General features: G+C 29.4%; 49 protein-coding genes and 1 riboswitch (2 of these 50 only partly in view). Of the genes, 13 read left to right on the top strand and 36 right to left on the bottom strand.

The window, feature by feature from the left end:
• Window positions 1-197: the 5' end (the start) of a putative ABC transporter permease gene (locus B8978_RS07290; RefSeq protein ID WP_084114979.1), read on the bottom strand. It extends 532 nt beyond the left edge of the window; only the first 197 of its 729 coding nucleotides appear in the window; its start codon is at window positions 195-197; its stop codon lies beyond the left edge, outside the window.
• Window positions 198-415: 218 nt separating this feature from the next.
• On the opposite strand from B8978_RS07290, the gene B8978_RS07285 reads away from it, so the two are divergent.
• Complete coding sequence (locus B8978_RS07285) at window positions 416-2,338, top strand: ArnT family glycosyltransferase (protein ID WP_084114978.1); 1,923 nt, start codon at window positions 416-418, stop codon at window positions 2,336-2,338.
• Window positions 2,339-2,365: 27 nt separating this feature from the next.
• On the opposite strand, the gene B8978_RS07280 is transcribed toward B8978_RS07285, so the two are convergent.
• The 4 genes from B8978_RS07280 to B8978_RS07265 all read right to left on the bottom strand — a co-directional run bounded on the left by B8978_RS07280 (window position 2,366) and on the right by B8978_RS07265 (window position 6,180).
• Entirely contained in the window at window positions 2,366-3,340 is a 975-nt protein-coding gene (locus B8978_RS07280) for a pectinesterase family protein (RefSeq protein WP_341435447.1), read from the bottom strand.
• Between the two features lie 106 nt (window positions 3,341-3,446).
• Window positions 3,447-4,229, bottom strand: coding sequence for a 2-dehydro-3-deoxy-D-gluconate 5-dehydrogenase KduD (gene kduD / locus B8978_RS07275; RefSeq protein WP_084114977.1), 783 nt, complete (start codon window positions 4,227-4,229; stop codon window positions 3,447-3,449).
• 19 nt (window positions 4,230-4,248) lie between these two features.
• On the bottom strand, window positions 4,249-5,079 hold the full coding sequence (gene kduI, locus B8978_RS07270; RefSeq protein WP_084114976.1) for a 5-dehydro-4-deoxy-D-glucuronate isomerase: 831 nt from the start codon (window positions 5,077-5,079) through the stop codon (window positions 4,249-4,251).
• A gap of 111 nt (window positions 5,080-5,190) precedes the next feature.
• Window positions 5,191-6,180, bottom strand: coding sequence for a LacI family DNA-binding transcriptional regulator (locus B8978_RS07265; protein ID WP_084114975.1), 990 nt, complete (start codon window positions 6,178-6,180; stop codon window positions 5,191-5,193).
• Between the two features lie 268 nt (window positions 6,181-6,448).
• Between B8978_RS07265 and B8978_RS07260 the strand changes: the two genes are divergently transcribed.
• The 5 genes from B8978_RS07260 (at window position 6,449) to B8978_RS07240 (ending at window position 12,325) form a co-directional block, all read left to right on the top strand.
• On the top strand, window positions 6,449-7,534 hold the full coding sequence (locus B8978_RS07260) for a glycoside hydrolase family 88/105 protein (protein ID WP_084114974.1): 1,086 nt from the start codon (window positions 6,449-6,451) through the stop codon (window positions 7,532-7,534).
• 67 nt (window positions 7,535-7,601) lie between these two features.
• Window positions 7,602-8,402 carry a polysaccharide deacetylase family protein gene (locus tag B8978_RS07255; RefSeq protein WP_139795994.1) on the top strand — a complete coding sequence of 267 codons (801 nt, stop codon included), beginning with the start codon at window positions 7,602-7,604 and terminating at the stop codon, window positions 8,400-8,402.
• 45 nt (window positions 8,403-8,447) lie between these two features.
• Window positions 8,448-9,986 (top strand): MFS transporter, encoded by a 1,539-nt coding sequence (locus B8978_RS07250; protein WP_084114973.1) that lies wholly within the window; start codon window positions 8,448-8,450, stop codon window positions 9,984-9,986.
• Between the two features lie 106 nt (window positions 9,987-10,092).
• Window positions 10,093-10,734 carry a lactate utilization protein gene (locus B8978_RS07245; protein ID WP_084114972.1) on the top strand — a complete coding sequence of 214 codons (642 nt, stop codon included), beginning with the start codon at window positions 10,093-10,095 and terminating at the stop codon, window positions 10,732-10,734.
• Window positions 10,735-10,759: 25 nt separating this feature from the next.
• The gene (locus B8978_RS07240; RefSeq protein ID WP_084114971.1) at window positions 10,760-12,325 is read left to right on the top strand and encodes a glycoside hydrolase family 28 protein; all 1,566 of its coding nucleotides are present in this window, start codon (window positions 10,760-10,762) and stop codon (window positions 12,323-12,325) included.
• Window positions 12,326-12,349: 24 nt separating this feature from the next.
• Here B8978_RS07240 and B8978_RS07235 read toward each other — a convergent pair whose 3' ends face one another.
• A complete protein-coding gene (locus B8978_RS07235) occupies window positions 12,350-13,147 on the bottom strand; it encodes a DUF1189 domain-containing protein (RefSeq protein ID WP_084114970.1) in 798 nt (265 codons plus the stop codon).
• A 298-nt stretch (window positions 13,148-13,445) separates the two neighbouring features.
• On the opposite strand from B8978_RS07235, the gene B8978_RS07230 reads away from it, so the two are divergent.
• Window positions 13,446-13,628, top strand: a complete 183-nt coding sequence (locus B8978_RS07230; RefSeq protein WP_341435446.1) for a DUF1540 domain-containing protein — start codon at window positions 13,446-13,448, stop codon at window positions 13,626-13,628.
• A gap of 59 nt (window positions 13,629-13,687) precedes the next feature.
• On the opposite strand, the gene B8978_RS07225 is transcribed toward B8978_RS07230, so the two are convergent.
• From B8978_RS07225 to B8978_RS07215, 3 genes are all read right to left on the bottom strand, one after another.
• A complete protein-coding gene (locus tag B8978_RS07225; RefSeq protein WP_084114968.1) occupies window positions 13,688-13,855 on the bottom strand; it encodes an aspartyl-phosphate phosphatase Spo0E family protein in 168 nt (55 codons plus the stop codon).
• Between the two features lie 103 nt (window positions 13,856-13,958).
• A complete protein-coding gene (locus tag B8978_RS07220; RefSeq protein WP_176212634.1) occupies window positions 13,959-15,863 on the bottom strand; it encodes an endonuclease MutS2 in 1,905 nt (634 codons plus the stop codon).
• A gap of 473 nt (window positions 15,864-16,336) precedes the next feature.
• Window positions 16,337-17,185 carry a LysR family transcriptional regulator gene (locus B8978_RS07215; RefSeq protein ID WP_084114966.1) on the bottom strand — a complete coding sequence of 283 codons (849 nt, stop codon included), beginning with the start codon at window positions 17,183-17,185 and terminating at the stop codon, window positions 16,337-16,339.
• Window positions 17,186-17,372: 187 nt separating this feature from the next.
• Here B8978_RS07215 and B8978_RS07210 point away from each other — a divergent pair, with 187 nt between their 5' ends.
• The gene (locus B8978_RS07210) at window positions 17,373-17,948 is read left to right on the top strand and encodes a flavodoxin family protein (protein WP_084114965.1); all 576 of its coding nucleotides are present in this window, start codon (window positions 17,373-17,375) and stop codon (window positions 17,946-17,948) included.
• 80 nt (window positions 17,949-18,028) lie between these two features.
• Here the strand turns inward: B8978_RS07210 and B8978_RS07205 are convergent, their stop codons facing one another.
• The 3 genes from B8978_RS07205 to B8978_RS07195 are packed head-to-tail and all read right to left on the bottom strand — an operon-like array spanning window position 18,029 to window position 21,501.
• Complete coding sequence (locus B8978_RS07205; RefSeq protein ID WP_084114964.1) at window positions 18,029-19,807, bottom strand: aminopeptidase P family protein; 1,779 nt, start codon at window positions 19,805-19,807, stop codon at window positions 18,029-18,031.
• A complete protein-coding gene (gene eutH, locus B8978_RS07200) occupies window positions 19,797-20,912 on the bottom strand; it encodes an ethanolamine utilization protein EutH (RefSeq protein WP_084114963.1) in 1,116 nt (371 codons plus the stop codon). The genes B8978_RS07205 and eutH overlap by 11 nt, the downstream gene beginning before the upstream one ends.
• A 34-nt stretch (window positions 20,913-20,946) precedes the next feature.
• Window positions 20,947-21,501 carry a helix-turn-helix domain-containing protein gene (locus tag B8978_RS07195; protein WP_084114962.1) on the bottom strand — a complete coding sequence of 185 codons (555 nt, stop codon included), beginning with the start codon at window positions 21,499-21,501 and terminating at the stop codon, window positions 20,947-20,949.
• A gap of 231 nt (window positions 21,502-21,732) precedes the next feature.
• Here B8978_RS07195 and B8978_RS07190 point away from each other — a divergent pair, with 231 nt between their 5' ends.
• Entirely contained in the window at window positions 21,733-21,912 is a 180-nt protein-coding gene (locus B8978_RS07190; RefSeq protein ID WP_084114961.1) for a hypothetical protein, read from the top strand.
• A 60-nt stretch (window positions 21,913-21,972) separates the two neighbouring features.
• On the opposite strand, the gene B8978_RS07185 is transcribed toward B8978_RS07190, so the two are convergent.
• Entirely contained in the window at window positions 21,973-22,947 is a 975-nt protein-coding gene (locus tag B8978_RS07185; RefSeq protein ID WP_084114960.1) for a S66 family peptidase, read from the bottom strand.
• A 143-nt stretch (window positions 22,948-23,090) separates the two neighbouring features.
• Here B8978_RS07185 and B8978_RS19780 point away from each other — a divergent pair, with 143 nt between their 5' ends.
• The gene (locus tag B8978_RS19780; protein ID WP_176212633.1) at window positions 23,091-23,258 is read left to right on the top strand and encodes a hypothetical protein; all 168 of its coding nucleotides are present in this window, start codon (window positions 23,091-23,093) and stop codon (window positions 23,256-23,258) included.
• A gap of 118 nt (window positions 23,259-23,376) precedes the next feature.
• Here B8978_RS19780 and B8978_RS20385 read toward each other — a convergent pair whose 3' ends face one another.
• Window positions 23,377-23,499 carry a hypothetical protein gene (locus tag B8978_RS20385; RefSeq protein WP_278326796.1) on the bottom strand — a complete coding sequence of 41 codons (123 nt, stop codon included), beginning with the start codon at window positions 23,497-23,499 and terminating at the stop codon, window positions 23,377-23,379.
• Window positions 23,500-23,697: 198 nt separating this feature from the next.
• On the opposite strand from B8978_RS20385, the gene B8978_RS07180 reads away from it, so the two are divergent.
• Window positions 23,698-24,315, top strand: coding sequence for a DNA-3-methyladenine glycosylase (locus tag B8978_RS07180; RefSeq protein ID WP_084114959.1), 618 nt, complete (start codon window positions 23,698-23,700; stop codon window positions 24,313-24,315).
• Window positions 24,316-24,327: 12 nt separating this feature from the next.
• Here B8978_RS07180 and B8978_RS07175 read toward each other — a convergent pair whose 3' ends face one another.
• From B8978_RS07175 to B8978_RS07145, 7 genes are all read right to left on the bottom strand, one after another.
• On the bottom strand, window positions 24,328-25,077 hold the full coding sequence (locus tag B8978_RS07175) for an AAA family ATPase (protein WP_084114958.1): 750 nt from the start codon (window positions 25,075-25,077) through the stop codon (window positions 24,328-24,330).
• 18 nt (window positions 25,078-25,095) lie between these two features.
• Window positions 25,096-25,701 carry an NUDIX hydrolase gene (locus tag B8978_RS07170; protein ID WP_084114957.1) on the bottom strand — a complete coding sequence of 202 codons (606 nt, stop codon included), beginning with the start codon at window positions 25,699-25,701 and terminating at the stop codon, window positions 25,096-25,098.
• Between the two features lie 75 nt (window positions 25,702-25,776).
• On the bottom strand, window positions 25,777-26,637 hold the full coding sequence (gene dapA / locus B8978_RS07165; RefSeq protein WP_084114956.1) for a 4-hydroxy-tetrahydrodipicolinate synthase: 861 nt from the start codon (window positions 26,635-26,637) through the stop codon (window positions 25,777-25,779).
• A gap of 108 nt (window positions 26,638-26,745) precedes the next feature.
• A riboswitch (Lysine riboswitch) is annotated at window positions 26,746-26,919 on the bottom strand.
• A gap of 42 nt (window positions 26,920-26,961) precedes the next feature.
• Window positions 26,962-28,341 carry a sensor histidine kinase gene (locus tag B8978_RS07160; protein WP_084114955.1) on the bottom strand — a complete coding sequence of 460 codons (1,380 nt, stop codon included), beginning with the start codon at window positions 28,339-28,341 and terminating at the stop codon, window positions 26,962-26,964.
• Complete coding sequence (locus B8978_RS07155; RefSeq protein WP_084114954.1) at window positions 28,342-29,019, bottom strand: response regulator transcription factor; 678 nt, start codon at window positions 29,017-29,019, stop codon at window positions 28,342-28,344.
• Window positions 29,020-29,039: 20 nt separating this feature from the next.
• A complete protein-coding gene (locus B8978_RS07150; RefSeq protein ID WP_084114953.1) occupies window positions 29,040-29,633 on the bottom strand; it encodes a phosphatase PAP2 family protein in 594 nt (197 codons plus the stop codon).
• Window positions 29,634-29,646: 13 nt separating this feature from the next.
• A complete protein-coding gene (locus B8978_RS07145) occupies window positions 29,647-30,222 on the bottom strand; it encodes a phosphatase PAP2 family protein (RefSeq protein ID WP_084114952.1) in 576 nt (191 codons plus the stop codon).
• A 158-nt stretch (window positions 30,223-30,380) separates the two neighbouring features.
• Between B8978_RS07145 and B8978_RS07140 the strand changes: the two genes are divergently transcribed.
• Both B8978_RS07140 and B8978_RS07135 read left to right on the top strand, forming a co-directional pair.
• Window positions 30,381-30,881, top strand: coding sequence for an amidase domain-containing protein (locus B8978_RS07140; RefSeq protein ID WP_084114951.1), 501 nt, complete (start codon window positions 30,381-30,383; stop codon window positions 30,879-30,881).
• Between the two features lie 120 nt (window positions 30,882-31,001).
• Complete coding sequence (locus tag B8978_RS07135) at window positions 31,002-31,142, top strand: Spo0E family sporulation regulatory protein-aspartic acid phosphatase (RefSeq protein ID WP_176212632.1); 141 nt, start codon at window positions 31,002-31,004, stop codon at window positions 31,140-31,142.
• Between the two features lie 36 nt (window positions 31,143-31,178).
• Here B8978_RS07135 and B8978_RS19775 read toward each other — a convergent pair whose 3' ends face one another.
• The 15 genes from B8978_RS19775 to B8978_RS07065 all read right to left on the bottom strand — a co-directional run.
• Entirely contained in the window at window positions 31,179-31,346 is a 168-nt protein-coding gene (locus B8978_RS19775) for a hypothetical protein (protein WP_176212631.1), read from the bottom strand.
• Window positions 31,347-31,548: 202 nt separating this feature from the next.
• Window positions 31,549-32,184, bottom strand: a complete 636-nt coding sequence (locus B8978_RS07130) for a flavodoxin family protein (RefSeq protein ID WP_084114949.1) — start codon at window positions 32,182-32,184, stop codon at window positions 31,549-31,551.
• A gap of 166 nt (window positions 32,185-32,350) precedes the next feature.
• Window positions 32,351-33,199: a nitroreductase family protein gene (locus B8978_RS07125; protein ID WP_084114948.1), complete on the bottom strand. Its 849-nt coding sequence runs from the start codon at window positions 33,197-33,199 to the stop codon at window positions 32,351-32,353.
• Window positions 33,200-33,240: 41 nt separating this feature from the next.
• Window positions 33,241-34,194 carry a 4Fe-4S double cluster binding domain-containing protein gene (locus B8978_RS07120; protein WP_084114947.1) on the bottom strand — a complete coding sequence of 318 codons (954 nt, stop codon included), beginning with the start codon at window positions 34,192-34,194 and terminating at the stop codon, window positions 33,241-33,243.
• Window positions 34,195-34,216: 22 nt separating this feature from the next.
• Entirely contained in the window at window positions 34,217-34,672 is a 456-nt protein-coding gene (locus B8978_RS07115; RefSeq protein ID WP_084114946.1) for a hypothetical protein, read from the bottom strand.
• Window positions 34,673-34,736: 64 nt separating this feature from the next.
• Window positions 34,737-35,198, bottom strand: coding sequence for a GNAT family N-acetyltransferase (locus B8978_RS07110; protein ID WP_084114945.1), 462 nt, complete (start codon window positions 35,196-35,198; stop codon window positions 34,737-34,739).
• Window positions 35,195-37,363, bottom strand: a complete 2,169-nt coding sequence (gene recQ / locus B8978_RS07105; protein WP_423236707.1) for a DNA helicase RecQ — start codon at window positions 37,361-37,363, stop codon at window positions 35,195-35,197. The genes B8978_RS07110 and recQ overlap by 4 nt, the downstream gene beginning before the upstream one ends.
• A 64-nt stretch (window positions 37,364-37,427) precedes the next feature.
• Window positions 37,428-37,925 (bottom strand): GNAT family N-acetyltransferase, encoded by a 498-nt coding sequence (locus tag B8978_RS07100; RefSeq protein ID WP_084114944.1) that lies wholly within the window; start codon window positions 37,923-37,925, stop codon window positions 37,428-37,430.
• 282 nt (window positions 37,926-38,207) lie between these two features.
• The gene (locus tag B8978_RS07095) at window positions 38,208-38,894 is read right to left on the bottom strand and encodes a 4'-phosphopantetheinyl transferase family protein (RefSeq protein ID WP_084114943.1); all 687 of its coding nucleotides are present in this window, start codon (window positions 38,892-38,894) and stop codon (window positions 38,208-38,210) included.
• Window positions 38,895-38,902: 8 nt separating this feature from the next.
• The gene (locus B8978_RS07090; protein WP_242950517.1) at window positions 38,903-40,612 is read right to left on the bottom strand and encodes an AMP-binding protein; all 1,710 of its coding nucleotides are present in this window, start codon (window positions 40,610-40,612) and stop codon (window positions 38,903-38,905) included.
• A 23-nt stretch (window positions 40,613-40,635) separates the two neighbouring features.
• The gene (locus tag B8978_RS07085) at window positions 40,636-49,830 is read right to left on the bottom strand and encodes a type I polyketide synthase (RefSeq protein ID WP_084114941.1); all 9,195 of its coding nucleotides are present in this window, start codon (window positions 49,828-49,830) and stop codon (window positions 40,636-40,638) included.
• Window positions 49,830-50,984 (bottom strand): MFS transporter, encoded by a 1,155-nt coding sequence (locus B8978_RS07080; RefSeq protein WP_084114940.1) that lies wholly within the window; start codon window positions 50,982-50,984, stop codon window positions 49,830-49,832. Before B8978_RS07080 ends, B8978_RS07085 begins: the two co-directional genes overlap by 1 nt.
• A gap of 32 nt (window positions 50,985-51,016) precedes the next feature.
• Window positions 51,017-56,692, bottom strand: a complete 5,676-nt coding sequence (locus tag B8978_RS07075; protein WP_423236710.1) for an amino acid adenylation domain-containing protein — start codon at window positions 56,690-56,692, stop codon at window positions 51,017-51,019.
• Window positions 56,693-56,711: 19 nt separating this feature from the next.
• On the bottom strand, window positions 56,712-57,419 hold the full coding sequence (locus B8978_RS07070; protein WP_242950502.1) for a thioesterase II family protein: 708 nt from the start codon (window positions 57,417-57,419) through the stop codon (window positions 56,712-56,714).
• Window positions 57,420-57,539: 120 nt separating this feature from the next.
• Window positions 57,540-57,671, bottom strand: the 3' portion of a protein-coding gene (locus B8978_RS07065; protein WP_084114937.1) for a hypothetical protein. Its footprint extends 258 nt past the window's final position; the window shows 132 of its 390 coding nt (coding positions 259-390); its start codon lies off the right edge, out of view; its stop codon occupies window positions 57,540-57,542.

Here is a 57,671-nt window from a genome sequence, read left to right as displayed (position 1 = left end):
GTACAAATTGTATTAGTCCATTCTGAACATCTAATAACTAAAACAGCACCAAATCCATAAATGGGGCAAAAAGGTCCTGTAAGAAAACCTCTATTGATTATTTTCTTTTCATTTATGCTTGCAAAAATTGTTTCTATTATCCATCCTAGAAAAGAATATATTGTAAAAAACAATATTAAATCATAATTATTCATCATAATTATTCCTGCCCTCCGTTTTATTATATTTACAAACTAATTATCCATCCAATATAATTCGGACGTTTGTATTAATTGAAATATTAACATATGTCTCTTCCATAGTCAACATATTACTATGTTTACATAATATTTATAAAATGAACACATCCTTGACACTACTAATACATATCATTTAATTAAATATTATTTTGAAATTTAGGAAGGAGCAATATTTAATGGGCAAATTTTTTAAAATAAAAATAGAAACTCTAATATTGAGCATTATATTAATATTGTCTGGAATATTAAATTTTGCAAATTTAGGCATAGAAGGTTATGCAAATACATATTATTCAGCAGGCGTAAAGAGTATGCTGCTAAACTTTAAGAATTTCTTTTTTTTATCCTCTGATCCTTCTGGTTTTGTAAGTATTGATAAACCTCCTGTAGGTTTTTGGTTTCAAGCTGTCAGTGCAAAAATATTTGGTTTTAGCGGCTGGAGTGTAATATTACCTGAGGCCTTAGCAGGTGTTATTTCTGTGTGGCTTGTATATTATATAGTTAAAAGATCTTTTGGTCCTATTAGCGGACTAATTTCAGCATTATGTCTTGCGGTAACACCTATATTTGTAGCATCAAGCCGTAATAATACCATTGATAATGTATTAGTTTTGTTTATGCTTCTTGCATGCTTAGCTTTATCAATAGCTGCTGAAAAAGGAAATTTTAAATTTCTTATTTTGAGTTTAGTTTTTCTTGGTATAGGATTTAATGTTAAAATGGTGGAAGCTTATATGGTGGCTCCAGCTTTATACGTGACTTATCTTATATCTTCTTCGTTAAATATTAAAAAGAAAATGTTACATCTCATTTTAGGTTCATTTATTCTTTTAGCTGTGTCTCTATCTTGGGCATTCGTTGTCGATAATGTCCCAGCTAGCAATAGACCCTTTGTTGGGAGTAGTACAAACAATTCAGTTTTAGAACTCATAATTGGTCATAATGGACTAGAGAGAGTTGGGCTAAGCGGAAAATTTGGTGCCCAAAAAAAGAGTAACAATAATTTAAATAGAATTAAACCCAATAAAAAATTATCAAGCAGCACTCAATTTAAAAGAAGCGCTAACTCCCAAGCTAGCATAACAAGATTATTTCATTACAACAATTTATCAGATCAAATATCTTGGTTTTTGCCACTTGCCATATTAGGCTTTATAGCTGCCATAATAGAAGAATACTTTAAAAAGTCCCCTGACCTTAGGAAAAAATTGTCTTTATCACTTTGGTTTATATGGATGCTCACTGAGTTTATATATTTTAGTTTCTCGAAAAATGTAATCCATACATATTACTTGACTACTATGGCACCTTCTATCTCAGCTTTAGTTGGAATTGGGATAATGTCAATGTGGAGATTTTACAAAAAAGGTGGGTGGTTTAAATTTTTATTACCAATTTCTCTTATAATAAACGGTTTAATTGAAATGCTTATATTGTCTACTAATTACAATAAATCAGCTGGTTATAAAGTCACTCTTATAGTAACTGGAATTTTTTGTATAGGAGCATCCTTGACATTAATGCTATTTACTATAAAAAGAAATAGCACTATTGCTATATTAACAAGTATTGCATTTACAGGAATTTTAATTGCACCAACCATTTGGTCTTCTACTACTATTTTTTATAAAATGAATGGTAGCAGTCCTTCAGCTGGTTTAGAGATTGTAACAAAAAAGAAAAGTCAGTCTTATATACCTACCTTAGGCAGTGACAAAAAGCTGATTCAATTTTTACAAAAAAACAGACATGGTGGAAAATATCTGGTTGCTGTTCCTTCAGCTACAAGTTATGCATCAGATTTAATTTTAAAAACCGGTGAACCTATAATGACACTTGGAGGTTACAGTGGTTCTGATAAAATTATTAATTTAGATACATTTAAAAAATTAGTTTCTAATGGTGATATTAAATATGCATTAGTAAATAAAAATGATAAAATGCATGGTTCTAATTCTAACAGCAAAATAACGAATTGGATTAAAACTACTGGAAAACTTGTTCCAAATAGAAAGTGGCAAACTATTTCACATAAAAATGTGAAAAATGAAACAAATTCTTATGCTTTATATGATATAACACCAATTCATTTGAATTAGTGTTATATGCCCTATTGTAAAAATTCATTAAATTTTATGTGGATTCCAATTATCATTACCAGAAAGAATATTTGAAATAGAATATTCTTCTGCTTCTTCCTTATTTAAAATTCTTAACCAGCTAACTCTCTTATCCATTAATGCTCCAGGACCATAGCTGTTATACTCTACATAATCGACTAATTTTTCAGCATCTTTCTTATTCCAATTATGAATGCCTTCTTGAATAATATGCTCTCCCATATAGCAGTTCAAGAAGGCAGTTTTCGCATAATCTCTCCAAGGTCTTCCTAGATAAACAGTACTCGGTGCCGAATTACTTTCAAACTTACACTCTATAAAAACATACCCAAATTTATTTTCTCGTGGGGTTGATGCTGCTGTAATAAAACCATTAACTTTCATATTTCTGTTATTTGAAAAAATTTCACATTTATTAAATACAGCAGTAGCTGATCCAAAAATGAAATCTATATCCCCTCTTATATAACAATTTTCATAATATTGTCTAACATTTCTTCTTGGTTTTCCTTCTTTAGGGCCTCCAAAAGTATTCCCTTCTATTGGCTTTGGTGGTAGTGGTCCTGTAAACAAAGTATCTTGGCATCCTAAAAATTCACAATTTTTGAAGCTTGCCCTATCACCGTCCACATAGGCTGCTACTGCTTGCCCTACTATGCTTCCATCTCCAGCAGAATTTTCAAAACTTATATTTTCAGCAATAAAATCATCACCATCTATAAATACGGTATAAGAATTAAACGTTCTCATTTTTTCACCACTAGGTAATAACACATTTGCTGAATCATTAAAAGTTATTATTGTGTTTTTTACGTCTTCACCAATTAAACTTATAAATGATTTTGTAATATTTATTTTTTCTTTGTAACTACCTGGCTTAATATTTATAATAACTCTTTGCTTATTTTTTTCCGGTATGCTATCAATTGCATTTTGAATAGTTCTGAAATCTCCATTTCCATATTTAGATACTGTAATCATAAATTTCACCCCTTATCTTTAAATGAAAGATAAAGCTGCCTCAAAATAAGAATATTGAGGCAGCTCCATATCTATTAAATGTTTTAAATTGAATTTTTTTGCTTTATTATCTGACTAGCCATCCACCATCAACTGCTAATACATGTCCATTTATATAATCAGAAGCTTTTCCTGCTAAGAATACTACAGTTCCCATTATATCGTATGGATTTCCCCATCTTGCTGCAGGTATTCTTGATAAAATTTCTTCACTTCTCTTTTTGTCTTTTAAAATAGGTGCAGTATTGTTCGTAGTAATATAACCTGGAGCTATTGCATTAATTTGTATATTCTTATCAGCAAGTTCATTTGCAAAAGCTTTAGTTATACCTACAACGCCATGTTTTGATGCAGTGTAAGGCGGTACAAATTTTCCACCTTGAAAAGACAACATGGAAGCTACGTTTATTATTTTTCCACCACCTTGTTTTACCATTACCTTTGCTACTTTTTGACTTAAATAATAAACTGCATTTAAATTAATATTTATTACGTCTTCCCAATCTTCTTCTTTATATTCAAGAATTGGCGCTCTTCTTATTGTCCCGGCATTATTTACAAGTATGTCTATTTTCCCATAATTTTCAATACACTTATCCACTACCTCTTGTATATTTTCTTTAATAGACAAATCTGTTTTAATAAATTCTACTCTTCTTCCTTCGTTTTCAATAAGTTTTTTTGTCTCATCAAAATTATCATTATGTGTTACTATAAAAAGATCCGCGCCTGCTTTTGCAAGTGCCAAGGCATAACCCTGACCAAGTCCTGTATTCCCCCCAGTTACTATTGCAACTTTACTTTTTAATGAAAAAAAATCCATTGAAAAATCTTCTATTGAAAAATCCATCTTGATAACACTCCCCTAGTTATTTTAAATTTTTAGTAAGTATTTCATCCATATCAGTAAATGTTTTATTTTCACCAACCATACCCCAAATAAATGTATAATTTTTTGTTCCTACACCTGAGTGTATTGACCAACTTGGAGATATTACAGCTTGCTCATTTTTCATTACTATATGTCTTGTCTCATCTGGAGCTCCCATAAGATGAAAAACAACATTGTCTTCATCCATATTGAAATATAAGTAAACTTCCATTCTTCTATCATGGGTGTGACATGGCATGGTGTTCCATATGCTTCCTGGTTCCAAAATAGTCATACCCATAGCAAGTTGGCAACTTTCACAAACTGCTGGATGAACATATTGATTTATTGTTCTTTTATTACATTCTTCATCACTTCCACAATGAACCTTATTAGCTTTTTCAAGACTAATTTTAACGGTTGGATAAGTTTTATGTGCTGTAGCGCTATTTATATAAAACTTAGCTGGATGTTTTTCATCTGCACTTTCAAAAGCTATTTTTTTAACTCCCATACCAACATAAATACCATCCTTTGAAGCAAGCTCATATCTCTTACCATCTAAAGTTATTGCACCTGCACCACCTATATTAATAACTCCAAGTTCTCTTCTCTCAAGAAAATATTCGCAAGCAAGCTCCTTGCTACCTTCTAAATAAAGTGTTTTTTTAGTAGGTACTACTCCTCCAAAAATAATTCTGTCTATATGGCTGTATATTAAGCTAATTTCACCTTCAACAAAAACATTTTCCACCATAAATTTTTTTCTCAATTCTTCTGTATCATATTTCTTTACATCATCTAAATGACTTGCATATCTAATATCCATATATGTCCCTCCTAGTTAATTCTCTATAAACTCATAAAATTGCTTTCGTTAACGTTAACATATTATGACCTTATTATACATTTGTATTTTTCCATAGTCAAGCTAACATTGCTATTTTTCCCCACAGGATTTTCTTATTACAATGTTAGGTTCAAGTATGATATTATTAATCTCTTTTACCTTACCCTCTATGTTATAAATTAACATTTGTGCAGCTATTAACCCAATTTTTTTATTGTTTTGATCAACAGTTGTTAGAGGTAGTGTAAGCATTGATGATTGTTCAATGTTATCGTACCCAGCAATACCAAGATCCTCTGGCAGCTTTATATTATTTTCATAACAATATTTTATTACCCCCATAGCAACAGTATCATTTATAGCAAAAATACTATCCACTCCTTTTTTAACAAGTTTTTCGGCCATTAAAAAACCTTCTTCAAAAGTAGAATTACTATGAACAACTATATCTTTATTATATTTAATTGTATTTTTTTCAAGTACATCCTTGTACGCTTTAAATCTATTATTAGACGCAGTGGATTCCTTATCCCCTAGTATTACACCTATATTTTTATAACCTTGCTTCACCATATGCTCAATAATTTTTGTACCACCAATGTAATTATCACTTGAAACAAAATTTACATTTAGTCCATCAGCAAAATTATCTGCCATAACCATAGGAATTTGTTTTACAATATCTTCATAGTCCCCTTTCTTAGGTTTTACAGGTAAAATTATTATTCCATCAACTCTCCCTTCAGAAAGAAAATTTAAATATTTATTTTCATTAATTTTTTTTCTATCACTATTACATAATATAAGACCGTAATCTTTACTTTCAAGATATGAACTTACCCCCTTACTTATGTTTGCATAATATTGATTTGCTATATCAGGTATAATAAGACCTATCATTTTAGTTTTTTTAGTGATTAAAGTTTTTGCCGCTGCATTTGGTTTATATTTCAATTCTTCACAAGCTTTTAAAATTTTCTCTTTTGTAGCGTCTGCTACCTCCCCACTGTTATTTAATGCTCTTGAAACTGTCATTACCGAAACATTACAATATTTTGCTATATCCTTAATGTTAGTCATTTAATCGCCCCTTGCCATAAAAAGTTATAAACTATGTTTTTATTTCATACACTGTATTGATAAAAAAATTATATCATATAGAGTCTCTCTTTTGTAGCTGTAGAAACTTTATTTATAAGTCCGTTGTAAGTAATTCTATATTTACGTAAATTTGTATTTTATATATTGACAATGGTAAATTAGAATGATAACATGAATTTATGTTAACGTTAACATTGTTTTTAATGCAAATATTTAAATTACCAAATATGTTTTAAGAGGTGTTTTTATGAAAATTTATTCAAAATGGATGGCTGATTCTATCATAAGTAAAAAAATAGATTTGCTAGATAACTGGAGATATGAATATGGTCTTACTTTAGATGGCATAGCTGAAGTGTTTAAGATGACAAAAGATAAGAAATATTTGGACTTTGTCATTAACAACATGGATCATTTCATATCTGAAGATGGAACTATCAAAGGTTATAATTTAGAAGAATACAATATAGATCATTTAAATAACGGAAAAATATTGTTGACGTTATTTAAAGAAACTGGAAATAAGAAATATAAAAAGGCTTTAGATATTTTGAGAAACCAACTTAACACTCATCCACGAACTAAAGAAAACGTTTTTTGGCATAAAAAAATATACCCTAATCAAATATGGTTAGACGGTTTGTACATGGGTTCAACTTTTTATGCTAAGTATATAAAAGAATTTGGAAATGCTAATGAATTTTATGATGTAACTCATCAATTTGTAATATGTGAAAAAAATTTAAAGGATGAAAAAACTGGACTTCTTTACCACGCCTTTGATGAATCTAAAACTCAGAACTGGGCTAATAAAGAAACTGGACTATCATCTCATTTTTGGGGAAGATCTATGGGATGGTTTGTAATGGCTCTAGTTGATACCCTTGAAGTTCTTCCTGAAACTAACACTGATAAACCAAAACTTATTATCACATTAAACAATTGTGTGCAAGCTTTACTTAAAGTTCAAGATAAAGAAAGTCACGTATGGTATCAAGTTTTAGATGAAGGCAGCCGAAAAGGCAACTACTTAGAAGCTTCAGGTTCATCTATGATAGTTTACGCCCTACTTAAAGGTGTTAAAAATGGTTACCTTCCTTTAGATTTAAAAGAAACTGCTAAAGAGGCTTACGGTGGACTTGTGGATGAATTCATATTAGAAACAAAAGATGGTTTTATAAATTTAAATAAAATTTGTTATGTTGCTGGTCTTGGGGGAAAAGATAATCGTGATGGTAGTTTCGCTTATTATATAAGTGAACCAATAGTTAGTAATGAACCAAAAGGCCTTGGACCATTTTTGCTAGCATCCTCTCAATATGAATTATTATAAATTTTATTTATATTTGCAATTTCAGAAAACGTTTTTATTTTAAATATTATACAGGGGGTCATAAAAATTGGCTACTATTTTAAAATGTTTCCCATTCGGAAAATTTAAAACATTAACTATGAGTTATGATGATGGAAAAAAGTATGACAAAAGATTAGTTGGCATTTTTAATAAGTATGGAATAAAAGGCACTTTTCATTTAAATTCAGGACTTCTTGGACTTGATATACATCTCAAAAAGGATGAAATTAAAGACTTGTACCGTGGTCATGAAGTTTCAGCCCATACTTTAACTCACCCTACAATAGCTAGATGTCCCAGTGAACAGATAATAAAAGAGATACTTAGCGACAGAAAAAACCTTGAGGATATTGTAGGCTATACAGTACGAGGTCTTTCTTATCCAAATGGCTCCTATAATGCTGAAATTAAAAGTATGCTAAAGTATCTAGGCATTGAATATTCAAGAATTGTTGGAAATAAAGACAATTTCGAATTACCTAGTGATTTTTATGAATGGAAAGCTACCTGTCACCACAATCACAATTTAATGGAAAATGCTAAAAGCTTTGTTGAACTTCATAAAAAACAATATTTATATCTCATGTATGTTTGGGGCCATAGCTATGAGTTCGATAAGGACAACAATTGGAGTCTTATCGAAAATTTCTGCAATTATGTCTCTAATAAAGAGGATATTTGGTATGCAACAAATATAGAAATAGTTGATTATATTAATTTGCTTAATAACTTGAAGTTTTCAGCAAACAGCACATTTGTTCATAATCCATCTGCGAAATCAGCTTGGCTTAGCGTTAACAATGAAATAATTGAAGTCAAAGGTGGCTCTACAACAAAATTTCTTTAGCCTTAAAAAATATAAATATATTTAATTATTAAGGGGGATTAAATTATGTCAGAAAAAATAAAATTAAGAAATATATTTGGTTATGCAAGTATAAACTTTCTAGGAAGTGGAGCACAGGGACTAATATCCGCATGGCTTATGTTTTTTTACACAAGCGTATGTGGAATAAGCGCTGTAAAGGCAGGCTTTATATTTGGAGCCGTCAGACTTATAGATGCATTAGGTAATCCTATTTTAGGATTTATAAGTGATGCAGTTGGGCAAACAAAATTTGGTAAGAAATATGGAAGAAGAAAGCCTTTTATCGCTGTAGGAATAATTGGCGTAGCACTTGTGTTTCCTTCTTTATGGATAGCAGAAAAATCTTTTGCTTATTATTTAATTGTTAACTTTATATATGAAATATCCTATACATTAATTTTTGTGCCAGGAACTACCCTTCCAGCTGAAATGACACAGAATGCGGCTGAAAAAGCAAAATTAATTGGTGGTAAACAATACTGTGGTACTATATCAGGCATTATAACTGGATTTTTAACTGCATATATATTTTCAACGTACGGTAAAACTTCAGCTAAATCATTTTGGTATATTGGTCTTATCTACGGAATAATAACCACAATTTTCTTAATTTTCTTTATATTAAATGTATATGAAAGGGATCCTAAGGACATTGTTTATGAAGATGCTGCAGGTTCATTTGTTGAAGTGTTTAAGAAACTAGGAACAGACATATTTTCAAGTATGCGAAATAGAGCCTTTAGACTTCATACTATAATGTGGTTTTTGGGAAGTGTATTTAAGCAACTATCCGGTGGAGTATTTACTTATTTTGCAGTATTTGTTGTATTGGTATCAACCGTTACTGTATCAAGTATAAACAGTACCTCATCAATAATTTCATGTGTTGCTTTGTTTGTGTATATTTTGTTAGCATATAAATTTGGAGGACCAAAGACTTATAAAATTGGATCAGCTATTGTTTTTGTAGGATCTGCTGGTTATCTATTACTTGCTCTTATTGGACATTCATCAATAACAGTAGCTTTATTTGTAATCTTTGCGATAATTAACATTATAGGTAAAACATCAATTGATTATGTTCCTACTTACCAGATGGGCTTCATTGCAGATATAGATGAAGCAATAACAGGTAAGAGAAGAGAAGGCGTATATAACGGTGTCAATGGTTTATTTGGAAAGGTAGCTTCAGCCATAGAACCAATTGTACTTGGAATAGTTTTAGGAGTTTTTGGTTTTAAAAGCGGAAAAAATGTTCACGTGCAGCCACATGGTGCAGTTATTGGAATATGTGTAGTTGCAATTGTTGTTCCAGTTGTATTACTTTTAATAACTTGGGTTGCAGCTTCTAGATTTAAACTTACAAAAGAAACTCATAAATTATTAGTAGATGAAGTAAATAGAGTTCATGCTGGAGGATCAAAAGCAGATGTAACTCCAGAAGCAAAAGCAGCAATAGAAGAATTGACTGGATGGAAGTATGAGCAGTGTTTTGGAAATAATAATGTATCCTACAAAAACAACAAGTCAGGTCATATTCAAGCAAAACCTAAAACAATTTAGATAGAGGATTTATAACCATCTTACGCATTTCATAAAATATATAAAGACCATGTGTCAATTTAACACGTGGTCCTGATTGATACTTAAATTTGGGAGGCAAATTTTAATGGATGAAATAAAAAAATGGCAAAATATATGTAAAGCAAAAAAAATAGTTGAAACTCTAAATAAAAAACATTTCAAAGCATCTTATGCAGATACTCTTGAAGATGCAAAAAGCGCCCTACTTTCTATGATAACAGAAGGTTCAAGTGTAGCAATTGGAGGCTCTGATACTTTAAATCAAATGGGAATTGTGGACATTTTAAGAAATGGGAATTATAATTTTTTTGATAGATATCAGAAACTTCCCTTTAATCCAGACATAGTTGAAATACACAGAAAATCTCTTACTGCAGATTATCTGATTACAGGAACTAATGCCATTACTAAAAATGGAGAACTTGTAAACACTGATTGCACTGGTAACAGAGTGGCACCTATGATTTTTGGTCCTAGAAATGTAATAATCGTGGCCGGTGTAAATAAAATAGTTGATAACATTGATTCTGCTTTTAAGAGAATACGTGACATAGCCCCTATGAATTCAAAGAGAATAAAACATGAAACTCCTTGTGTAGAAACAGGATACTGTGTTGATTGTGATTGCAAAAAAAGAATATGTAATTTTACAACAATTATTCATAATGGAATAAAATTTGAAGGAAGAATTAAAATCATAATAATAGCTGATGAAATTGGATACTAAACTTGAAAGTGAGTGATGAATAATTATGAAAATGAATTTAGTTTCAATAACCTCTTCAACTGCATCATTTGAAATAGAAAACGATGAATGCTTTTACCTAAAAAATGAAGCAATAATATATTTAGATAATAAAGAAACTTTTACAACTACACAAAATGTATTTACTATAAATAATTTAAAACCTGAAACAAATTACTCTGTTTTTATTGAAGATAAACTTTCTACTGATAGATCTCCTATTCTTAATATCAACACAAAGTTTGAATATGCTTTTGTAAATGTATTAGATTTTGGTGCCATAGGCGATGGTAAAAATATAGATACAGCATTTTTGCAAGCCGCCATTACATGTTGTCCTAACTTTGGAAGAGTTATAATACCAGAAGGAATCTATCTTACAGGTCCATTATTTCTCAAAAGTAATATAACGATTGAATTAAAAAAAGGAGCAGTACTTCTAGGTTTAAAAGAAAGAGAGTTTTATCCTATGCTTAATGGCACAATTAAATGTGCGGATAAGGATTTCTATCTTAGCTCCTGGGAAGGAAATGAAGCAGATTCCTTTGCAAGTTTAATTACAGGTATTTCTGTAGAGAATGTAAATATAATTGGTAGCGGTATTTTAGATGGTAATGCTGATTTCAATAATTGGTGGCTTAACCCAAAAGAAAAAAGAATTGCATGGCGTCCCCGAACTGTATTCTTAAATTCTTGTAAAAATATATTACTAGAAGGAATAACTATAAAAAATTCTCCTTCTTGGACCATACATCCTCTAATGTGTGAACATTTGAAATTTATAAATATAAATATAGAAAACCCTTTTGATGCACCTAATACAGATGCTCTAGACCCTGAATCTTCAAAAGACGTACTTATTTTGGGAGACACTTTTTCTGTTGGTGATGACTGCATCGCAATAAAATCAGGGAAAATAGATATAAGCAAAAAAAATCCGGTTTCATCAGAAAATATCTATATTAGAAATTGTAATATGAAATCTGGTCATGGTGCCGTTGTAATTGGAAGTGAAATGTCTTCTGGTGTTAAATCTATATTTATAGAAAAATGTACATTTAATACTACAGATAGAGGCCTTAGAATAAAAACAAGACGAGGACGTGGTTCAAAAGGTATCATAGATGATATTCATATAAAAAACGTAAAGATGGATAAGGTTTCAACCCCTTTTGCTATTAATTCATTTTATTTTTGCGACGCAGATGGTAAAACAAAATATGTATGGGACAAAGAAATTTTACCTATAGATGAAGGAACTCCTTATATAGGTAAAATCTATATAAAAAATATAATTTCCACAAACACTAAAGTCTGTGCTGCCTTTATGTACGGCCTTCCCGAGAGAAAGATTGAAAAAGTTGAAATGAAAGATATATCTATAGAATTTGATGAAGCTGCAGAAAAAGGTTATGCTGACATGATGAGTTTTCTAGAACCTATGAGGCGCAATGGTATGTATTTTAACAATGTAAAATACCTATCTCTTGATAATATAGAAATTAAGAAGGCTCTAACTGATAAAATAACAAAATTAAATATAGATCAATATTCCGGTGAAGTTTTTGCATAAATATTTTAGATAAAAGAGGCTTATTCAGCCTCTTTCTTTAGAATTTTTTAAACGGTACAAAGCAAAACAAACATAGGCAAAAGCTATAATGTGATATACTAGCCAATAATAACTAAAATGATTAATATTGAAAATTTTAAAAATCATATCAATTATAAATGGAGTCGTTAATGCATATATACTTAGGCTATACAACTTTCCATATGTTAAATTAGTTTTAAAACCACCATTAACTATTAGCGCAAATAATGCTAAAAATAGAGCACTTAAAAGTCCACCAATAAAATACCAGAGCATCCTTCCAATAAAAATAAATGGAATAACAATTTTTATGAAGGGTAAATATTCATTTATCAACTTTTTATCAATAGTTATACCATTAAAGGATTTAAAATTTGTAACTTGAGTTTGTGTTGCATTCTTTTTTTCAATAATTTTATCCTTTAATATTAAAATACCTTGGTTATAAGAATCTAAGATATCAGGATTTGTTTGGTTAGTTGTGTCTACTATAACATAATTATTATTATCCTTTGATAAAACCATGGGCATATTACCTTCAACACTTAATTCTCCATTTTTAATTTGAAAATTTGGACATTTATTATTATATACTTGTATAAATTTTGATATTTCATTGTTAACATCTACAGCACTTCTTATGGAAGCAATTGCTCCTACAAGTAACGACATTAATAACAAATATATTATTGCTTTTCCACCGGTTTCTTTTAAAATATACTCATAATGCTTTATCCCTTCTACACTTCCTATTAATTTATCCCAAAAATTTAGTTTTTCTTTTTTTACATTGCCTTCCATAAAACGCCTCCTAAAAATATAAATCTAAACCAAGTTATATATATTCAATATTTTTATAATAATTCCTCTTTTACATTCTAATAGCTTATTTATATTTGTCCTACACTATTTTTGCATAATATCTATTTTGATATGCCATACTAACCTATGTAAAACATAAACAGAGTTCTAAGTTTCAGGTGGAGTTTTTTCCATCTGAAACTTAGAACTCGCTATCCAAAGATACGTAGCAGCCGTTATCTCCCACTTTGAAGAAGATGGGATTGTTACGGATGCTAGTCATCGGATAAATTAATATATGAAAGAAGGTTTTCTTATTATGAATTCACCTAAAATGGAAGTTAAATGCAGTGTTGATTGTTGTAACTATTGGCAAGATAATTGTTGCAATGCCAATTCTTTAGAGGTTAACCCAATGAAAAATACTTCTCCTCACACTAGTGATGACACCTGTTGCAAGACATTCAAACCCTCTAAATAAAAAAATCAAACACAAAGGACACCCTTTTATGGATGTCCTCTTTTGATTAATACAATGAATTAAATTTTTCTACTTATTAAATCATTGTATTCATTTAATAGCTTGTCTAATTTTTGACTTAACGCTACTAAATCTGGATCAGTTAATAACGGTTTTTTATTCATTAACTGATGCATCAATTGTCTTAGTTCTTCAATCTTGTCGATTATTTCATCCAAAGTTGTCATAATATCCCTCCCTTCACTAAAAACATTAGCAAATTTGAGGAATATTTGGTATATTTTCTAGAAACAACAAAAAAACGTTCATTTCTGAACGTTTTTTGTATAGCTACTGATGTTTGTTTTTCCTATTTTCTTTAGTCTCAAAAATAATATCGAAATCATAATCTTCAGGATATAATTCATTACTTGATATATAAAGAGTAAGTCTTTTTTTATTTATTTTAAGCTTTTTCTTCATTACCATTACACCATATTCGCCTTTAGAATTTTCAGTTTCGCATATTATGCCCGTTCTATCCATAAAACTTATATAAACACAATCAGCTAGCTTAAATTTAGGTTTTAATTTTTGTTTCTCTCCTATAGCATTTTTTTGTTCAGCTTTTTTTAATTTTTCAATTTGCTTATGGTGTGAATCTATAATCTTATTAGATTTGTTTGTTTCCTCTACTTCCCATTTATATTTAGAATAATCCTTCTTTTCTTTATAAGTTATTTCATGCGCCCTTTCAATAATACTGTTAGCCATTCCAAGCCTTAAAGCAATCAAAAACGCATTGCTTTCACCGGCCTCCCCTATATTTAATTTATAAAGTGGTTTCAACGTCTCAATATCAAATCCCATGGATCCGTTTATAAAGCCAGGAGTATTTTTAGCAAAGTCCTTTATTTCATTATAGTGTGTTGTAGATAATATTACGGAACCTTTATTATAGATTTCCTCAAGGACAGATACTGCTATACCCATACCTTCTCCTGGATCTGTTCCTGATCCAATCTCGTCCATAATAACTAAGGTGTTTTTATCTGCACAATTTAAAATATTAACTATATTTTTTATGTGAGATGAAAATGTGCTTAAGCTTTGCTCTATACTCTGCCCATCTCCTATATCAACTAATATATCTGCAAAAACACCAATTTCACTATTTTCTCCAACAGGTATATGAATTCCCGATTGTGCCATCATTGTGAGAAGTCCCACAGTTTTTAATGCTACTGTTTTTCCTCCTGTATTTGGGCCTGTTATAATTAATGCCCTGTAGTTCTTCCCAACTGAAAAATCCAAAGGGACTGCTGTTTTACCAATAAGAGGATGTTTTCCATTTTTAATATCTATATATTTTTTATCATTTAGAATCACACTTCTTCCATCTATAGCCTTGCTATACTTTCCTTTTGCAAATAGAAAATCGTATTCTACCATTACCTCAATATTAATGGCTAATTCTACATGTACACTTTCAACCATATTAGTTAACGTGGATAATATTATATATACTTCTTTCTCTTCTTCTATCCTACATATGCTAAGTTCATTCTGTAATTTTTTAACTTCTTCTGGTTCAATAAAAGTTGTAGACCCACTACTTGATTTATCTTGTACGTCTCCACTAATATTTTTTTTATATTCGCTTTTTACAGGAATAACATATCTTCCATTTCGCTGACTGACAATAGCATCTTGAATATAGTCTTTATATTTTTCACTTTTTAGCATATTATCAAGTTTGTGTTTGGTTTTTTCTTCTAAAACCCCTATCTTTTTTCTTATCTTAAAAAGCTTTGAACTAGCTCTATCCGAAACCCTCCCAAATTCAATACATCTTTCAATTTCATCTCTTAAATCATTGAGTTCATTAATGGATTGTGCATAGTTACTTATTGTAGGCGCAACACTTTCTTTATCCTTCATAAACGTCTTTAATTTTTTAGTATCCTTTAAAAGTATTGCAATAATATCTAAATCCTCTGGCAATAGTACAGAACCTTTATTAATCTTTTGTTCTACCTTCTTAATTCCATTTAAGCTGTGGATTGGAATACTTGAAGTTATATTAACTATATTTCTTGCTTCCGTAGTTTCATTCATATATCTTTCAATAAGTTTAATATCAACATATGGTTCTAGTTTTTCAATTCTTTCCTTGCCTGAGTCCGATATAGCATAACTTTTTAATATATTTTTTATTTTGTCATATTCTAATAATTCAACAGTTTTATCATTCAATTCTAATTCCTCCATCTACACTTATTGTTTTTTTATAAATTTAATTGCTACCTGTAACACAATAGACATCCTCATTCCTCCTAATTTTTTAGTCTTACATGTATAATCACAAAAAATAAAAAGCTATAAGTGAACACAGTTTCACTTATAGCTTTAAATCCAATCAATATGCCTAAAATCACCATGTAATTACTACATAGTATTTTTAGGTAAAAAAATACCGTGCATTTGCACGGCTATCATCTTGTTAATGAAAAGGATTGTTTATCCGTGTTCTTATCTAAGTAATAAGTCCTTAAATTTCAATCACAAAATAACCTACGTTAATGCAGGCTTTCTTAGATTTTCAAAGACTTACATATTTAATTGCTTAGTTAAGAACAACCTCACTCATAAAAATCTCCCTTTACATATAAAAAATATATATTTATTATATCATTTATAATCCCTCATATCAATTCAATATATACAATTTAAGATAAAAGTGATAAATAGGAATGTGTATATTCTTTTTTTAATACAGCAGAAATGACTCTATGAATTGGAAATTTTTTAATTTCAAGAGCTATTATTGCTGGATTATTAATAGTATCAATTACCATCTTAGGAAGAATTGTAATGCCAAAATCTTGTTCAACATAATTGATAAGTGATTCAGTTAGCTCAAGTTCAAGTATAATATTTGGTGTAACGTTCATAAAACTGCAGTGTTGACGAATTTTAGCTCTTATTGGACATGGATCTTTGTATAAAATTAATTTTTCTTTAGCAACAGTAACAAAGTCAATATCTTTCATTTCAGATAACTTATTTGAACTTTTCATAACTACGTAAAAAGGCTCAACGAGTAATGGAATTGTAACAAGCTCTGGTTTTTGTAATGCATCCGATATAAAAACCAAATTAAAAAAATCATTTTCTAAACTATCAACTAATTGTGCATTTGTATCCATCGCCTCAATAAAAACTTCATACTGCATTTTTTTAAACTTATCTACATATTTAGGTAAAAAATATGTTATTAAATTTTGTAAACCGCCAATTCTAATGCTATTGCCTTCACCAAAAGACTCAATTTCATTTATAGTTTCCTCTAGCATTTTTATAATTGCACCAGAACGTTCATAGAAATATCTTCCTGATGGTGTCAATTTTATTCCAGTAGGTGTTCTTAACAGTAATGAACATTTTAAAGATTTTTCTAGTAATGCTAATTGTTTTGTTAATGCTGGTTGAGAAACATATAAGTGTTGTGCAGCTTTATTTAAACTCCCATATTCAACTATTGACGTGAAATATTTCATTTGATCAATACTAATCATTTTAATCCTCCATATAACTTATAGTTATATCGTATATATTTTATTTATATTATTCAAATAAAGACATATGCAATATAATAAAAACATGTTGTACAGCATATAAGCTTATTTTATCAGAAAAAATAGTGATTTAAAACAAAAACAATTATTTATTAAATCAAATTAGAAATTTAGGAGGAGTATATAAATGAAAGTTATAGGTATCAATGGTAGCGCTCGAAAGGATGGAAACACTTCTATTATTATAAATCAAATATTTAAAGAGCTAAATAACAATGGAATAGAAACTGAATTAATTCAATTATCTGGTGAAAATATCCAAGGATGCATAGGTTGTGGCGGATGTTTTAAAAATAAAGACAACAAGTGTGTTTTTAAAAATGATATTGTAAATGAATGCATAAAAAAAATGTCTGAAGCTGATGGTATTATTTTAGGTTCTCCAGTATACTTTGCTGATGTAACATCAAATATGAAAGCATTGCTTGAAAGAATTGGTATGGTTTCAGGTGCCAACGGTGACCTTATAAAGCATAAAATTGGCACTTCTGTAGTAGCAGTTCGTAGAGGAGCAGCTACACGTGCCTTTGATACTATGAATTATTTCTTACATTGTACTCAAATGTACCTAGTTGGTGCAAGCTATTGGAACATGGTATACGGAAAAGAAATTGGTGAAGTAACAAATGATGTTGAAGGTATGGAAAACATGAAATCCATTGGAGAAAACATGACTTGGATATTGAATAAGTTAACCGTATAAAATTCTTTTCTAGTTTTCTTAATACTATGGTTTATAGGTGCATTAAAACATCCACCTATAAACCACAAATTGTAATTTTTTTATATTGTTTTTGTTTCTTCCTGTAACCAAACTTTTTCTTCCTCATTTAGATAAGGAGCAAGTTTCACATATACCTCTTTGTGATAACTATTTAGCCATTGTTTTTCGCTTTCAGTTAACATATCTTTATTTATTCCAGCTAAATCTATAGGACAGAATGTGACTGGCTCAAATTTCATAAATTGGCCAAATTCCGTTTTTTCATCTTCAACTACAAGCATCATGTTTTCAGTTCTAATGCCATGTTTTCCTTCTTTGTATATTCCAGGTTCATTAGTTATAACCATTCCTTTTTCTAACTGTACGTTATTAGGTATCTTACTAAAATTTTGAGGTCCTTCGTGAACATTTAATAAAAATCCTACTCCATGGCCTGTACCACATTTATAATCCATGCCATATTTCCAAATGGGTTGTCTTGCTAATACATCTAAATTTGATCCTGTTGCTCCATGTAAAAATTTAGCTTCACTTAATGCAATATTTGCTTTTAGTACCAAGGTAAAATCAAATTTTTCTTCTTCGGTGAGTGTTCCAAGCACTATGGTTCTTGTTGTATCCGTTGTTCCATTTAAATATTGTCCACCTGAATCGACTAAAAAAGCCCCTTCATTTCTTAGCGTGTACTGAGTTTCTTTATTTGCTTTATAATGCATCATAGCAGCATGGTCTTTGTATCCTGCTATTGTATCAAAACTTGGTTCAACAAATAATTCTTGCTGCCTTCTAAAGTCTTCTAATTTCTTTTCTGCAGAAATTTCTGTAATTTCTTCTTCAGCTACTGAAGTTTTTAGCCATTTTATAAATTTAACCATAGCCACTCCATCATTTATTTCGCAGCGTTTCAAGTTTTCTATCTCAGTTTTATTCTTAATAGCTTTTAATTTAGTAGTGATGTTTGCTTCTTCTATTTTTTTTGTATCTATGTTTATTGCATTATATAAGCACACATTTGTTTTAGTAGTATCAAACATAATTCCGTCTTTATTTGTGAGTCCGCTTAAAAATTGTTGTATTGAACTATACTCTTTTAGCTCAATCCCTTCAACTTCTAGTTCAAATTTAACATCCTTAGGAACCTTTGAAGCATCAATAAACAAATAACATTTGTCTTCTGCTATTATTACGTTAGATGTTACCACTGGATTATTTTGAACATCCAAGCCTCTTATATTTAAAAGCCATGCTATGTCATCCAGGGAAGATAATAAATAGTAATTCGCACCTTTATTTTTCATTTCTTCCCTTACTTCATTTATTTTTGCTGCCCTAGATTTTCCTGCATATCTAATATCATGTACCCAGATTAAATCTTTAGGTATGTCTGGTCTATCTTTCCATAATTCATTAATCAAATCCTGGTTTATCTTTAGTGCTATTCCTTTTGTTTCAAAAACTTCTTCCATGTTTTTAACCATCTCTACTGAAAAAACATTTCCATCAAATCCTACGATGTTTCCTTTTAAAAGAACATCTTTAAGCCATTCAGTGTAAGAAGGTACTCCTGGATCTACCATTCTAAACAATCTAATTCCTGAATCTTCAAGCTGCTTTTCTGCTTGAAGATAATATCTTCCATCAGTCCATAAACCTGCATCATCTAATGTAATAACTACAGTACCTGCTGATCCTGTAAAACCTGATATCCATTGTCTACATTTCCAGTGTTCTGCAACATATTCACTTTGATGTGCATCAAAGCTAGGAATTATGTAGGCGTCCATTTTATTTTCTTTCATTAATTGTCTTAATTTTTCAATTTTTTCTTTAACTTTCATAAGTTATGCCTCCATTTTCTTCAATTCTATGTTGTTTAGCTTCATGTTCATACATCCATGCAGCTAATACAATACTTATCACTCCAGATATGAGCTTTGCAATAATAAATGATCCTAGCATCTTAGGTGCTATTCCTGACACGAAACCAAATTGACCACCAAACACAAAAGCTCCACTTACTCCAAAAGCAGTACAAATCATCTTACCTTTAGGGTTCATTTCTTTGTAAGTTCCAAATATTAATAAATTGCTAGCTAGATTTCCTAATATTCCACCTACCGAAACAGCGTTAATTCCAAATCTGTCACCTATTTTATCAAAACTTCTTTTAAAAATACGATTTATAATTTCAATCATAGGGTAAGCTCCACCAAGCACAAAAGCTATCTTTCCTACTATAAATGTAGCTTCAGAAAGTGGTGCTAACCCTGAAACAAGTTTTACCCCTAATATAACCTCAATTCCTTGTAGCATTAATCCAACAACACTTATACCAATTATTAATTTTCCAAATACATTAAAGCCTTTAATTAAAAATTTATGTGCTTTTAACAAGCCTACTCCTAAAACAATGGAAAAAATAAATATAGGCATAAGATTCCATATTAATACGTTAAAATTTATCTTTTGCCATAAACCTCCAAGAAGACATCCTATTGGTATAGTTGCAATTCCAATCATAACTCCTTTAGAAAAATACTCCTCATCTTCTACGTGAATCATCCCTATAGCAATTGGTATTGAAAAACTAATAGTTGCGCCTAGTGTTGATGCAATAATAACTCCTGAAAACATGCCCATTTCCTTAGTTAAAGCAAGCTTCGTAGCCATTTGATAGCCTCCCATATCTATAGCTAAAAAAGTTGCTGGAACTATAGAAGGATCAAAATGAAATATTCTACATATAGGCACAATTGCAGTGGCTAAAAGCTTTGAAAATATTGGAGCTAAAGAATATATTCCTATCATACCAAGGCCCAAGGCTCCCATGGTTTTTATTCCTTCCTCAAACTTACCTCCAAGTTTTAAAGGGCATCCAAATGTATAATCAATTGCTCCAATTATAAAAAAAGAGGCAATTAGATACAATATTAATTTATCCACGTTCATTTTCTCCTTCTTATAACTATGTATAACATTATTTATATATATGATTTGGCGTGTTAACAGCTAATAATCTAACCTTTTTATTAGTATAATTAGCCCAATTATGTATAATCTCTGAATCCATATGAACACTGTCTCCAGGATAAAGCTCGTACCTTTCACTTTCTAAATAAATAGTTAATATGCCTTCTAATACATAAACAAATTCCTCACCATCATGCTTATATGATATTATCTCCTCTTCCTTTTTTTGCGGAAGAATTTCTATGAGTCTTGGAACAAGTTGTTTATCTTCTAAATTCGTACTTAAACTATATTTTATAAACCCACCTTCTTCTACATCTAGTATTTCTTGCTCATAACTTCTCAAAATTCTATCTTTTCTTTTATGTGGGTAATCAAAAAAATATGTTAAATGCACTTCTAAAATTTCAGCTAATTTTTCTAGTGAATCAACAGCTATTGTTGTAAGTCCTCTTTCTAATTGAGACAAAAATCCAATAGATAGATTACTTTTCTCACTTAATTCTTTTAAAGTAATTCCTTTCTCAGCTCTCAATTTTTTAATCTTCATTCCTATATTCATTATTTTGCTCCTAATTTTATATTTATGAACATTATACATCATAACGCCAACTTTTTGTGTATTTTAGTGAAATAATTATATATAAATGAAATATTGTTAGAATATATTTATTTTTCTATGGATTTTTCTCAGTAAATTTTAAGCTTTATATTTTATAGTATCAGAGATGGAGAGTTTTTATATTGATTTTACTCAACTTGAATTTTTAATTGAGAAAGGAGGAAGTTATAAATGAATATATCAGGAATTTTTAATTCAACATACTCAAATAATGTTACTAATGCTAAACAATTGCAAAGAGCAGATGTGGTATCAAGTGCTACTAAAACTCAAAGTGTACAAAAACCAGATGTTATTTCAAGCGCTACTAAAACAAATGGTGGAGATCACTACTTCGAAGCTAGAGTTTAATTAAAAAATAAGATATAGAAACTCTCCAGCAATAAATATAAAAGAACATTAAGCATAGGCTTAATGTTCTTTTATATTTATTGTAACTTCATCTTCTGCACAAACTTCAGCAAACCCTCCAATTGGAAAAGTTATATGTGGCGTAGTATGTCCAAAGTCTACATTATATACTACAGGAAGCTTTTCTAATTCACTTTTTGACTTTATTATTTTAAACAAATCACCTTCACTTATTTCTGAGGCAATCTGGAATCTCCCTATTATAACAGCTCTTACTTTATTAAAATTTGGTTGCTGTATAAGCGATTGCAAATCTCTATCAAAGTTTTCTTTAAATGTTAGTTCATCATCTTCTATAAACAATATACTATCAGTTAAATCTGGCATAAATTCTGTACCTTGTAGTAAATTCAATGTACAAAGATTACCTCCAATTATTTTTCCTTTGGCTCTTCCTTTATTTATTATTTTATATCCAGTATTGTCATGAAAAACTCTATTTTCCTGATTTAAAAACCATTGATCATCACTCCACTTTAGTGAGGCATTAAGTTTTATGTCTTCATTTTCAAACAGACATTTTTTAAAATATTCTGATGTGTACTCAATACCTTTTTTCATACCAAAGGTTGAATAATGTGGTCCTGAATATGTAACAAGCCCAGTCTTTGCGTAAATTGCATTTGCTAAAGCTGTTATATCAGAAAATCCACATACTATTTTGGGGTTTTTCTTAATTAAATCGTAATCTATGTATTTTAACAATTGATTAGAATTATGCCCCCCAATTACCGTTAGTATCCCTTTCACATTTCTGTCTGAAAAAGCTTCATGTAAGTCACTTATTCTTTCATCTATGGAGGAGGATGAAAATCCATCTATAATCTCACAGTTTTTTGAAAAGCTAATTTTTAGCCCTATTTTTTTAAAATAATTATTTGCTATTGTTCTTGTTTCATTATTTATAAGTGCTAGACTTCGTGCTGGTGCTATTATTCTAATTTCATCACCTTTTTTTAATTTTTTTGGTGTCATACAATTTTCTCCTTTCTTCATTAAGCTATAATTTGCCGCTTAATTAAAATTTGATCATAGTAGTTATAAATTGCGAAGCAAAGACTAAAGAATTTTATCATAGCTAAAGCTAGATAAAAAAATTAAAGAAAGCCTTCGGCTAGATGGAAGAATTGACGAGGCTAAAGCCGTCAAAGGTGAGAGAAGTTACTTATGCAACAGGTAAAGGAAATTTTTCTTTCTACGTCAGAAAAATAATGAATTTAAATTTATATGTCTTAATATTTAGAGAAAACTCTACAATATGTTTTAACCGTAGGTTTTGTTTTTAGGCGTAGCCTTTGGTGTTCATATTATGGTTAATATTGTAACAAATATTTATGAACCAACAATAAAGACATTCGGTCAAAAAAATGAAGTATAAAATACTTTAGATTTATAAATTTAAGTTCAAAGATTTTTCGCAGCATAGCGTAGAAAAATCATCCTAACCCTTTTGCTTAAAGCAAATTCTCTCACCATTAACGGCATTACCGTTAATTCTTTAATCTTGCCACTCTGGCAATCTTTCACCTTTTTACTCACGTAGTAGAGTAAAAATCTTTAACCAGTTGCTTCGCAATTTCTTTATATTACAAATATAAATGTTATTCCTCCAATAAATTATAATTCAAACTACAAAAAATATAAATGCCCTTATATAATTAGTTGTAAAGTTAATAATACAAATATATAATATCAGTATATTCTTCAATGTAGGAGGCAGCATTAATGAAAAAGTTAACACGAGATTTTTTTGAAAGAGACACTATTACAGTTGCTAAAGAACTTTTAGGAAAAGTCCTAGTTCATGAAATTAACGGCAAAAAACTTTCTGCTAAAATAGTTGAAACCGAAGCTTATTTAGGAATTGAAGATAAGGCTGCTCACTCTTATGGTGGAAAAAAGACGCCGAGAGTAGAAGTAATGTACGGCAAGCCAGGAGTATCCTATATTTATCTCATTTATGGAATGTATTATTGTTTTAATGTTGTTACTCGTGAAGAAGGCGTTCCTCAGGCTGTTTTGATAAGAGCATTAGAACCCTTAGAAGGCTTTGATACAATGTCATTTAATAGATTTAAGATTTCTTACAATATGATAACAAATAAACAAATAAAAAACTTAACAAATGGACCTGGGAAACTCTGCAATGCATTTAATATAGATAAAAATTTAAATAAAGAAGATATGTGTGTCAGTAAGATTTTCTATATAGATGATCATAATTATAATGATTTTCAGATTGTTTCTTCTAAAAGAATCGGAATTGATTATGCAGAAGAATATAAAGATTTTCTTTGGAGATTTTACATAAAAGATAATATTTATGTTTCATCAACTAAGTAATTACTCTTTTCGCTAGTTATCCTTTAGGAGTATACGAAGCATGCTATCTGTATTATTTATAAAATGTTTCATAATTTGATAATTGTCCGTCTCCTCATAAGAAACTTCTCTAATGTCCTCTTTAATCTCATATATTTTAGCATCTGGATAAGCCATTATTATCGGTGAATGAGTAGCAATAATAAATTGTGAATTATCAGAAGTCAGCTGATGCATTCTTGATAACATTGACATTTGTCTTGCTGGTGATAATGCAGCCTCTGGCTCATCAAGTATATACAAACCACTTCCTAAAAATCTATTCATAAATACCGCGAAAAATGATTCTCCATGAGATTTGTTATGTAAAGATGTACCACCATATGAAGAAAAAAGCCCTGGTACTATTTTATCAAGTTCATCTACATTGGTTGCAAAGTTATAAAAACTTTCAGCTCTCAAAAAAAATGTATCCTTTGGCTTTTTTATGCCTTTGATTAGCTTAATATATTCATGTAATTGTGAGTGTGTGTCCTTTGAAGAGAAATCAAAATTAATAGATCCTCCCTCTGGATTAAATCCATAGGCAATGGCAATTGCCTCTAAAATAGTTGATTTACCTGAACCATTTTCACCAACAATAAAGGTTACTTTTGGATGAAAATGTAGCTTTGATAGACTCTTTATTGCTGGTAAAGAAAAAGGGTATCTTGAAAAAGATCCTATTTTTTCTTTTTTAAGTTCTACACTTCGTAAATATTGATTACATTGTTCCAAATACATACAAACAACTCCCATTTACTAATCAAATAATTTTTCTCCAAGTTCTACAAATGCCTGAAGCATTATAAATGCTCGCATATCCATTTTAACATCTTTTTTTAATAATTCTTTTACTTCATCTTTTGATAACATTACAACCTCTATGTCTTCATCTTCTTCTAAATTTTCCTTTGATATACATCCACTACAAGTGCAAAATACTATGGCTGCAGATTCGTCTGTCATTCCAGCAGAAGCATATACACCTTTTTTAGTTTTTTCATGATTTATCTTTAAAAGATCAAGCCCTGTCTCTTCCTTAAGCTCTCTTTTAGCTGCAACGTCAAATTTTTCATCTCCATCTATGAGACCAGCAGGAAGTTCATACACATAATCATTTAAAGGTACCCTAAATTGGCGTACACATACAATTTTTTTTGTATCCACATGTAATGCTGCTATAATTGCTGCATCTATTTTTTCTTCCTTACCTTCTAGATATTGTCCCTTAAGTGTTTCAAAATCTTTTCTTGAAGCTACCGTCCAATTTTTTATTTTTCCCATTTTATTTTTATATTCCACATCATAAAGACTTAAAAATTTTGTCTCTGCCAAAGTTCTAACTTTTTTTATTTTATTTTCCATTTCAATCACCTTCAAATTATTAATAAAAATCCATACCAATATTTTATCATATATGGTATGGATTTTAAGGTATTATTATAAATTTTTATTAAGTTTGTCTGCCAAAGTCTTTGATATTTCAACTAATGGTAGTCTTACCTCTTGAGATTTTATTAATCCCAATTTATATAAACAGTATTTGATAGGAGCTGGATTAGGTTCTTCAAATAATAAAGGTATAACATTTGATATTTCCTTCCAAATTTCAAAAGCTCCAATGTGATCATTGTTTTTCATCTTATTATATACTTCAATAAATTTTTCTGTATTAAGATGCGCTGATGCCATAATTCCACCATCGCCGCCAAGAGCTAAAGTGTTGTAAAAAAATGCATCTTCTCCTGTTAATATTGAAAAGTCCTTTGGACGATTTAATAGTAATTCCGTACTTTGACTAAAATCACCACAGGCATCTTTTATTCCAACTATGTTTTTAAGTTCTGCTAATTTTCTTACAGTATCATTTTCAATATTTCTACCAGTTCTATATGGTATATTGTACAAGATTATATCAAGAGGTGTAGCTTCTGAAAGTCTTTTAAAATGGGCATATATACCTCTTTGGTCTGGTCTGTTATAGTATGGGCATACAGATAAAAGTCCTTGAATATTGTATTTTTCAAACTTGTTTATCTCCCTAGCCATCTTCTCAGTGTTATTTCCGCCAAACCCTATATATACAGGTAATTTTTTTTCATTATACTCAATAGTTTTATGGAGCAAACTTTCATATTCATAATCAGATAAAGTTGGTGTTTCACCAGTTGTTGCTAATGGAATAAATCCTGCTACTCCTTTGTCTGAATAATGTTTAATCATATTTTTGTAGGATTCAAAATCAACCTTCCCATCCAAAAATGGAGTGATAAGTGGTACCAAAACACCTTTAATTTTCATATTATCCCAGCCTTCCTCTTACCAAAGGGCAATTATTAGTATAAAAAAATAACAGCAAAGGAACACCTTTGCTGTTATTATCAGAAATTCAATATTAACAATGCACGTGCACCTTGTAGCTCTCCACTATAAAACCAATAGTGACAATTTTGTATATATTTTATACAAAACCAGATTACCCCTTTGCCAAAGTGTAATCTTCGGCCATAATTCCTTTCCTTATTCCTAATTGCCTGCCAGCTAAGAATAAATAATCATAATTATAGCTCCTCTACCCTAGGTAAGAATTCAATTTTATTTGTCTGTAGTTTATCATACATGCCTCTAAATTTCAAGTTTAAATTTTATAATTGTCTTAGTTCCTTTTCCTTCTTCACTAAATACCTTTATAGTTCCACCATGCATTTCTACTATCCATTTAGCAATAGGAAGCCCCAGCCCACTTCCACCTTTTTCTTTAGACCTAGATTTATCTACAGTATAAAATCTATTAAATATCTTATCTATTTCATTTTCAGGTATGCCTATTCCTGTATCACTTATAGTTATTTCTAATACATTTTTATAAGCTGTAGAATTTATAATAATATCACCATCTTTAGGTGTAAATTTTATACTGTTATCAATAATTATCCTTAAAACCTGTTTTATCATTTTATAATCTACAAATACATTAACATTATCATTTTTTTCAGTAAATACATTATGATCTTTATCTATAAGCTTACTTTCCATTATAACTTCATTTATTAATTCATTAATGAAAAAATGAGTTTTTTCAATTTGATTGTTATTACTGTCACCTTTTGCAAGAAAAAGTAGTTCTTCTATGATTTTGGCCATATTAGAGGATTCCAATTTAATAGCATAAATTGATTTTTCTAAGGCACTCCTATCATCTTTTCCCCACCTATCCAGTAAATTAGCATAACCACTAATAACAGCAGTTGGGGTTCTAAGTTCATGCGATGCATCCGCAACAAATTGAGTTTGTCTATCAAATGAGTCTTGAAGCCTATTTATCATATTATTAAAAGTACTAGCAAGTCTTCTAAGTTCATCATCCGGGCCTTCAATATCAATTCTTTCTTTCAAATTGTTAATGCTTATATTTTCTGCTGCCTTAGTAAGCTTAGCAATAGGTTTTAATAATTTTTTACTTATTATGTATCCAATGATAATTGAAGAAATCACGCCAATAAAATCCGATATTGCCATTAACGCAAATAGTATTTTCATAAAATCGTACTCTTTATCCATATCCTTCACTATTTGTAATGTAACAGTACCATATTGGTAACTTTTAATGCTCACATTTTCAAAAAGCAAATGTCTGTCTCTTTCCTCAAGATGCTTAATTTCATTGTAATTGTTATCAATTTTGATTTTATAATAATACCTATCTGAAATGTTTAGTATTTCACCATTTTCTTTAGTAATCTTTATAAATAAGTTTTCTTTGTTAGGTATACTTAGCAATAATTTTTTATCAGTTATATCAATGTTATAAGTTCCATCACTTACATCATTTAAAACTATATTTTTCACGTCACTTATTTGCTTATTAGCCTGTGAATAGAAATAATTTTTTATTCCGTATAGAACTGAAGCGTTTAATATAAGTAATATAAAGGAAAACATAAATGCATAAATTATTGTTAATTTAATAGAGATTTTGGCATTTCTAATAAAACTAAATTTCATCTATTTATCACCTTTAATTACATATCCTACCCCTCTAACGGTAGATATTAATTTATTTTGAAAATTATCATCAATTTTACTTCTAAGATATCTTATAAAGACATCTACCACATTTGTATCTCCTTCATAATCGTATCCCCAAACTTTTTCTATAAGTTTTTCTCTAGTTAAAACTATGTTTTTATTAATAAGTAAAGTCTCTAACAAGTCATACTCCTTTTTGGTTAAATCTATTTGCTTATCTCCACGCATTACTTTATGCATTTTATTGTTCATAATTAAATCATCAAATCGTATCTCATCGAGGCTTACTGTGGTATTTCTCTGAATTACTCTTATTCTTGCAAGTAGTTCTTCGATAGCAAAAGGTTTGGTTATATAATCATTGGCGCCAATGTCTAGTCCATTAACCTTATCCCTTATATCACTTTTAGCTGTAAGCATTATAATTGGAACTTTATAAGATTTTCTTATCTCCCTGCAAACCTCCATACCATTTAAACCTGGAAGCATTATATCAAGAATGATAATATCAAAATTGTGTTTTTCCACTTTTTTTATTGCAGTTAACCCATCATAAGCTATATCTACCTCGTAACCTTCATGTTTCAGTTCCATTTCAATAAACATTGCCATTTGTTTTTCATCTTCAACTATAAGTATTTTAAATTTTTCCATAAATTCGCCTCTTTATACTTCTACAACTCCACTTCATTGTATAATTTCTTAAATCCCAAAGTTAGAAATATCTTTTTTTCTACTATTTCATATATTTTTTCCATTTTGCTTCTTAATATAACATTATAAATATAAGTAGTTATAATAGCAATTATATATGCGCCTATAACATCAATAGGATAGTGATTGCCAACATATACTCTTGAGACTCCTACTATTAAGGACAATATAGTTAATGTTATTCCCACTACTTTATTGTATTTTTGAAGACCTAAGGCTATGCTCATTGTACCTATTGCATGATCACTTGGAAAAGAGGCATCTTTTGTATGATTAATTAACAAATTCACCTTATTATGAACAAATGGTCTGTCTACATAATATATACCTCCAATTATAAAACTTAAGATTAAGTTTACTACTGCAATAAATAAAGTACTAAATACTACTTGTCTATAATTTAAATGTTTTTCTTTAATTCCTAAAATAAAAACTACTACTGAAATTGCAATAAACAAAAATGGTACATATTTTGAAAATATAATCATTATGTTATCCAAAATCATATTTTTCATTGCTAAATTGTTTATAAATCTAAAAATCGCCATATTCATGTTATTTTCTCCCCTAAAGTATGTTTTTTAAAAAAGTGCCCACGTTATTAATATAAATTTCTTGTAGAATTATAAATATCAATTTGGAACACAAAATCCCAATTAACATTCCTGCTATAACATCAGTTGGATAATGTACATATAAATATATTCTTGATAGTGCTATTAACAATGCTATTGTAATAAAAATAATTTTATAGTTAATAAAATAAATAGATAATACCTCTGCTGCAGCAAAAGAAGATAAAGTATGTCCAGAAGGAAATGAATACGATATAGGCTTTACAATCAAAAGCGTACTATTATTCTTTTGATTGCATGGCCTAACTCTTTTAACTAAATGTTTTATTATTCCTTCGCCAACAATAGTACTAAATATCATTGTTAATATAACTACTTCTCCGATGGACTTGTTTTTTTCAACAAATAATAAAATTACTGCTATAGCAAGCCATACCACGCCTAAATTGCCTAAACTGGTTATAACAGGCATTACTTTATCCAAATACTTGTTTTTCATTTTTCTGTTTATAATAAATAAAACATAATTGTCAAATATGTTTATTTGTTTTAAAATATTTGAATACATAATTCTAACCTCTTTTACTAATAAAGTGAAATGCAATAATTTATTTAATGTCTCTGCTATTATTATCATATCAACAGATTAAATTTAGATTAAAATTTTTAGTTACTTTTATCAATTTCTATCATAAAATATATTGTAATTAATATTAGGAGAAAATTATGAATTATAAATCAAATTTGACATATTCTAAGGTTAGAGCTGTAAATTATGCTTTTAATTATGCGCAAACTCCAAATCCAGCCTTTAAATATATTCCAGTATACGAAGATAACGGAGGTGACTGCACAAATTTTACTTCTCAATGTATGCTTGCAGGAGGTGCACCTATGATTTTTTCAGGTAAAAACCCTTGGTGGTATAAGTCCTCTAGATGGTCGTTTTCTTGGTCCGTAGCTGAAGAGCTTTATTTATATTTAAAGAACAATGATAAAAATAATTTATATGGTATTAAAGGTAAAGAAGTGCCTTATATTAATATGTTAGAGCCTGGCGATGTGATTTTTTATGAAAACAATAATGGAAGGATATCTCATTCTGCTACTATTACTTACCTATATAATGATTATCCTTTAATTTCGCAACACACTCCCAATTTTTTGAATATTCCATTTGAAAAAAATTGGGCCGCAAAAATGCACTTTATTCAAATATCACTATAACTGTAAAAATATATTTATTGATTTAATGTTATGATTATATTAAAATTAAATTACTGACATTTAGTTGTAATTAATATAATAAATAGAAGAGGATTAAATATTATGGATATAAATGAAAAAATGGAGATTTTGAGAGACTATTTGAATGATTTACTATCTAACGAAGAAAATCTATGTAAAGACGATATACTTAAGGTTAGTGAAGAGTTGGACAAGTTAATTGAAGAATTCTATCAAGAGCAAAATAAAACCCAAAAATGAGAATTTGTATTTTGACCTACTCTAATTCAAATGCTATTAACAAGTTTGTGAAATGTTTTTTAAAAATTCTTTTTTCTTATGTGTTTGATTAAAGTATTCTTTTTCATTAATTAAATCTTTTTGTTTTAGCTTGCCTATTAAGTAAACTATTTTTATGCAAGCATCACCTAGTGTCTCTTGGCATCTTAACATATCATTATCCATAACAAATTCCCCCAGTAACAAGCTTAACTTTAAACATTTTTTACTATATACTAATATAATACCACATAGCAACATATTTTTAAATTAAATAGTTACTGAAAATTAAATTTAAATAATAAAATCCCCGATAATAAATTTACTATCAAGGATTTTATTATTTACAAAACTTCAACTTAATAACTATAAAAACTTTTGTAGTTAATTATCTTATGAAATTTGTAAATATTTTATTTTCTTTCTCAGGCTCTGAAACCTTGCCTTTACCATTCTGAACCAATTTCATTAACCAAGCCATATTTTGTCCTAAAGTTCTCATTATCTGAACTCCTTCTTCATCTCCGTGAATTTCTCCTGGTGCTGTGCCATGGATGACATTCCAATAGCTTGAAGCTGGCATAAGCATTTCAGAATAATTTATATAATTATTTAATTGCTGAAAAGTTGGCATTCCGCCAGTACGTCTTACTGCAACCACTGAAGCTCCCACCTTATGTCTTAACAAATTACCGTTACTTCCAGCCACATAAAATGCTCTATCTAAAAATGACTTCATTGTTCCTGCTACTCCTGAATAATGTACAGGTGATCCAAGTATTATACCATCAGCTTCTTTCATTTTTTGAACCCATTCATTCAAAGAATCTCCAGGTAAAACACATTTTTCGTTTTTATTTCTACCACAGCCACCACATGCAATACATCCTCTTACTACTTGACTTCCAACATTTATTATTTCAACCTCAATACCCTCTTTTTCCAGTTCATCAGCTACTAATTTTATAGCTCCATAAGTATTTCCCTTTTTATTCGGACTTCCATTAAACGCAACTACCTTCATTTTATCTCCTCCAATATTAAATTTATCTACATTATAACTTTGTTAACCTAGCTACGATTTTAAGTGTACTTTAATATATAAGAACTAACAAGTAGGCACTTTGCGGTAAGTTAACTTACCTAGAGGTAAGTAATATAAGGATATCCTCATTATTATTAACTTAAAATTAATCTTTAATCCATCTAATAATAAACTCTGTTTCAGCTGGAACAGAGTTTATGTTTTCTTTTTCTTTTGTCCAATGCCCTTTTAAATTTAATTCTTTAGCTGTAGCCTCAAAATGATACATAGCAATTCCTATATCAATTTTTTGCATATCGAAGCCCATAGATTGATAGCCTTTGGCATGACTTAAAAAAAAGTAAAAGCTATCACTGGTCATTAAAATTCTCCACGGTTGCTTATTTGAAGCAGAAGGTGCTAATCTTACCATTTCTAAAGCTTTAACGTAATCACCAGCTTTTGTTTCATCAAGGCTTTTTTCAAAATTTTCATAAAAAAATATCTCATTAAAGTTTTTTCTTTTTTGTCCACCAGAAACAAATCTCATCATCTTTTCAGTTATACTTCTTTTCTCAGCTGGAATGCCAATAGGTACAACAATAGGTAATATTTCATTATCCGTAATATTTGCTACTTTTGCAAATTCTCCTCTATTAAAGGTTCCCCCAAGCCATACAGTTCCAACCCCTAACTTTGTAGCATATAAAATAACATCTTCTAAAATATATCCTAAATTTAACAAAGCCTCCGAGTTGTTCTTTATAGCAGCTAAAATAAAAGATTTCCCACCTTTTATTACTCCATATGTACCAAGTTTTACACTTTCATTGCTTTTATCATCTTTGTCAATTATTTGTAGATTTACATTTTCATCAAATGGTCCTGCTACACTACCTATGTGGTTTTCCAATTTGTTTTTAAGTTCTTTTGAAAGCGAATTGTTATCATAAGTTCTTATGGAAGTTCTATATTTAATAACATCTATAATTGATTTACTCAAATCTATACTCATAACTTTACATCACCTTTCCACTATATTTTATGTGCAAAATTTTATTTTATCAGAACTTTTAAATTTCTAGCAAGTATTTTATAATCCTGAATAAAATTAATATCATCTATTTTTTTATATGTTATTTCAGGAAGCTTATGTAATGGGACGTTTTCCAGTATCATTTTTGTTTCTGTGGCATCGAATTGGACTAAATCTTTTATTTTTGTAATGTATTTTTTATTTACTGGGCATATGCTTTGGCATCTCATGCAACCTATTATTGAATTATTCCAACTTGGCTTTAACCATATTGGAAAATCTTTTTCACTTTCATTTTGTAATGTAATGCATTTATTGGCATGTATAAGAAATCTGTCATCAGCTATTGCATTTGTAGGGCAATTTTTCAAGCATGCATTACAATCACTGCATTTTTTCATTGTAGTAGGCGACTCTATCCATGTATCATCTACACAGGGCATGTCCGAAATATAAGTTGCAAGCCAAAAGAAACTGCTTTCATTGTTAATGTAACAGATATTGTTTCTGCCATAAACTCCAAGCCCACTTTTTACAGCCGTAAGTTTGCATGGAAGATTTATTTTTACTAATTTAAAATCTTCATAGTTAAGAATATTTTCAACAATTTTAGTAACTTCTATTATTTTCTTTTGCTTGTCCTCCAACTCATAACTACTATTAAATAGATACATTGGCGGCATTATAACAGCATATTTTTTTGAGTTCAATGTAAAATATATTCTAGATATTGGTTGCGGCACAGCTATAACAATAATTGATTTCGCATCCTTAAAACCTTCTGCCATTTCATAATTAAATTTTTTTAAATATTTTCCTAAATTTTGATCAACATCGGAAAAATCTTTCATTGTACCTATTATGTATTTTTGAAGTTCTCTAATATGCTCAATTGAAATTACTTTTGCTCTAATATTGTGCTCAAAAGCTCTATCTATAAAATCATATGCTAAAGTACCGTTATATCCGCTCATATATTTTTCACCTACTTTAATATTATTTATCTATATTTAAGGCCTTATATTTATTTTTATTCATAATATCTTTTAGTTTATCTACTTTTTCATTAAATGTGTAAAAACTATGTTCTGTTTTTACAAGCCTTGCTTCAAACAAATCCATAGAATTTTTAATTATTAGTTGTTCTCTTTCTTTAAAGTCAAATTCATTTCCTTCATAATCTATACAAATCAAGGCAGGTTGTCCATGACATTCTATGCAAAATGGAGTCCAAAATACTTTATCTTCTTTTTCTTCAATTTTAACTTTAAAAATATCATTACCACATTCTTCACATTTACTATCAAAAGATGTAAAAGTCTCACATTTAGTTCTTTCAACATGTATTCCACATTCTGCACAGAAATAATCTACCTTACCATTACTCGGTTTTATTTTTAATTTCACAGAGCCACAACTTGGACAATTTGCTGTTCTAACTATTTTTCTCATCATATCCCCTCCCCTATTAACTATTCAAATTAATAGGGAAATATAACCTAAATTTAAGTCTTAACTACAATGGATTATTTTTCAGCGATTTATACACCATTTCAATATGAGGAATGTCATCTTCCAAATAAACTTCAGACACTTCATGGAAACCTAAACTTCCGTAAAATTTTTTTAAATAGGCTTGTGCAGATATTTTAATTGTATTTTCATTTAATTTATCTTCTATAAATTCTATTGCTTTATTTAATCCCATCCTTGCAAAACTTTTGCCACGAAATTTCGAATTAACTAATACCCTTCCTATAGATATTTCATCATAAGATACTCCTTTTTCTAAAATTCTTAAATAAAATATAATACTTTTCCCCTCACTAAGAAACAAATGATATGAATTTTTATCTTTACCGTCTACATCTACATATGGACATTTTTGTTCTGATATAAATACTTCATTCCGTATTCTAAGTATCTCATATATCTCATCTGGAGTTAATTCCTCATATTTTTTTATTTGCCATTTCATAATTTATCCCTCAAAACATAATTTTTTAATATAACTGCTCTTATTGCATCATATGTTATTTTCTGAGATACCTTAGCCTTTATTGGAGCAAGTCTGTCTACCCCTAATTCAGCAGTAGCTTCCATAATCTCTTTCTCTTCTTTTTCAGTGAAAATACCCTCTAAATTAAATTCAACTTTTTCTGAATTTTCATCATTTATATATTTTTCAATATGCCCCAATACAGTTGATACCGTTATTTCCCTTTCTTTAGCAACTTCTATTATACTTTTGCCTTCTTTAATCATATTTACTGTTACATCTTGAGTTTTCACCTTACTACTTCTAAGATTATTGGTTGCTTTTTCTTGCAAGCTTACTTCTGATTTGTCTGTCCATTTAACTTCAATATTGTTTTTTGTTACATAATCATTAATAATTTCTAAAAATGTTTCACCATATTTTTCATATTTCACTTGTCCTACACCTGATATATCAAATATCTGTTCTTTATTAGAAGGAAATCTTACACTCATCTCCTTAAGCGTATTATCAGGGAATATGAAGTATGGTGGCACCCCTTCATTTGAAGCTATATCTTTACGTAAGGCTTTTAACACCCCAAACAATTCATTATCTTCAGTGATTTTTTGTACTTTTACTGATTCCTTGAAAATTACCCTTTCTTCTCCCTTTAATATATCCATAGATTTTTCACTAAATACAACTGTAGGATACTCACCTTCCTTTAAACTTATAAAGTCGTGAGATATCAAAGTGTTTATAAATTCCGCCAGATCTTTTTTTGAGTAATTCTTCATTATTCCATAAGTAGATAATTCATTAAATCTATACTGAAGTATTTTTTTTTGAGCTGAACCTCTTAATACATCTACAATTGTGTTTACTCCAAAATCCCTCTTCATTCTATATATACAAGATAAAACTTTTTGGGCCTCTACCGTCCTATCAACTGGTTCCCCTTCACTTAAACAGTTACTACAGTTTTCACAATCTTCATATTCAGTTTCTTCACCAAAATAATTCAATATGTATTTTCTAAGGCATCCATTATGGTGAACAAAGTCAATCATAGTTTGCAGTTTTTTATAGTCATTTATTCTTCTTTCAGGATTTTGGGTTCCAACTTCTATTAAATATTTCTGAGTTATTATATCCTGAGCAGAAAACAATAAAATACATTCACTTTTTTCACCGTCACGGCCAGCTCTTCCTATTTCTTGATAATAGCCTTCAATATTTTTAGGCATATTATAATGAATTACAAACCGCACGTTTGATTTATCTATTCCCATACCAAAAGCGTTAGTTGCAACCATGACATTAATCCTATCATATACAAAATCTTCTTGATTTTGCTTTCTTTCAGCATCCGGTAAACCTGCATGATACCTTGCTGCAGATATGTTATTTTCAATAAGATTTTCATAAATATGATCTGCTTCTTTTCTGGTGGATACATATATTATTCCAGATTGGTCTTTATTTTCGCTTATGTAATTTAATACGTATTTTAATCTGTTTGGTATCTTTAAAACATTAATTTTTAAGTTTTCCCTATCAAACCCCGATATAAAAACTTCTGGTTCATTTAGCTCTATTAACTTCACAATATCCTTTCGCACTTCTTCAGTTGCAGTTGCGGTAAAGGCGCTTACCACTGGACGTTTTGGAAGGCTTCCTATAAAACTACCTATGTATCTATAGCTTGTTCTAAAGTCATGTCCCCACTGTGATACACAATGTGCTTCATCTACAGCTATTTGGGATATATTTAGTTTTTTCATAAATTCACAAAACTCTGAAGCCTCTAATCTTTCCGGTGCTAAATAAAGTAATTTTATTTTGTCCTCATTTAATTTTTCAGTAATTTCTTGAATTTTATTAGAACTAAGAGAACTATTTATATACTCTGCGCTTATGCCTAAGTCTTTTATGTTATCCACTTGATCCTTCATAAGAGATATTAGTGGCGAAATAACAATAGTAATTCCATCAAATAATAGTGCTGGTATTTGATAACAAATTGATTTACCACCACCTGTAGGCATAACAGCTAAAGTATCTTTTTTACACAATATGCTGTCAATTACAGATTTTTGAGACTTTCTAAAATCTTTATAACCATAGTATTCATTTAGCACATTTAATGCTTCTTTTATCAACCCTTACACCTCGTTTAATTCATTATATATTTATTATTGACAAGTTTTAAAACTATATTTCATCCTAATTTAGATTTTTTTCAAAACAATAAAAATCACCTTTTCTAAAGGTTACAATTCCTACTTTCTCGTAACCTAATTTTTCATACATAGTATACGCCGTTTTGTTTTTAGTAAAAGCATCTAATCTTATGCTACCATAATTGTTTTCCATGCTATATTCTTCAGCATATTTTAGAAATTTTTTAGCGATTCCATTTCCTTGATATTGTGGGTCAATACATAAGCGATGGATAATAATTTGTTTCTTAGCGCTATATTTCCATTTTAATTTCTTGTACTCACCATCTTGAGTCTCATTTAAAACAATAATTCCCTTAATTATATTTTCATCAATATAAACATATAAATTCTTTTTTATAATATCATTTTTTATCACCATTTCATTTGGATACATATCGTCCCATTGGTATACTTTTTTTGCTTCCATATTTGCAATTGCAGCTTTAATTATATCCATTATTCTAGCTATATCTTTTATTTCTCCTCGTTTTATATCCATATATTACTCCTATACTCATAAATTTCTTACTTAGTAATAAAAAACTGCATACTTGCCATTTTATTACTATAGCATATAATTATACTATAATAATAAAAAAATATACATACCGAGGAAGGGTTATTCTTTTTTATCCGATGACTACCATCCGTAACACTCCCATCTTCTTCAAAGTGGGAGATAACGGCTGCTACGTCTCTTTGGATAACGATTTCTAAGTTCCAGGTAGAAAAAACTCCACCTGAAACCAAAAACTCTGTTTATAATTTTATTTTAAAGATTCTATAAAATCACATGTAGTTCCTTCAAAAAATTCTTAAATTTAAAGATTTTTATTTCATCTTGCAATATTTTTTCCTTATAACAAATCGATAATTTATAATCTGGATCTATGTTATATTGCTTAAAATAAAAAGTCTCATCTTTATACTTGCAATATGTATTAGTATTAAAAATTCCATCTATGCAGAATGAGTTCAATGGTATATTAAGCCCACTTCCGATTAACTTAACAAAACTCTCCTTTAGCGTCCAAATAGAATAAAAAGTTTCTGTCTTTTTTTCTGCATTTTCAAAATCATTATATTCATTTTTAGTAAACACATGTTTTATTATGCTCATATCTATAGGTTTTATATTTTCTATATCTACTCCTATAGCTTTATTGCTAGTTGCACAAACTACATATTTTCCAGAATGAGATATATTATATTGAAATTCACTGCTACCAAATAAATAAGGTTTCCCAAAATTATTGTATTTAAAGATTATATCTTTTATTTTATAATTTAACTTTCTATTTATAATATATCTTATAAGTAAATCAGATACTACTCCTCTTTTTCTATCATCTAAGAATCTATATCTTAATAATCTTAGTCTTTTATCTTCTGATACATAGTTTAATAAATCATTTAAAATCTCTTCATCTTTAAACTCATCTAAATCAACACAATATGTGGAAACCATTTTTTCTCCTATCCTTTTGCAATTTCAATGATATCCTTTATTAAATCTTTAAAATCACCATTTTCATACATTTCTTTTAATTTAAATCTTTGAATTTTTCCACTGGTGGTCTTAGGAATGGATTTAATAGGAATAACATGTCTAATATTTATTTTGTACTCATCTCTTATAAGTTTTTTAACGGATTCTATATGATGAACAAAATCCTCAATTCTCTTTTTAAATAATATAAAGATAACTAAACTTTTTTCTTTTGTATTTTTTTCAAAAACACCACATGCAACTAGTCGTCCGGACACTATATCTTCAAGCTGTTCACATTCCTTTTCTATATTATGTGCGTAATAGGTTGTACCATGTATGGATATAATATCTTGTGATCTTCCAGTTATAATTATTTTTTCATCTATAATAAACCCTAAATCCATTGTATTAAGCCATCCATCCTCGCTAATTATTTTTTTAGTGAGTTGCAGATTGTTATAATATGACTTAGTAACATTATCTCCTTTAATTTGAATATGTCCAACTGTTCCCTCATCGTATACTTCACCTTCATGTCCAACTATTCTTATGCTACAATGATTTACGCTATAACCTTCAGCTACAAGTTCTACTGCTTCTTTGTCTGATTTATTCTCAGCTATAACTATTTTGTCTCCAATGCCAAGTTTATCTTTTCTAACTGTAATAGTTGAAAACTGTTCATTAGGCTTGGGAAACGCAACTGCTAAACTAGCTTCTGCCATACCATATACAGGATACATGCTATTTTTATTTAAACCATATGTGCTAAGTTTACTTAAAAATTCATTAATTATATCAATTGAAATTGGCTCTGCTCCATTAAATATTTTTCTTATACAACTTAAATTCCACTCATTATACACTGAATCCTTTAAGCTATCTAGAAAATATCTAAGACCAAAGTTAGAGGATGCTGTAATTGTGACTTTATGTTCATTGATTTTTTTTATCCACAATACGGGATATCTTATAAATAATGAAGTTCTTATTATGCTCTGATTTATATTAAACATTAATGGAAACATATGAAATCCTATTATACCCATATCATGCGTCAGTGGCATCCAACTAAGTGTGGAGTCAAATTCTGTAGAGTTAGAATTATCAATTATATCTTGTATATTTGTAAGAAGGTTTTTATTTGTTAAAACCACACCTTTTAAATCCATTGTAGACCCTGAAGAAAATTGTATATAAGCTACGTCTTCTGGCTTACTTTCCTTTATTGTACCAATTCCATTTTCTATAAGCAATTCATCTAAATTAACAATTTTATTTTCTAATTTTTCAATTATATCTTTGTCTACAGAATTTTTCTCATTCTTACGTAAGGCTTCATAACATTTTTCATCGATTATCACTTTGGGATTACTTAAATTCTTAAATATTTTTATTATCTTAGTTAGATTTTCTTTATGAGCTACACTAACTGGAACTGGGATTATCTTTCCTAATATACATGCCCAAAAAACATACAAGAATTGTTCATTTTTTTCATCTTTTATTTGTAATATTAATTCATGACCTTCCTCTAATCCTATACTTTGAAGGTTGTATAAAACCTTCAAAGCTTTTTTATATAAAGTTCTATATGAAACAAATATTTCCTGCTCTTTTCCTTTTATAATATAAATTCCTTTTGTAGAATTGCTTTTAGCAATATTAATTAGATTTTCTGATAATGTACTCATCTTATCCAAAATTATCACTCCTCTTATAATCCTTTGTTTAATTTAAAATCATCACTAAGCTTAGCAAAAGAATTTTTTTTGTCATTAGGACTTAATCTTATGATATTGTCTATTTTCTGCAAACTGTAGTCCATATAATCATTATTTTCAAGAGACATTTTATAGTCCACATTATCAAAAGGATAAGTTGGTAATGCAGTTTTTATGATTTTATAATTTGAATATAAGTTTTTAGGGTTATAACTAATATTAAGAGTATACATTTTGCCTAAAGCTGAAAGAAAACTTTTTTCTAGTGAACTTGTTAAATTTTCATTTATTAATTTTGCTCCTATGCTTAAACCTTCCAGTTCAGCTTCTATTTCTTTTGATGTGCCCAAATATAATATTGTTTCCTTTTCCTTAACAATCTCATTTAAATTAGGAAACAACTCATTATCATAAACTAAGTCTAGAATATATAGTAAATCCTCTTCATCAGAGCAATCTATTGCTCCTTGAACTGTTATAAGCGGACTATTAATTTTTGCTCTCTTCTTTTCATTTATATCAATGTTCTCATCTAAAATTATATTTATTCCTTGGTTTATAGTTATTTTACCTGTTAAAGCTGCTCCACTTAATATACCAAAGCCTTTAGATATTATGGTTGTAAACTTAATTTGCAAACTTTCAAGCAGTGCTCCAAAAGAATATTCTAAGGAAAACATTTCAACTTTTTCATCTATTTCTTCACTTGATGTTTTTCCAACTTGTATGCTCTCGTAATAACTAGAGCATGTATTATAGGCTGTCTTAAAAACTTTAAATCTATTTTTTAAAACCTGAATATCATTTTTGTCAGCTTTAAAATTTCCATCAAGTAATAGATGACACCTTGTTTCCTTGTTAGGATTTATTTTTCCATTATACATCTCATCAGTCATAACACCTTCACTTATAGCATACAATTTATCTAATAAATCTCTTTTAGACTCCGCTACTACTGAAGTTTTATATATGAGTTGCTTTTGACTGCTATTCATAGTGTCACATATTGCTGAAATCTCAATTTCTGGATTTTGTTCTACATAATTTATTAAATTTTCAGAAATTTTCTTTATTGTATTTTGATTTTTCCCTGTTATTTGTAAAAGATGAGTTCCAATCTTATCATCATTTTTTTCTGCTTTAATAATAGGCGACTCTTCAATTACAATATGAGCGTTTGTTCCACCAAAGCCAAAAGCATTAACACCTGCCCTTAGCGGATTCTCATCTTTAGCTTTCCATTTTATATTTTCCTTTGCTACAAAAAACGGTGTGCTTTCAAAGTTTATATTTGGATTTACATTTTTAAAATTAACAGTCTTCGGAATAGTATTGTGTTTCATAGCTAGTACAACCTTAATTAAACTTACAAGACCAGATGCCGCCAGCATATGTCCTATAGAGGCTTTAACTGAACTAATAGCACAAAATTGATTTTTATCAGTAAAACTTCTAAAAGCTTTAGTCATTCCTTGAATTTCTATTGGATCTCCAAGTGGTGTACCCGTCCCATGTGCTTCAATATAAGAGACAGTTTCAGGATTTACACCAGAATTTTTATAAGCCATTTCTACTGCTATTGCTTGTCCATTTGGATTAGGTGCCGTTATTCCTTGTGAATGTCCATCATTGTTTATTGCTGAGCCTTTTATTACTGCATATATATTGTCCCCATCTTCCATTGCTTTTTTCATTGGTTTTATTACAATTGCACTTACACCTTCAGACAAAACCATTCCATTTGCATCTCCATCGAAAGGTCTGCATTCTCCATTAGGCGAAATTGCATTTAATTTACTCATTGATATAAAAGGAATGGAGCTTAAATTAAGATTTACTCCTCCTACAATGGCAATTTCACTTTGATTGGCTTTTAAATTTTCACAAGCTAAATGTAGAGCAACTAAAGATGATGAACAAGCTGTATTTACTACAAGACTTGGTCCCATAAGGTTTAGGCAATGACTAACTCTTGCTGCAATTTCATTTAATCCATTTCCTGCAACTGAATCAGCCATTAATTCTTTTGGTTTTAAAACATTTATTAAAGCTTTTAAAACACTTCTTTTCTCATCCATCTCCATGTTCTTAAACCAAGGACTATTTTCAAAGCTACTTTTTAACATTTTGTAATTACGATAGTTAGTAAAATGCTCCATATAACTGTTTTGTTCGGAGCCAACAAATACACCTATTTTTTGAGTTTTATATTTTCCGATGTAACCTGCTTCTTGCAAGGCTTCAAATGCAACCTCTAAAAAAACTCTTTGCTGTGGGTCCATTACTTCTGCTTCTTTAGGAGAAATGCCAAAGAATAAAGGATCAAAGCCGTAAGCCCTATCAATAAAGCCCCCACATTTTGAATAAGTTGTATGTAATGAGTCTTTTTCAGTACTATATTCGTCTCTAATTGACCATCTTTCTTCTGGTACATCTTTTATTACCACCTTTCCATCATTTAATATTTTCCAATATTCATCTAAATTGTTTGCCCCAGGTATTCTAAGCGATATTCCTATAATTGCTATATCACTTGTTTTCTCTTTATCTACTTCATTTAAATCTTTCTCTTCTTCCTCTACATAAGTCTCTTTTTTAGTTGTAAAATAATTTTTTTCTATATAATTTGCTAAAGCAACTGGAGTTTGATATTCAAAAATGAGAGTAGGATAAAGTTCCTTTTTAAAAGCAGCACTTAAGTTAGCCATTATTTTCATAGCTCCAACAGAATCAAGTCCTAGTTCCATAAAATTAGTTTCGGTTTCAAGATTATCTTTTGAAACCTTAAGCTCATCTGCTATGATCTTATAAATTGTATTTTTATTTTCTTCTATTTCCATATAAGATAACACTTTTTCTTTTACTTCCGTATTTTTAGCTTTCTCTTCACTAATATAGTCAATTACATGAACATTATTAATCTTGTGAAATGCCACTGCTTTAAAAAATGCATTTACAGCTTTTTCTGCTTTAAGAGGGCGTAAGCCTTGAACCTTAGCTGCCTGTTCAGCACCTTTTCCAAATGTTTTACCCATGCCTTTTTCTTCCCAAAGCGAATAGTTTATTGCCACTGTTTTACCCTTTGCATTAGCTTGATTTCTATAAATGCTATAACTGCTTAGAAAAGCATTGGCTGCTGCATAATCACCAATACCACTTGACCATTTTTTCTTTGAAGCAGATACAGATGAAAGCATAACAAAGAATTTTAACGGTTCATTTCTTGTGAGCATATCTGTTATTATAGTTCCTTGTACCTTTGGTGCTAGCACCTTATTAACAGTATTTAAATCTTTTTTAAATAAATTGAATTCAGAGTAGTCCACTACTCCAGCTCCATGTAGTACGCCATCTATGTGTCCAAATTTATTTTTTACTTCTTCTATGCATTTTTTCATAGTATCATAATCTGCTACATCTACTGAAAAGTACATAACCTTTGCCCCAAGCTTTTCTAGCTCCATTAATAAACTTATTTTTTCTTTTAATGATATATCAGAAGTTGTTTGATTCCAAAGTTCTCTTTCAGGTAAAACACTCCTACCCGTTAGCACAAGATTTATTTTAGCCTTCTTAGCTAAGGAAAGTGCTATGTCTCCACATAAAGGACCAACACCACCAGTAATTAGATAAGTTTCTCCATCTTTTATTTCTAAACTTTTCTCTATAACATCTAACTGTTCCAATTTTCTCTCAAAACCTTTATTATCTCTTATTGCGATAATATTTTCTTCGTTTGGCATTATGGTTAGCTCGTTAAATAAAGTGGAGCTTATATCACTATTTGTTTTATAAGCATTAACATCTATATCTATAATCTTACACCTAATTTCAGTGTTATCTTCACCTATTGCTTGAGTTAATGTAGTAGCTAAACTTGCATATGGGCTGCTGATATTTTCATCTTGCTTTACCTTTTGTGCTCTATTTGTAACAACGACAAAATCTATACTTTCCTCTGCTTTAGACTTTATGGCATCCGCCATAAACAATATACTGTAGAAATTTTCATTTATCAATTTATGATTTAAAATTTCAAGTTTTGGATTAAATTCACCATGATTTAACGTCCATAGATGTATAATTGTAGAGATTTTATTAGGAATTTCATTTAAAACATTTTTATAGTCCCTTCTATTATCAGGATCTATTACAAAATTGTTTTTTCCATCATAGATAAAGTTTTTTCCTGTTTTAACAAAATAAACAGGATTCGTTTTGTTATCAAAATTATATTCAAGTTGCTGTCCTATAGAAAGTTCATCAGCAAAAACTATTATTGCGCCTTCTCCAATTTCCTTCTCACCGATTTTAACATCTTCTTTCCATTTCCAGCTATAAAACCATTCTTTTGGTGCTATAGATTTCTTTATTAAAGTACCAAATTGTGGTCCATAAGTGCTTTTCTCAAAAGGATATAACGGCAATTTAACTTTATTATATTTAAAATTCATAAAGAATTTTGCCCAATCAAATTTAAAACCTAAGGAATTCAAATCCCCAATAGTACCTAAAAATACGTCCAAATTATCTTTTTTTCGATCTAAAAGAGGCATAATATTAACATCATTATTTATTAAAACAGCTTTAGCCATACCTGATAAGATTTTATCTGGACCACATTCAATAAAATTAGTTATGCCTTGGTCGTATATAAACTTCACACTCTGCTCAAATCTTACTGAACTTAATATATGCTTTAGCCAGTATTCTAACTTCATTGGCGTTTCAATGAAAGTTCCAGTTATATTCGATACAATCTTAATTTTAGGTTCCTTAAATTTTATATTTTCCATTTCTTTTTCAAATTCAGCTAACATTGATTTCATTAACGGAGTATGAAATGCCTCTGAAACCTTTAGTTTTTTACATACAATTCCTTGCCTTTCTAAGATATTAATGAATTTGTCTACACTTTGTGACTTTCCAGATATAACCTGATGACTTCCATTATAAGCTGCAATCCACAATTCATCTGGTTTAATTTTGTCAAAAAGTTCTGCTAGTTTATCTTTAGATAAAAATACAGCTGCCATAGCTCCTTGTATTTTTATTTCATTCATAAGTTTACCCCTAAGGGAAACGAGTCTTGCAGCCTCCTTAAGACTTATAACCTCTGCTATACATGCAGCTGCCCATTCACCTATGCTATGCCCAAGCACACAATCCGGTTTTATTCCATAATCCATAAGCATTTTCCCAAAGGAATAATCTATAGCAAACACTACTGGTTGTGTGATATTTGTGTTTTTTAACACATTATTCTCTGCATTTTCGCTATAAATTAAATCTGTTATTTTAGCTTTAATATAAGGATAAAAAACTTCTGAGCATTCATCTAAATGTGCTCTAAATTCTGGAATTACTTCGTATATATCCTTTGCCATGCCAACATATTGAGAGCCTTGTCCTGTAAACATAAAAGCTATCTTCTTGAAATTTATTACTTCATTGTTTTTTAATTTTAAACCTTCTAACTTCTTAATTAAATCATTAATATCGTCAGCTACTATGCTACATTTAGTCTTAAAATCCATAGATCTAAGATTTTCTGTATAACATACATCTCCTAGAAAATAATTACCATTCACTTTTAAAAATTCATATAAATTAGTAACCTTCTGTTTTAAAGCTACATTATTATTTGCACCAAGGCATAATATATTTTTGGGTAATGTGTTTGTTTTAATTTCTTTATAATTAACAATTTCTGGTGCTTCTTCTAAAATCATATGACAATTTGTTCCACCAAAACCAAAGGAATTGACGGCTGCTCTTCTTTTTTCTTCTTTACCAATAGTCCATTCTTTTGCTTTATTTACTAAATAAAAAGGTGTTTTGTCAAATTTAATTAATGGATTAGGTTTAGTTACATTTATACTTGGAGGTAATGTTCTGTTTTTTAAAGCTAGGACTACCTTAATAAAACTTGCTATACCCGCTGCATTCAAAAGATGTCCAACATTTGCCTTAACAGAACCAATTGCAATAGATTTATCTTCAGTGTTCCACTTGCTATACGCTTCTGAAAGCGCTCTAACTTCACTAGGATCCCCAATTTTAGTTCCTGTTCCATGTGCTTCTACATATTGAATTTCCTTTGGACTAATTCCCTTCTTTGCATATAAAGATTCGATAACACTTCTTTGTCCATCGGGGTTCGGAGCCATAACACCTATTGAACGTCCATCATTACTTATAGCACTTCCTTTAATTATTGCAAGAATATCATCTTTATCATCTATAGCCTTTGAAAGTGGTTTCAAAAGAACAGTTCCTGCTCCCTCTCCTGGGACAAATCCGTCTGCCTCCTCATCAAATATTTTAGACTTACCACTTAAGGATAAAGCTCCTGCATTACTAAATAACACATACGGCGTTGGAGTTAATAAAAGATTTACTCCTCCTGCTATTGCCATTTCACATTCCTTGTTTCTAAGTGATTCACAAGCTAAATGAATTGTGACAAGGGCTGAAGAACAGGCTGTATCTACAGTTAAACTAGGGCCTTTAAAATTAAACTCATGTGAAGCTCTAGCAGCTATCATATTTATAATATTATCTACCAATAAATTAGGATGATTTTCTGTATATCCAAATTTGCTATTCCATTCTTCTACAAATTGTTTTTTTTGATTTTGTGAGAGTTCTTCAAAACTGCTAAATTCTTTTATATCATTAATTTTTAAGGTATTTAAATGATATTCAAGATAATTATTTGTTCCTGCACCTATAAACATACCTATATTTTTTCCATCTACAGCTGCTTTTGAATATCCACCCTCTTCAAGTACTTTAAATACAAGTTCTAATATAATTCGCTGCTGTGGATCCATTACATTTGCTTCCTCTTCTGATATGTTAAAAAATTTTGGATCAAAGGCGTATGGATTATCTATAAAACCACCAACATCACAGTAGGTTTTCCCACTTTGTTTATCTTTATTATAATAGTTTTCAATATCAAAACGACTATTGGGTATTTTAGTAAAATTACTTTTTCCTTTCTTTAAATCATTCCAAAACTCTTCTAAATTTTTTGCTCCAGGAAAATATCCTGCCATTGATATTACAGCTATATCTTCTGACTCACTTCTATTAATATTTTTATCTGAGCTTCCATTTGAATTGTTTGGCATTATATAATTAGGACGTTTTAATAAATAGTCATTCATCTCATTAATAGTATGACATTCAATCAATATATCGTGACTAAGCTTAATATTTAACTCGTCTTCTATATAGCTTAGCATCTGTATAGCTCTAATTGAATTTCCACCTAAAGAAAGAAAAGACTTTTCACAGTTTATGTTTTCCTTAGGTAGTTCTAATACTTTTGCCCATATATCTCTAATAGTTTCCAAATATGAATCAGTGTTAATTCCTGTTTTAATTTTAGATCTATTTTTACAAACAGCTTTAGTTTCATCTAATAATAAATATTTACTAGCTGTATACGTACTATCTACAAATTGCTTAGCTTTAAATGCTTTCATAAGTTGAAATCTTTGAACTTTACCACTGTTGGTTTTTGGAATGTTATTAACTATAACTATATAATCAAGGTTAAAACCTATGCTCTCACTTACAAAACTTATTATCTGTGAATATACCTTAGCATCTACGCTTAGGTTAGAAAACAATACTACCTTTTCTTTATTTTCTACTTCATCATGATAACCACATACTGCAATTTTACCAGGTTCTATTCCATCTATACCTTCAATTCTATCTTCAATATCATGAGAATAAAAATTTTGTCCATTTATAAATATTATATCTTTTATACGTCCAGTAATACTAAGTCGTCCATCTCTTACAAACCCCATATCACCTGTTTTAAACCATCCATTTTCAAAAATTTCTTTATTTAACTCCTCATTATTTAGATATCCAGAAGTAACATTTCTACCCTTTATTTGAATTTCACCAATATTATTTTCTGTGATAACTTTTCCAGTTTCATCAACAATTCTAAGTTCCATACCGTCGAGTATTTGCCCAAGATCTGCTACTGCTATAGTTTTTTCCTTTTTGTTCATACTAATTTCGATTTTTGATTCCTTTGACATTTTATTTCTATCGCTATAATGAAATATAGGATTTGAATTTAATGGAGATATTGAAATAGCAAGTGCTGCTTCTGCCATTCCATAAGAAAGATTCATAGATGAACTTTTAAGTCCACAAGAGGATAGTTTATGAAAAAAAGTGTTTACTAAAACTTCTGAAATTGGTTCTGCCCCATTTATAATAACCCTCAATGAGTTCAATTTCCAATTAGCTAGCTGCTTTTCATTCAATCTTTGAAGCAATATTTTATAACCGAAATTAGGTGATGAAGTTACTGTTGCCTTATATTTTGTTACTAGATCTAGCCATATTCCTGGATTTTTAACAAAAGTGGTTGTACTTATATTTACAATTTTTGAAACTGTTGCAACTTCTAAAATATGAAATCCAATAAGTCCCATATCATGACTAAATGGCATCCAGTTCATTATTGTGTCTTCAGAATTTATTTTTAATCTATTAACCATTGATTCTATGTTCACAAGAATGTTTTCATGTGTCAAAATTACGCCCTTAGGAGTATTAGTGCTTCCAGAACTAAACTGAATAAATGCTGGTGAATTCACATCTGCAAGACTTAAAATTCCATTTACTTTAGATACTCTAGTGTCATTAGTTCCTAATAACTTTACGGTATCCATTTGTTCTGATTTAACTAAACTAACATATGCTTCTTTCTTATTTTCATCTACTATTATAATTGGTTTTTCTAATGACTCGCATATATTAAGAATTTTATCAACACTAGAGTTGCCTTTTGTTAAAGCCGACGGATGCGTTAGTGGAATCGGAATAGCACCACCTAAGACACAAGCCCAAAAATTAATTACAAAGTCTATATTTTCTTCTATTATGAGCATCACATAGCTGCCTTTTTTCACTCCATTCTCTTGCAATGAACCTAATGCCAAATATGCTTTTTCTAAAATTTGTTTATATGATAAATAACTTTCATTATAAAACTCGTCTACAAATGTAATTCCATTATCTTCTTCACTACTTGCAGCCTCAATTAATAGATTTCCTAAATTGCCCTTTTTATAATAAAGTTCTTTTATGGGTTTGCCTTTTAATATTGACAGTTTTGGTTTATCAGTACTAAATGAATTTTTCATTATTTGCCCCCCTGTACTAATTTTTTATTTTTACTTTTGTAAACTATATTTACAAATAAAGCTATAAGAAATGTTATGCTCAAACTAAATAAATATTTGGTTGAAAATTTGTCTATGATTATAGAAGATAGCACTGGTCCTGCTGCTGACCCAAAGCTATAAAAAAATGTGAACCTAGACGCTGCAACTGCAATATCCTCTTTCTTTAAGTTTTGAGTTCCAAGTGCCATTGATATTGGGTATATAGATCCTATTCCAATGCCTGCAATAAAAGAAAATATTAATTTATAATTAAAAACATTAAACTTAGTTATTCCTAATAATGCAATTATAGATATTAATACCCCTATTATTAATCCTTTCTCTCTTCCAATTTTATCTCCAATATACGTAATTGGTATGGTTCCAACTATTCCTCCAATTACAAACATACCAAGTGCTAATCCCATTTGTGCTACTGTAAAATTATGTTCTAACAAAAATACTGGATATAGCGCTGCAATGGTGTTTTCAATAAAACCATAAGAAAATGCTGCTTGCAGAGCTAATGATATGTTTTGAGTAATTCTTCTTTTTTTGTACGTAACTACTGTAAGTTTTATTTTTATTTTAAAGAGAACAATTAGTGAGGCTATGATTAAAAATACAGCTCCAGTAATAAAAGATAACAATGTATTCTTTTCATATATTAATGGTCCACTAATAGTTCCTACAGCGTAACCAATAGCAAAAGAAAGAGTATATATGCCACTTGTTACCCCCCTAATTTCTTCTTCTGAAAGTATATGAAGTGCTGTTTGCGTGCCGACTAAATGAAAGCTTATGCCAAATCCAATTAAACACATAATTGCAAACCAAACATATGGAGTTTTTGCAAATGGAAACAGTATTGTACAAGCAGAACTTATAAATAACCCTACAGATATAAATTTCTTTAAATCTATATTTTTCATTTTTTTATTTATAAATATCGTTCCTAATGCAATTGCAAAAAAATACACAGAAGCAATTACTCCAATAGCGAAGTTACTAACATGATTTTTTGACATATGTGTTGATGTAAGAGGTATTATTATTCCAATGGCACCTCCTATAAGAAATGCCATTAAATAAATTGCCCACTTTCCCTTGTTAAACGGTCTAACCATATTCATATTATTCTTCACTCAATTCATTAAATATTTATTTACTTATAACCTTGAAGCATTTTCATCTGTTTTGCGCCAAACCAATACATATCTTGTTTACCATTTATTTGTATTGTTTCACCTGTTATACAATCTGCTTCTTTAGATGCTAAAAACATAACTACTTCTGCAACTTTAGATGGATGTATTGCTTTGCCTTTTAAAGAGTGTGGCGCCATATCTGTTGCAACTAATGCTGGGCATACTGCATTAACTTGAATATTGTTTAATTTTAGTTCTTCTGATAAAGCTTTAGTAAGTCCTAATATTGCATGCTTTGAAGCAGCGTAGGCAGTCATAAGTGGATACCCAATTAAGGAGGAATCAGAACCGATATTAATTATTTTTCCACCTTGTTGTTTTATCATACATGGAGCTATTGCATAACACAAATTATAAGTTCCAAACAAATTTGTATTTATTATAGCTTTCCAATCTTTGGGCTTTGTGTCCACTAATAATGACATTTTAGTTATTCCAGCATTATTCACCAAAATATCTATTTTTCCAAACTTTTTAATAACAATTTCAATTTCTCTATTGATTTTTTCTAAGTCGGTTACATCCGCAGTTATTGGATATGCTATACTATTAAGTTTTTCTATTTCTTCTGAAACTTTAAGTATGTCTGAATGGGTTCTTCCTATAATAACAACCACACTATATTTCTTTGCCATAGCTATAGCAATTTCTTTTCCTATACCTCTACCGCCACCTGTTATTACTACAACTTTATCTTCCTTATCCCTGCTTATAACCTCTTTTCTTATATCCAATTGAACTTTAGAAATTAATTTAGTTAAAGTCTGTATATATTTGTTACCTAACGTTTCAATAGTTTCATCCTTAAACAAATTTGTTGAATATTCTAAGTTAAGCACTAAAATGCCATCAACTATTGAGAAGAAAAATTCTAACCCAGATGTTCTTTTCCCATTTGGCATTGAGAATCTTCTGTCTAAATTTTCTTTTGAGAATTCAAAGGACTTATAATTTATCAAATTTCTATTTCCAAGATAATTTGCTCTTACTGGTGTTATTTTAAAATCAGGATACATATAAAAAGGAAGTTTTTCTGAAATCACATCATAGCTGACTCCATTAAGAGGAACTTCTTCAAAGTTTTTTCTCAAATTATTAATTATTTTTTCATAGCTGTCTTCCTTTTCTACTCCAATACCTATTGGAAAATTTACGGCAAAATCTCCAGCAACATCTAAATATAAATCATTTCCTAAATCTCTCCCATGCATTCTATGACTTACAACAACTCTAGAAGAATTATAAGTTTTACTTAAAACTTCATAAAGTGGTGCTAGTAGTATGCAGTACACATTGGATTTAAAGTATTTTTTTGCTTTCCCTAATAATAATGAAGTTAATTCCTTATTTAAGGCAAAACTTTTTACTTCTGATGAATCTTCATTATTAGGTCCTTTGTTAAAATCATATTGAATATTAAATACCGAATCTTCATTTGGAAATTTATTTTTCCAATATTTTATAAATTTTACTTCTTTATCCTTCTTCTCTTTTTCAACATTACGTATGAAATCTACATATGACTTTTTCATATTAAACTGTGGAGTTTCGCCTAAAAGAACCTTTGAATAAATTTTCCACATGTCATCAAACAATATTTGATTTGTAACAACATCTGAAATCAAATGATGCCCAATAACTGATATGTCATAATCAGTTTCTGTAATTTTTACTACGATGGTTTTCCATAAAGGCCATTTATCCACCTTTAAAGCTTCTATATTATTAATTATTAATTTATCTATCTCTTTGCTACTTAGTTCTTCGGGAATATTAGTAGCGTCATAATATTCTGCTTTAACGTTCAAACTTTTTGGCAATATTTTTTGTACCCATTTATTGTTTTTCATCATCAATTCACATCTTAATATTTCATGCTTGTCTGCTAAAAATGTAAGTGACTTGTTAAAACTTTCAAAATCCAAAGCTTGTTTAAATTTAAATCTTGTAAATCCAGCCCATTGGTAAGGATATTCAAAATAAGTCATAAGCCATTTTTGAGCCGGAGCAAGTGGAAGTATAATATCCTCATTTTCAATATTTCTTGAATTAATACTTTGTTTAATAATTTCTGTGTTTCCTTTATTTAAAACAAGACTACTCAAAGCTTTTCTATCAGTTTTGCCATTAGGTGTTTTAGGTAACTCTTCCATCCATTTTATAGTATGAGGTATCATATATTCTGGTACTTTACTACCTACTAATTCTTTTATTTCTTTATCCTCAACATAACTTCCAGACAAACAAGCTACAATTCTTTTCTGCTCCAATCCATAATCTAGAGCAATTACAGCTGCTTCTCTAACCTTTGCATGTGAATGAAGTATTGCTTCGATTTCGCCTAATTCTACTCTAAACCCTCTTATTTTAACTTGATTATCTATACGTCCATGATATTCATAACTTCCATCTTTATTTTTACATGTTAAATCTCCTGTCTTGTATATATATTTTCCCTTAACATGTTTAAATGGATTCGGTTTAAAAACCATATTTGTTTTTTCATCATTATTTAAATAACCTTTGGCAATTTGTACTCCTCCAATCCATAGTTCCCCCACATCGCCATCTTTTACCTCATTCATGTTTTCATCTAAATTTAATATATAAACATTATCCAAAGGTTTTCCAATAGGTATATCAAGTTCGCCATCTGATCCTGGTCTCTTTTTTATAACATGATAAGTTACATCGATTGATGCTTCTGTAGGTCCATATAGATTAGTTAAAGTAGTGCTCATTCCATATTTATCTATCCATTTTTGGATAAAAGACATTGGTAATGCCTCGCCACTATAAATAAGACAGCGTAAATCTTTAAATTCATAATTTTCATCTTCAATACTATTTACGAATTCACCAAATAGAGAAGGAACAAAGTGCATAATATTGATTTTTGACTCTATCATCCACTGAGCTAATTTCCATGGATTTTTTATTACATTCTTTCTTACTGGGCATACAATTCCACCATACATTAATGGCCAAAACAATTCCCAAATTGATATATCAAAACAGCAAGATGTTTTTTGTGCAACCCTTTCTCCTGCTTTTAATTGGAACATTTTTTGATGCCATGACAGCCTGTTCATATAACCTTCATGCGTAAGCATTACTCCTTTTGGGTTACCTGTTGAACCAGAAGTGTAAATAATAAGCATCAAATCATCCGGTTTATTTATAATAGAAGGTTCTATATCTGAATATTCTTTCCAAATGAAATTCTCAACTTGAACAAAATTTACATCTTCTTTTATGCTTTCACCCTCATCTAAAAATATAATTCCTTGTACTATTTCATTTTTCCTTAATATTTTTTTAAGCTCATCTTTTAATTCTTGTTCAGATATTAAAATTTCTATATTAGCATTGTTTAGTATGTATTCAATTCTATCTACCGGGTAATTTGGATCTATTGGCACATAAGCAGCCCCTGCCTTTAATATACCAAGCATTCCGATTAACATAAGTGGTCCCGGTAGCGTCATTATTCCAATAAGAGAACCTGTCTTAACTTCTTGATCTCTTAAATAATTTGCTAACTTATTAGATGAACTGTCTAATTCAGCGTATGTCAAATTAGTATCCATATAACTAATAGCTACAGCCTTTGGCGTTCTAATGCATTGGTCAATTATCTTTACAAAAGGAATTTTAATATCAACATTTTGAATTACATCTTTTTCTTTAAGATTTTCAGCACTAGCATTGCCATTTTCAACTATGACTGCCATTTCGCCTACAGTTCTACAATCAAACAAATCATCTCTATTTACGCCTTTATAAGTTTTTATTATTTTCGTTATGATTCTAATACGTTCCAAAGAATCAATTCCAAATTCTGCTTCTAAATCACCTTCAAATTCATTATCATTTATATTAATAAAGCAAGTTTCATTTATAATATTAGAAATTTCACAAGCTACATCTACATTATAATTAAGTGGTTTTCTTATGTTTTCTTCTAGTTTAAAATCATATAGAGATAAATTTTCAATTTCCTCTATAAAATATGCAATAAGGTTTTCAATATAAGATTTTTTAAAGAATAAGCTATCATAATTTGAAGATATAAAAAGCTTTTTTTGGAATATTTCTATAACATTATCTATTGATGCTGAGTTAGTTGAAGTATAAGTTCCATAGTCAACTATATCTAAATCACCATACTTAAAGTCTATGTCATTATTTCCTATAAAAGATAAATATAAATTTGATTTTAAACTTGATCTAATGAATGAAGAAGTCAATTCTGTCATTTTTCCATCAAATAAAAGTTCTTTCTCCCTCAATTCTTTAGCTGCATCATATACTTGTTCCCTATCAAATCCACTTGTTATTGCCTTTTTCAGTTCAATATCAACATTTCTTATAATAGAGTCAAAATTATCATATTTATTAATATTTGAAAAATTAAGGGATAAATTTTGTGCAAAACACCCTATATATTCTGATGCATCTATGTTAGGATAAACCTTTCCGCTTGTGGGTAAATTTAATATAACTGACTTATCTTCTTCCTGCAATGAAACTATTGTCTTAATATATGCACTTACTAAAAGTGTAAAAAGGGACACTCTAAGTTTTTTAGCACACTCAACTAACCTATCCAGTGTATCACTTTCAATCCAACATTTTATACTACTTACCTCAGCAAATTTACCTGTATTGTTTTTATTCATAGGATTAAAAAGATACTTATTTTTGTTTTGAATTTTTAGATGTTCCTCAAATTTTACTTTTTCTTCGACATCACGCCATGAATTAATTTTGTTTACTGTCTCATTATATAAAGAAAGGTTTATATTATTAGATTTGTACTCTTTTCCTAACAGCTTATTACTGTATATGTTAAGAAGTTTTTTTATGATTTTTTGATTTCCTAATCCATCAGATATAAGATGACTATTGGAAAATATTATTTCATACTGAAAATTTTCTGTTCTAATGACTGTAATGTTATGCAGTGGCCATTTAAAAATATCAAATTTTTTATTTATTATATTGTTAATATTTTCTTTTATTCTTTTTTCTTTTTCTTCACTACTTAAGCCTCTAATATCAATAAGTTTTATTTTATTTAAAGCTGTATCTTTTGTTATTAATTGCTCATAATCCTTAAAAGAAGTGGCCCCTTTTTGAGCTTTAAAATAAGCCTTCAATGTTATATTTTCATTTATAAGTTTCCTGTAACTTTCCATTAAATAATCTAAATTTAATTCTCCTCTTATTTTAATTCCAGAACAAATTGTTATTGTGCCAACTGCCCAGTAGGATGCCAAAAACGGATATTGTGAGTTTAATATTTCTAATTTATTATTCACTATTTCTCCGTTTTTTTGATTTTCATCTAAAACCCAATTTTCAAATACCTCTAAAACATCTCCTATTGTATCTAAAGTCATTAAGGCTGAAATTGAATGTTTCTCTGTAAAAGCCTCTATTTGAGTTTCTGGAATAAGTTTCATCAACTGATTCATTAAATTTATCATTTTTATTGAATCAAATCCTAAATCACTTTCTAAATACATATCATCTTCAAGTTCTTTTATAGAATATCCTGTTATTTCTGAGATTATAGTAAGTACAGATTCTTTAATATTTTCTATTTTATCCTTTTTCAAACTTATCACCATCCAAAATTATTTAATTTCAAGTTTTATCTATTATTGAGTTTATAAAATCACTTAAATTATTCCAATTATGATTAATATAGAAATGTCCTCCTTGAAAAAAACGTATGTTACATTTTTTTGATGTAAACTTCCTCCAATCTGCTATATGCTTTATTTTTATATCATCCATATTTCCGTTTAATATTGAAATGTCAAAATTTAATTTAGAAGACTTTTCTTTATATTTGTATTGTTCACAAATTTTAAAATCTGCTCGCAAGATTGGTAAAAATGTTCGAAAAATTTTTTCGTTTTCAAAAATTTCTTTAGGTGTGCCTGAAAATTGAAAAATTTTATTTTTCAATTCCTCTTCAGGCAATTTGTGAATTTGATTGTTTGCATAAATAATATTAGGTGACTTTCTTCCAGAAAAAAAGATATGTATTGGGTTTTGTTTTTTTAATTTAATTATATGATGAGCTAATTCAAAAGCTATTAAACTTCCCATGCTGTGACCCAAAATAGCATATTCATAATCTAGATCACTTTCAATTATCTTATATACATCGTAAACAGCTTCTTCTATGCTATCATAAAAATTCTCATTAAATCTTCTCCCCCTGCCTGCTAGTTCTATAGGACAAACTTCTATGTGAGAGTTTATGTATTTTTTTAACTTTAAATATGAAGTAGCTGAACCACCAGCATGTGGGATACAGAACAGTTTAACTTTTCTCATTTTCATAAGCTACCTTCAACTTTATTTTTTATTTGTTTGTAGTATACAATAAATTAAATGCAAAAGCAACTATTTTTATGTAAAATTGTTGCTCAAATTGTAAAAAAAATATATTTATGTTAACTTTTAATACACAAAATTTGTCAATACATGTAGAAACAACATCATAATAAAAAAAATGGTTAACATAATATGCATAAGTCTCCAGTAAATTTTCTTTATAAATAAAACCTCTCTGTAGTATTTAACAATTATACC

The sequence above is a fragment of the Clostridium acidisoli DSM 12555 genome (genome assembly GCF_900176305.1).
GTDB classification, from domain to species: Bacteria; Bacillota; Clostridia; order Clostridiales; family Clostridiaceae; genus Clostridium_I; species Clostridium_I acidisoli.
The sequence above is the reverse complement of the archived record's forward strand: the minus strand, read 5'-3'. Positions and strand labels throughout refer to the sequence as shown.

Excerpts from the sequence above, each read along its gene's own strand:
- B8978_RS07160 (WP_084114955.1), bottom strand. The coding sequence starts at position 28,341 with ATGAAATTTAGTTTTATTAGAAATGCCAAAATCTCTATTAAATTAACA.
- kduD (WP_084114977.1), bottom strand. The coding sequence starts at position 4,229 with ATGGATTTTTCAATAGAAGATTTTTCAATGGATTTTTTTTCATTAAAA.
- B8978_RS07210 (WP_084114965.1), top strand. The coding sequence starts at position 17,373 with ATGAAAGTTATAGGTATCAATGGTAGCGCTCGAAAGGATGGAAACACT.
- B8978_RS07260 (WP_084114974.1), top strand. The coding sequence starts at position 6,449 with ATGAAAATTTATTCAAAATGGATGGCTGATTCTATCATAAGTAAAAAA.
- B8978_RS07285 (WP_084114978.1), top strand. The coding sequence starts at position 416 with ATGGGCAAATTTTTTAAAATAAAAATAGAAACTCTAATATTGAGCATT.
- dapA (WP_084114956.1), bottom strand. The coding sequence starts at position 26,637 with ATGAAAATTAAAGGTGTTTTGGTACCACTTATCACTCCATTTTTGGAT.
- B8978_RS07235 (WP_084114970.1), bottom strand. The coding sequence starts at position 13,147 with ATGGAAGGCAATGTAAAAAAAGAAAAACTAAATTTTTGGGATAAATTA.
- B8978_RS07125 (WP_084114948.1), bottom strand. The coding sequence starts at position 33,199 with ATGAGTATAGATTTGAGTAAATCAATTATAGATGTTATTAAATATAGA.
- B8978_RS19775 (WP_176212631.1), bottom strand. The coding sequence starts at position 31,346 with ATGGATAATGATATGTTAAGATGCCAAGAGACACTAGGTGATGCTTGC.
- B8978_RS07070 (WP_242950502.1), bottom strand. The coding sequence starts at position 57,419 with ATGAAAATGAGAAAAGTTAAACTGTTCTGTATCCCACATGCTGGTGGT.
- B8978_RS07180 (WP_084114959.1), top strand. The coding sequence starts at position 23,698 with ATGAAAAAGTTAACACGAGATTTTTTTGAAAGAGACACTATTACAGTT.
- B8978_RS07100 (WP_084114944.1), bottom strand. The coding sequence starts at position 37,925 with ATGGATATAAAACGAGGAGAAATAAAAGATATAGCTAGAATAATGGAT.
- B8978_RS07225 (WP_084114968.1), bottom strand. The coding sequence starts at position 13,855 with ATGACAACTTTGGATGAAATAATCGACAAGATTGAAGAACTAAGACAA.
- B8978_RS07205 (WP_084114964.1), bottom strand. The coding sequence starts at position 19,807 with ATGAAAGTTAAAGAAAAAATTGAAAAATTAAGACAATTAATGAAAGAA.
- kduI (WP_084114976.1), bottom strand. The coding sequence starts at position 5,079 with ATGGATATTAGATATGCAAGTCATTTAGATGATGTAAAGAAATATGAT.
- B8978_RS19780 (WP_176212633.1), top strand. The coding sequence starts at position 23,091 with ATGGAAGAATTGACGAGGCTAAAGCCGTCAAAGGTGAGAGAAGTTACT.
- B8978_RS07135 (WP_176212632.1), top strand. The coding sequence starts at position 31,002 with ATGGAGATTTTGAGAGACTATTTGAATGATTTACTATCTAACGAAGAA.
- B8978_RS07090 (WP_242950517.1), bottom strand. The coding sequence starts at position 40,612 with ATGAGTACATTATCAGAAAATCTAATTAATATTGCTAAAAGCAATTCT.
- B8978_RS07250 (WP_084114973.1), top strand. The coding sequence starts at position 8,448 with ATGTCAGAAAAAATAAAATTAAGAAATATATTTGGTTATGCAAGTATA.
- B8978_RS07085 (WP_084114941.1), bottom strand. The coding sequence starts at position 49,830 with ATGAAAAATTCATTTAGTACTGATAAACCAAAACTGTCAATATTAAAA.
- B8978_RS07110 (WP_084114945.1), bottom strand. The coding sequence starts at position 35,198 with ATGAAATGGCAAATAAAAAAATATGAGGAATTAACTCCAGATGAGATA.
- B8978_RS07150 (WP_084114953.1), bottom strand. The coding sequence starts at position 29,633 with ATGAATATGGCGATTTTTAGATTTATAAACAATTTAGCAATGAAAAAT.
- B8978_RS07095 (WP_084114943.1), bottom strand. The coding sequence starts at position 38,894 with ATGGTTTCCACATATTGTGTTGATTTAGATGAGTTTAAAGATGAAGAG.
- B8978_RS07130 (WP_084114949.1), bottom strand. The coding sequence starts at position 32,184 with ATGAAGGTAGTTGCGTTTAATGGAAGTCCGAATAAAAAGGGAAATACT.
- B8978_RS07120 (WP_084114947.1), bottom strand. The coding sequence starts at position 34,194 with ATGAGCGGATATAACGGTACTTTAGCATATGATTTTATAGATAGAGCT.
- B8978_RS07185 (WP_084114960.1), bottom strand. The coding sequence starts at position 22,947 with ATGACACCAAAAAAATTAAAAAAAGGTGATGAAATTAGAATAATAGCA.
- B8978_RS07240 (WP_084114971.1), top strand. The coding sequence starts at position 10,760 with ATGAAAATGAATTTAGTTTCAATAACCTCTTCAACTGCATCATTTGAA.
- B8978_RS07190 (WP_084114961.1), top strand. The coding sequence starts at position 21,733 with ATGAATATATCAGGAATTTTTAATTCAACATACTCAAATAATGTTACT.
- B8978_RS07140 (WP_084114951.1), top strand. The coding sequence starts at position 30,381 with ATGAATTATAAATCAAATTTGACATATTCTAAGGTTAGAGCTGTAAAT.
- B8978_RS07215 (WP_084114966.1), bottom strand. The coding sequence starts at position 17,185 with ATGATTAGTATTGATCAAATGAAATATTTCACGTCAATAGTTGAATAT.
- B8978_RS07265 (WP_084114975.1), bottom strand. The coding sequence starts at position 6,180 with ATGACTAACATTAAGGATATAGCAAAATATTGTAATGTTTCGGTAATG.
- B8978_RS07145 (WP_084114952.1), bottom strand. The coding sequence starts at position 30,222 with ATGTATTCAAATATTTTAAAACAAATAAACATATTTGACAATTATGTT.
- B8978_RS07195 (WP_084114962.1), bottom strand. The coding sequence starts at position 21,501 with ATGAATATAGGAATGAAGATTAAAAAATTGAGAGCTGAGAAAGGAATT.
- B8978_RS07280 (WP_341435447.1), bottom strand. The coding sequence starts at position 3,340 with ATGATTACAGTATCTAAATATGGAAATGGAGATTTCAGAACTATTCAA.
- B8978_RS07230 (WP_341435446.1), top strand. The coding sequence starts at position 13,446 with ATGAAAGAAGGTTTTCTTATTATGAATTCACCTAAAATGGAAGTTAAA.
- B8978_RS07155 (WP_084114954.1), bottom strand. The coding sequence starts at position 29,019 with ATGGAAAAATTTAAAATACTTATAGTTGAAGATGAAAAACAAATGGCA.
- B8978_RS07245 (WP_084114972.1), top strand. The coding sequence starts at position 10,093 with ATGGATGAAATAAAAAAATGGCAAAATATATGTAAAGCAAAAAAAATA.
- B8978_RS07175 (WP_084114958.1), bottom strand. The coding sequence starts at position 25,077 with ATGTATTTGGAACAATGTAATCAATATTTACGAAGTGTAGAACTTAAA.
- B8978_RS07170 (WP_084114957.1), bottom strand. The coding sequence starts at position 25,701 with ATGGAAAATAAAATAAAAAAAGTTAGAACTTTGGCAGAGACAAAATTT.
- B8978_RS07115 (WP_084114946.1), bottom strand. The coding sequence starts at position 34,672 with ATGAGAAAAATAGTTAGAACAGCAAATTGTCCAAGTTGTGGCTCTGTG.
- B8978_RS07080 (WP_084114940.1), bottom strand. The coding sequence starts at position 50,984 with ATGAATATGGTTAGACCGTTTAACAAGGGAAAGTGGGCAATTTATTTA.